At 70.2% G+C, this 55,399-nt stretch carries 55 protein-coding genes (2 of these 55 running past the window's edge); 35 read left to right on the plus strand and 20 right to left on the minus strand.

All coding sequences use genetic code 11. The features are described from left to right. Positions 1 to 482: the end of an MFS transporter gene (locus ASF44_RS18255; RefSeq protein WP_235579261.1), read on the plus strand. It extends 928 nt beyond the left edge of the window; 482 of the gene's 1,410 nt are visible here — the last part of the coding sequence; the start codon falls outside the window, past its left edge; it ends in the stop codon at positions 480 to 482. A gap of 139 nt (positions 483 to 621) precedes the next feature. Next, positions 622 to 2,184 (plus strand): long-chain fatty acid--CoA ligase, encoded by a 1,563-nt coding sequence (locus ASF44_RS18260; RefSeq protein ID WP_056900649.1) that lies wholly within the window; start codon positions 622 to 624, stop codon positions 2,182 to 2,184. 33 nt (positions 2,185 to 2,217) lie between these two features. Here the strand turns inward: ASF44_RS18260 and ASF44_RS18265 are convergent, their stop codons facing one another. The 3 genes from ASF44_RS18265 to ASF44_RS18275 are packed head-to-tail and all read right to left on the minus strand — an operon-like array spanning position 2,218 to position 5,648. Further along, positions 2,218 to 3,360, minus strand: coding sequence for an acyl-CoA dehydrogenase family protein (locus ASF44_RS18265; protein WP_056900819.1), 1,143 nt, complete (start codon positions 3,358 to 3,360; stop codon positions 2,218 to 2,220). A gap of 7 nt (positions 3,361 to 3,367) precedes the next feature. Continuing rightward, positions 3,368 to 4,426 (minus strand): alcohol dehydrogenase, encoded by a 1,059-nt coding sequence (locus tag ASF44_RS18270; protein WP_056900650.1) that lies wholly within the window; start codon positions 4,424 to 4,426, stop codon positions 3,368 to 3,370. Position 4,427: 1 nt separating this feature from the next. Then, a complete protein-coding gene (locus ASF44_RS18275) occupies positions 4,428 to 5,648 on the minus strand; it encodes an ABC transporter substrate-binding protein (RefSeq protein ID WP_056900651.1) in 1,221 nt (406 codons plus the stop codon). A gap of 237 nt (positions 5,649 to 5,885) precedes the next feature. On the opposite strand from ASF44_RS18275, the gene ASF44_RS18280 reads away from it, so the two are divergent. From ASF44_RS18280 to ASF44_RS18350, 15 genes are all read left to right on the plus strand, one after another. Next, on the plus strand, positions 5,886 to 7,091 hold the full coding sequence (locus ASF44_RS18280; protein WP_056900652.1) for an ABC transporter substrate-binding protein: 1,206 nt from the start codon (positions 5,886 to 5,888) through the stop codon (positions 7,089 to 7,091). Next, positions 7,091 to 7,714, plus strand: a complete 624-nt coding sequence (locus ASF44_RS18285) for a 2-hydroxychromene-2-carboxylate isomerase (RefSeq protein ID WP_056900653.1) — start codon at positions 7,091 to 7,093, stop codon at positions 7,712 to 7,714. The genes ASF44_RS18280 and ASF44_RS18285 overlap by 1 nt, the downstream gene beginning before the upstream one ends. Positions 7,715 to 7,729: 15 nt before the next feature. Further along, positions 7,730 to 8,956 carry a CaiB/BaiF CoA-transferase family protein gene (locus ASF44_RS18290; protein ID WP_162243836.1) on the plus strand — a complete coding sequence of 409 codons (1,227 nt, stop codon included), beginning with the start codon at positions 7,730 to 7,732 and terminating at the stop codon, positions 8,954 to 8,956. Positions 8,957 to 9,008: 52 nt separating this feature from the next. Next, positions 9,009 to 10,187, plus strand: a complete 1,179-nt coding sequence (locus ASF44_RS18295) for an acetyl-CoA C-acetyltransferase (protein WP_056900655.1) — start codon at positions 9,009 to 9,011, stop codon at positions 10,185 to 10,187. Between the two features lie 69 nt (positions 10,188 to 10,256). Then, positions 10,257 to 11,063, plus strand: a complete 807-nt coding sequence (locus ASF44_RS18300) for an ABC transporter ATP-binding protein (protein WP_056900656.1) — start codon at positions 10,257 to 10,259, stop codon at positions 11,061 to 11,063. Between the two features lie 106 nt (positions 11,064 to 11,169). Further along, positions 11,170 to 11,886, plus strand: a complete 717-nt coding sequence (locus ASF44_RS18305) for an ABC transporter ATP-binding protein (protein ID WP_056900657.1) — start codon at positions 11,170 to 11,172, stop codon at positions 11,884 to 11,886. Positions 11,887 to 11,891: 5 nt separating this feature from the next. After that, positions 11,892 to 12,764: a branched-chain amino acid ABC transporter permease gene (locus tag ASF44_RS18310; protein WP_056900658.1), complete on the plus strand. Its 873-nt coding sequence runs from the start codon at positions 11,892 to 11,894 to the stop codon at positions 12,762 to 12,764. Positions 12,765 to 12,769: 5 nt separating this feature from the next. Next, positions 12,770 to 13,795 (plus strand): branched-chain amino acid ABC transporter permease, encoded by a 1,026-nt coding sequence (locus ASF44_RS18315; RefSeq protein ID WP_056900659.1) that lies wholly within the window; start codon positions 12,770 to 12,772, stop codon positions 13,793 to 13,795. Continuing rightward, positions 13,785 to 14,780 carry a phosphotransferase family protein gene (locus ASF44_RS18320; protein ID WP_235579262.1) on the plus strand — a complete coding sequence of 332 codons (996 nt, stop codon included), beginning with the start codon at positions 13,785 to 13,787 and terminating at the stop codon, positions 14,778 to 14,780. The genes ASF44_RS18315 and ASF44_RS18320 overlap by 11 nt, the downstream gene beginning before the upstream one ends. Next, complete coding sequence (locus ASF44_RS18325) at positions 14,780 to 15,142, plus strand: DUF6285 domain-containing protein (protein ID WP_056900660.1); 363 nt, start codon at positions 14,780 to 14,782, stop codon at positions 15,140 to 15,142. Before ASF44_RS18320 ends, ASF44_RS18325 begins: the two co-directional genes overlap by 1 nt. Further along, positions 15,139 to 16,416 carry an acyl-CoA dehydrogenase family protein gene (locus ASF44_RS18330; RefSeq protein ID WP_056900661.1) on the plus strand — a complete coding sequence of 426 codons (1,278 nt, stop codon included), beginning with the start codon at positions 15,139 to 15,141 and terminating at the stop codon, positions 16,414 to 16,416. The genes ASF44_RS18325 and ASF44_RS18330 overlap by 4 nt, the downstream gene beginning before the upstream one ends. A 36-nt stretch (positions 16,417 to 16,452) precedes the next feature. Beyond that, positions 16,453 to 17,667 carry an ABC transporter substrate-binding protein gene (locus ASF44_RS18335; protein WP_056900662.1) on the plus strand — a complete coding sequence of 405 codons (1,215 nt, stop codon included), beginning with the start codon at positions 16,453 to 16,455 and terminating at the stop codon, positions 17,665 to 17,667. 7 nt (positions 17,668 to 17,674) lie between these two features. Next, complete coding sequence (locus ASF44_RS18340) at positions 17,675 to 18,475, plus strand: enoyl-CoA hydratase-related protein (RefSeq protein ID WP_056900663.1); 801 nt, start codon at positions 17,675 to 17,677, stop codon at positions 18,473 to 18,475. Between the two features lie 46 nt (positions 18,476 to 18,521). Next, a complete protein-coding gene (locus tag ASF44_RS18345; protein WP_056900821.1) occupies positions 18,522 to 19,739 on the plus strand; it encodes an HD-GYP domain-containing protein in 1,218 nt (405 codons plus the stop codon). Next, positions 19,736 to 20,206, plus strand: a complete 471-nt coding sequence (locus tag ASF44_RS18350) for a DUF2127 domain-containing protein (protein ID WP_235579263.1) — start codon at positions 19,736 to 19,738, stop codon at positions 20,204 to 20,206. The genes ASF44_RS18345 and ASF44_RS18350 overlap by 4 nt, the downstream gene beginning before the upstream one ends. A gap of 77 nt (positions 20,207 to 20,283) precedes the next feature. Here the strand turns inward: ASF44_RS18350 and ASF44_RS18355 are convergent, their stop codons facing one another. After that, the gene (locus ASF44_RS18355) at positions 20,284 to 21,918 is read right to left on the minus strand and encodes an amidase (protein ID WP_056900665.1); all 1,635 of its coding nucleotides are present in this window, start codon (positions 21,916 to 21,918) and stop codon (positions 20,284 to 20,286) included. A 149-nt stretch (positions 21,919 to 22,067) separates the two neighbouring features. On the opposite strand from ASF44_RS18355, the gene ASF44_RS32570 reads away from it, so the two are divergent. From ASF44_RS32570 to ASF44_RS18370, 3 genes are read left to right on the plus strand one after another with little or no spacing between them, the layout of a single operon-like run. Continuing rightward, entirely contained in the window at positions 22,068 to 22,667 is a 600-nt protein-coding gene (locus ASF44_RS32570; RefSeq protein WP_056900666.1) for a PaaI family thioesterase, read from the plus strand. A gap of 23 nt (positions 22,668 to 22,690) precedes the next feature. After that, a complete protein-coding gene (locus ASF44_RS32575) occupies positions 22,691 to 22,963 on the plus strand; it encodes a PaaI family thioesterase (protein WP_255358208.1) in 273 nt (90 codons plus the stop codon). After that, a complete protein-coding gene (locus tag ASF44_RS18370; protein ID WP_056900668.1) occupies positions 22,960 to 23,505 on the plus strand; it encodes a DUF4256 domain-containing protein in 546 nt (181 codons plus the stop codon). Before ASF44_RS32575 ends, ASF44_RS18370 begins: the two co-directional genes overlap by 4 nt. A 58-nt stretch (positions 23,506 to 23,563) precedes the next feature. Here the strand turns inward: ASF44_RS18370 and ASF44_RS18375 are convergent, their stop codons facing one another. The 10 genes from ASF44_RS18375 to ASF44_RS18420 form a co-directional block, all read right to left on the minus strand. Beyond that, positions 23,564 to 24,250 (minus strand): GntR family transcriptional regulator, encoded by a 687-nt coding sequence (locus ASF44_RS18375; protein ID WP_056900669.1) that lies wholly within the window; start codon positions 24,248 to 24,250, stop codon positions 23,564 to 23,566. Positions 24,251 to 24,254: 4 nt separating this feature from the next. After that, positions 24,255 to 25,580: a C4-dicarboxylate transporter DctA gene (locus ASF44_RS18380; RefSeq protein WP_056900670.1), complete on the minus strand. Its 1,326-nt coding sequence runs from the start codon at positions 25,578 to 25,580 to the stop codon at positions 24,255 to 24,257. A gap of 191 nt (positions 25,581 to 25,771) precedes the next feature. After that, positions 25,772 to 25,969, minus strand: coding sequence for a hypothetical protein (locus ASF44_RS18385; protein WP_056900671.1), 198 nt, complete (start codon positions 25,967 to 25,969; stop codon positions 25,772 to 25,774). 166 nt (positions 25,970 to 26,135) lie between these two features. Next, positions 26,136 to 26,786 (minus strand): TetR/AcrR family transcriptional regulator, encoded by a 651-nt coding sequence (locus ASF44_RS18390; RefSeq protein WP_056900672.1) that lies wholly within the window; start codon positions 26,784 to 26,786, stop codon positions 26,136 to 26,138. A 53-nt stretch (positions 26,787 to 26,839) separates the two neighbouring features. Beyond that, on the minus strand, positions 26,840 to 27,613 hold the full coding sequence (locus ASF44_RS18395) for a crotonase/enoyl-CoA hydratase family protein (protein WP_056900673.1): 774 nt from the start codon (positions 27,611 to 27,613) through the stop codon (positions 26,840 to 26,842). Between the two features lie 12 nt (positions 27,614 to 27,625). After that, positions 27,626 to 28,417 carry an SDR family NAD(P)-dependent oxidoreductase gene (locus ASF44_RS18400; RefSeq protein ID WP_056900674.1) on the minus strand — a complete coding sequence of 264 codons (792 nt, stop codon included), beginning with the start codon at positions 28,415 to 28,417 and terminating at the stop codon, positions 27,626 to 27,628. A 16-nt stretch (positions 28,418 to 28,433) separates the two neighbouring features. Beyond that, positions 28,434 to 29,999, minus strand: coding sequence for a class I adenylate-forming enzyme family protein (locus ASF44_RS18405; RefSeq protein WP_082524875.1), 1,566 nt, complete (start codon positions 29,997 to 29,999; stop codon positions 28,434 to 28,436). Between the two features lie 8 nt (positions 30,000 to 30,007). Next, positions 30,008 to 31,135, minus strand: a complete 1,128-nt coding sequence (locus ASF44_RS18410) for an acyl-CoA dehydrogenase family protein (protein ID WP_056900676.1) — start codon at positions 31,133 to 31,135, stop codon at positions 30,008 to 30,010. An 11-nt stretch (positions 31,136 to 31,146) separates the two neighbouring features. After that, a complete protein-coding gene (locus tag ASF44_RS18415) occupies positions 31,147 to 32,358 on the minus strand; it encodes a CaiB/BaiF CoA-transferase family protein (protein ID WP_056900677.1) in 1,212 nt (403 codons plus the stop codon). Positions 32,359 to 32,363: 5 nt separating this feature from the next. Beyond that, on the minus strand, positions 32,364 to 33,560 hold the full coding sequence (locus ASF44_RS18420) for a CaiB/BaiF CoA-transferase family protein (RefSeq protein ID WP_156374583.1): 1,197 nt from the start codon (positions 33,558 to 33,560) through the stop codon (positions 32,364 to 32,366). 169 nt (positions 33,561 to 33,729) lie between these two features. Here ASF44_RS18420 and ASF44_RS18425 point away from each other — a divergent pair, with 169 nt between their 5' ends. The 10 genes from ASF44_RS18425 (at position 33,730) to ASF44_RS18470 (ending at position 44,819) form a co-directional block, all read left to right on the plus strand. Next, a complete protein-coding gene (locus ASF44_RS18425) occupies positions 33,730 to 34,143 on the plus strand; it encodes a Zn-ribbon domain-containing OB-fold protein (protein WP_056900679.1) in 414 nt (137 codons plus the stop codon). A gap of 23 nt (positions 34,144 to 34,166) precedes the next feature. Beyond that, positions 34,167 to 35,321, plus strand: coding sequence for a thiolase family protein (locus ASF44_RS18430; RefSeq protein ID WP_056900680.1), 1,155 nt, complete (start codon positions 34,167 to 34,169; stop codon positions 35,319 to 35,321). Between the two features lie 55 nt (positions 35,322 to 35,376). Continuing rightward, positions 35,377 to 36,336: an ABC transporter permease gene (locus tag ASF44_RS18435; RefSeq protein WP_056900681.1), complete on the plus strand. Its 960-nt coding sequence runs from the start codon at positions 35,377 to 35,379 to the stop codon at positions 36,334 to 36,336. A gap of 980 nt (positions 36,337 to 37,316) precedes the next feature. Beyond that, complete coding sequence (locus ASF44_RS31200; RefSeq protein WP_056900682.1) at positions 37,317 to 38,132, plus strand: ABC transporter permease; 816 nt, start codon at positions 37,317 to 37,319, stop codon at positions 38,130 to 38,132. Further along, positions 38,132 to 39,127, plus strand: a complete 996-nt coding sequence (locus ASF44_RS18445) for an ABC transporter ATP-binding protein (protein ID WP_235579264.1) — start codon at positions 38,132 to 38,134, stop codon at positions 39,125 to 39,127. Before ASF44_RS31200 ends, ASF44_RS18445 begins: the two co-directional genes overlap by 1 nt. Next, entirely contained in the window at positions 39,128 to 40,168 is a 1,041-nt protein-coding gene (locus ASF44_RS18450) for an ABC transporter ATP-binding protein (RefSeq protein WP_056900684.1), read from the plus strand. 37 nt (positions 40,169 to 40,205) lie between these two features. Next, positions 40,206 to 41,744, plus strand: a complete 1,539-nt coding sequence (locus ASF44_RS18455; protein WP_056900685.1) for an ABC transporter substrate-binding protein — start codon at positions 40,206 to 40,208, stop codon at positions 41,742 to 41,744. A 16-nt stretch (positions 41,745 to 41,760) separates the two neighbouring features. Continuing rightward, complete coding sequence (locus ASF44_RS18460) at positions 41,761 to 42,735, plus strand: nitronate monooxygenase family protein (protein WP_056900686.1); 975 nt, start codon at positions 41,761 to 41,763, stop codon at positions 42,733 to 42,735. An 11-nt stretch (positions 42,736 to 42,746) separates the two neighbouring features. Beyond that, a complete protein-coding gene (locus ASF44_RS18465) occupies positions 42,747 to 43,766 on the plus strand; it encodes a nitronate monooxygenase family protein (RefSeq protein ID WP_056900687.1) in 1,020 nt (339 codons plus the stop codon). A gap of 33 nt (positions 43,767 to 43,799) precedes the next feature. Next, positions 43,800 to 44,819: a tripartite tricarboxylate transporter substrate binding protein gene (locus ASF44_RS18470; RefSeq protein ID WP_162243837.1), complete on the plus strand. Its 1,020-nt coding sequence runs from the start codon at positions 43,800 to 43,802 to the stop codon at positions 44,817 to 44,819. A gap of 231 nt (positions 44,820 to 45,050) precedes the next feature. On the opposite strand, the gene ASF44_RS18475 is transcribed toward ASF44_RS18470, so the two are convergent. Next, a complete protein-coding gene (locus tag ASF44_RS18475) occupies positions 45,051 to 45,953 on the minus strand; it encodes a LysR family transcriptional regulator (RefSeq protein WP_056900689.1) in 903 nt (300 codons plus the stop codon). Positions 45,954 to 46,096: 143 nt separating this feature from the next. Between ASF44_RS18475 and ASF44_RS18480 the strand changes: the two genes are divergently transcribed. Then, positions 46,097 to 46,426 (plus strand): nuclear transport factor 2 family protein, encoded by a 330-nt coding sequence (locus tag ASF44_RS18480; protein ID WP_056900690.1) that lies wholly within the window; start codon positions 46,097 to 46,099, stop codon positions 46,424 to 46,426. Continuing rightward, a complete protein-coding gene (locus tag ASF44_RS18485) occupies positions 46,423 to 47,202 on the plus strand; it encodes an SDR family oxidoreductase (RefSeq protein WP_056900691.1) in 780 nt (259 codons plus the stop codon). Before ASF44_RS18480 ends, ASF44_RS18485 begins: the two co-directional genes overlap by 4 nt. Before the next feature lie 121 nt (positions 47,203 to 47,323). Here ASF44_RS18485 and ASF44_RS18490 read toward each other — a convergent pair whose 3' ends face one another. Together ASF44_RS18490 and ASF44_RS31950 are read right to left on the minus strand one after the other, a co-directional pair. Then, positions 47,324 to 48,034 carry a response regulator transcription factor gene (locus tag ASF44_RS18490; RefSeq protein WP_056900692.1) on the minus strand — a complete coding sequence of 237 codons (711 nt, stop codon included), beginning with the start codon at positions 48,032 to 48,034 and terminating at the stop codon, positions 47,324 to 47,326. Then, a complete protein-coding gene (locus ASF44_RS31950; protein ID WP_156374585.1) occupies positions 48,031 to 48,219 on the minus strand; it encodes a hypothetical protein in 189 nt (62 codons plus the stop codon). The genes ASF44_RS18490 and ASF44_RS31950 overlap by 4 nt, the downstream gene beginning before the upstream one ends. Positions 48,220 to 48,377: 158 nt before the next feature. On the opposite strand from ASF44_RS31950, the gene ASF44_RS18495 reads away from it, so the two are divergent. The 3 genes from ASF44_RS18495 (at position 48,378) to ASF44_RS18505 (ending at position 52,056) form a co-directional block, all read left to right on the plus strand. After that, complete coding sequence (locus tag ASF44_RS18495; protein ID WP_056900693.1) at positions 48,378 to 50,039, plus strand: sensor histidine kinase; 1,662 nt, start codon at positions 48,378 to 48,380, stop codon at positions 50,037 to 50,039. Between the two features lie 149 nt (positions 50,040 to 50,188). Further along, the gene (locus tag ASF44_RS18500) at positions 50,189 to 50,683 is read left to right on the plus strand and encodes a hypothetical protein (protein WP_056900694.1); all 495 of its coding nucleotides are present in this window, start codon (positions 50,189 to 50,191) and stop codon (positions 50,681 to 50,683) included. A 188-nt stretch (positions 50,684 to 50,871) separates the two neighbouring features. Beyond that, entirely contained in the window at positions 50,872 to 52,056 is a 1,185-nt protein-coding gene (locus tag ASF44_RS18505; RefSeq protein WP_056900695.1) for a hypothetical protein, read from the plus strand. 244 nt (positions 52,057 to 52,300) lie between these two features. Here ASF44_RS18505 and ASF44_RS18510 read toward each other — a convergent pair whose 3' ends face one another. The 3 genes in view from ASF44_RS18510 to ASF44_RS18520 are tightly spaced (at most 43 nt apart) and all read right to left on the minus strand, a layout consistent with a single transcriptional unit that may run on beyond the window. Beyond that, positions 52,301 to 53,854, minus strand: a complete 1,554-nt coding sequence (locus ASF44_RS18510) for a long-chain fatty acid--CoA ligase (protein WP_056900696.1) — start codon at positions 53,852 to 53,854, stop codon at positions 52,301 to 52,303. A gap of 4 nt (positions 53,855 to 53,858) precedes the next feature. Continuing rightward, positions 53,859 to 54,827, minus strand: a complete 969-nt coding sequence (locus tag ASF44_RS18515) for a tripartite tricarboxylate transporter substrate binding protein (RefSeq protein ID WP_056900697.1) — start codon at positions 54,825 to 54,827, stop codon at positions 53,859 to 53,861. A gap of 43 nt (positions 54,828 to 54,870) precedes the next feature. Next, positions 54,871 to 55,399 carry the 3' portion of a nitroreductase gene (locus ASF44_RS18520; RefSeq protein ID WP_056900698.1) on the minus strand. It continues 149 nt past the right edge of the window, so the window shows 529 of its 678 coding nt (coding positions 150-678); its start codon lies beyond the right edge, outside the window; it ends in the stop codon at positions 54,871 to 54,873.

The raw sequence follows: 55,399 nt of genomic DNA on the forward strand, positions 1-55,399 counted from the left end.
GGATGGCAGGCCCCGAACCCGGCTGGCCCACCGTGCTGGGCGTGGCGCTGTTCGGGCTGGGCATCGGCAACGCGACCTCGTTGCCGCCACTGATCGCACAGGCCGAATTCGCGCCCGCCCAGGTGACGCGCGTGGTGGCGCGCTGCGTGGCACTGGCCCAGGCGCTCTATGCGTTCGCGCCGGCCGCGTTCGCCGCGCTGCTGGTGGCGGGCGGCCCTGGCGGGCCCACGCTGGGTGTGGGTACGCAGGGCTTCTTCGCCGCCATCGCCGTGGTGCAGGGCCTGGCCATCGCCTGCATGCTGGCCGGCCGGCGCGGGGCGAAATTCATCGTTTCGGACGATGGGCAGGCCGGGCCTCCCACCCAAGACTGCTGCTCCGGACGCGGCCGGGGCCGGCAAGCCCTGGGCGCGTTGCGGACCACACCGCGGAACCGGGGCCTCCAGGCCCTGCACGACACGCAGCACCAGGAGACAAGCAGATGAATTCGGATTGCAACAAGATCCCGCGACGCGCCGTTCTGGCCATGGGCATGGGTGCCGCACTGCCCGCATCCGCACGGAAGCCGTACGGCCCCGTCCGCATGACGCCACCCACCGAACGCCAGTCTCCAAGGAGCCGCTGATGCGCCTGCGCCAGACCCAATCCCTGCACCGCGCCGTGCAGCAGTACCCCGACCGCGTGGCCACCGTCTACAACGGCCGCCGCCAGACCTTCCGCCAGCTGCACGACCGCGTGGCCCGGCTCGCCGGCGCGCTGCAGGCCCTGGGCATGCGCGCGGGCGACCGCGTGGGCATGCTCGCGCTCAACTCCGACCGCACGCTGGAGTTCTACCTGGCCGTCTGGTGGGCCGGCGGCGTGGTCAACCCGGCCAACACGCGCTGGAGCGCGGCCGAGATCGCCTTCTCGCTGCAGGATTGCGAGACCGCCATCCTGTTCGTGGACGACAGCTTCGTGCCCATGGTCCCCGAACTGCAGGCCCAGGCACCCTGCCTCAAGACGCTGCTCTACGTGGGCGACAAGCCGGCCCCGGCCGGCTTGCTGGACACCGAGCAACTGCTCGCCGCAGCCCGGCCCGTGGCGGACGCGCTGCGCAGCGGCGACGACCTGGCCGGCGTGTTCTACACCGGCGGCACCACCGGCCGGCCCAAGGGCGTGATGCTGAGCCAGGAGGCGCTGGCCGCGAACTCCGTGCTCTCGCTGATCGCCTCGCCGCTCGATGGCGATGCAGTGCTGCTGCACAGTGCGCCGCTGTTCCACCTCGGCGGCCTGTCCGCGCTGATGCGCAGCCTGGTCGTGGGCACGACGAACGTGTTCCTGCCGGGCTTCACGCCGGGCGGTGTGCTCCAGGCCATCGCCGAGCACCGCATCACCAGCCTCATGCTGATCCCGGTGATGCTGCAGTTCCTGCTCGACGACCCGGCCGCGCGTGGTGCCGATCTGTCCAGCGTGCGCGTGGTGGGCTATGGCGCATCGCCCATCTCCGAAGCCTTGCTGGAGCGCGCCTTCGCGCTGCTGCCGCAGGCCGATCTCGTGCAGGGCTACGGCATGACCGAACTGGCCGCCGGCGTGACCTACCTGACGGCGGAGTACCACGCGCCGCAAGGCCGCAAGCTGGGCAAGCTCAACTCCGCCGGCCGCGCGCTCAACGGCATCGACCTGCGCATCGTGGACGTGGAAGGCCGCGAAGTGCCGCGTGGCCAAGTCGGCGAGATCGCGGTGCGCAGCCCCTGCGCGATGTCGGGCTACTGGAACCTGCCCGACACCACCGCCCAGGCGCTGCGCGACGGCTGGATGTTCACGGGCGACGCGGCGCGCATGGACGAGGACGGCTTCGTCTTCATCGTCGACCGCTTCAAGGACATGGTGGTCTCGGGCGGCGAGAACGTGTACTGCGGCGAGGTCGAGGCCGCGCTCGCGCGCCACCCTGCGGTGGCGGCCGCCGCCGTGATCGGCGTGCCGCACGCGCAATGGGGCGAGGCCGTGCACGCGGTGCTGGTGCTGCGGCCGGGCGTGGAGGCCACGGCCGAGGACATCCAGGCCCACTGCAAGGCGCTGATCGCGGGCTACAAGTGCCCGCGCAGCGTGGAGTTCGTGGCGGCGCTGCCGATCAGCGGGGCGGGCAAGGTGATGAAGTACAAGCTGCGCGAGCCGCACTGGAAGGGGCGCGAGCGGGCTGTGGGCTAAGGTCCCAGCCGGGCCGGCGGGCCCTGCCCTGGCTCACAGCTTGCGCGCAATCAGATCCCGCTGCACCTCGCTCGTCCCCCCGTAGATCCGGTTCACCCGCATGTCCACGAACGCCCGGGCCACCGGGTACTCCAGCATGTAGCCGTAGCCGCCGTGCAGCTGCACCATGGTGTCCAGCGCGCTGCCCAGCGTCTCGGTGGCGAACAGCTTGGCGACGGCGGCTTCCTCCAGCGTGATGCGCCGGCGCATGTGCTCGCCCAGGTAGTGGTCGATCAGCGTGCGCACGGCCAGTGACTGGGCCTTGATGTCCGCGAGCTTGAAGCGCGTGTTCTGGAAGTCCCAGACCGTGTGGCCGAAGGCCTGGCGGTCCTTCACGTAGGCGATGGTGTGGGCCAGGCAGGTCTCCAGCGCCGTTGCGGCGGCCAGGGCGATCAGAAAGCGCTCCTGCGGCAGCTCCTGCATCAGCGCGTACATGCCCTTGCCTTCCTCGCCCAGCAGGTTGCTGGCCGGCACGCGCACGTCGTCGAAGAACAGCTCGGCCGTGTCGGCGGCATGCTGGCCCACCTTGTCGAGCTTGCGGCCGCGGCGGAACCCGGGCCGGTCGGTCTCCATCAGGACCAGGCCCATGGCCTTGGAGCCCGAGCCCTGCGGGTCGGTCTTGGCCACGACCACCACCAGGTCCGACAGCAGGCCGTTGCTGATGAAGGTCTTGGCGCCGTTGATGACGTATTCGTCGCCCTCGCGCCGTGCCGTGGTGCGGATGTTCTTGAGGTCGCTGCCGGTGCCGGGCTCGGTCATCGCGATGGCGGTGATGACTTCGCCCGCGGCACAGCGCGGCAGCCATTTGTCCTTCTGCGCCTCGGTGCCCAGCCGGTGCAGGTAGGGCACGATGATGTCGGAATGCAGGCCGAAGTTGATGCCGTTCAGGCCGCGCGCGGCCATCTCCTCGGCCAGCACCGCCGAATGGCCGAAATCGCCGCCGCCGCCACCGTACTCGGTGGGCAGCGTGGGGCACAGCAGGCCTTCGCGGCCGGCCTTGGCCCAGACCGCGCGGTCGATCTGGCCGGCGGCGTTCCAGGCTGCCATGTGGGGCACGCATTCGCGGTCCAGGAAGCGCTGGACGGTGGTGCGGAACTGTTCGTGGTCTTCGCGGTAGACGGTGCGTTGGATGTCCATGGTCATCTCAGTTCGGTCTCAGCATCACGCGGCCGACGACCTTGCCGGCCTCCAGGTCTTGCAGCGCAGCCTCGGCCTGGTCCAAGGGCCGTGCGTCGATGGGCAGCGGCACCAGCTGGCCGGCCTTGGCCAGGTCGATCAGCGCGCGCAGCTGGCCCAGGTTGCCCACGTAGGAGCCCTGGTAGCTCATGGCGCGCATGGGCATGGAGGGCGTGGAGATCTCGATCTTGCCGCCGAACAGGCCCACCTGCACCAGCTGGCCGCCCTTGGTCAGCAGGGCCATGCCGGTGCCCACGGTCTGCTCGGTGCCCACGCAGTCCAGCGCCGCCCAGACGGCGCCGCCAGCCGCCTTCCTGGCCTGTTCGGCCACGTCGGGCGCGGCACTGTCGATCGCGTGCGCGGCGCCGGCCTTGAGGGCGGCTGCGCGCTTGGCGGCGTCGGGCTCGACCACGATGGCGCCCGGGTTGCCGAGTGCCTTGAGCAGGCCCACGGCCATCAGGCCCAGGCCGCCGGCGCCGAACACCACGACATGCTCGTCCTTCAGCACCGCCGGGTCGATCTTGCCGATGGCGCTGTACATGGTCAGGCCCGAGCAGGCGCAGGGCGCGGCCTGTTCGGGCGCCAGGTTGCCGATGTCGACCAGGTAGCGCGCATGCGGCACGACGATGTGGTCGGCGTAGCCGCCCGGCGCGAACACGCCCAGCGCCTTGCCGGCCATGCACAGGTTCTCCTGCCCGCGCGCGCAGACCTTGCATTGACCGCAGCCCAGCCAGGGGTAGACCACCACGCGCTGGCCGATCTGCACATCCTGCGCATCGGGGCCGGCGGCGACGATCTCGCCGGCCGTCTCGTGGCCCATGGTCAGCGGCAGCGCGGCGCCACGGTCGCCCATGTTCAGGCGCTTGCCGTTGCCCATGTCGTAGTAACCGTGGCGGATGTGGATGTCGCTGTGGCACACGCCCGCGGCCAGCACGCGCACCAGCACCTCGCTGCCCTTGGGCTGGGGCGTGGGCTGCTCGTGGCGTTGCAGCGGCGCGCCGAACTGCGTGAGGTCGTAGCTGATCATGTCAGGTTCCTTTTGCCAGACGGCATTCGCTTTGGCTGAGAGGGCGGAAGGCGGTGGCGCCCGGGGTCGTGCCCACCACCTTGTACAGGTCCCATTCGCCCTTGGATTCAGCCGGCGTCTTGACCTGGTAGAGGTGCATGTCGCGCACCACGCGGCCGTCCACGCGCAGCTGGCCACCCGCGGTCATGAAGTCGTTGATGGGCGTGGCGCGCATCTGCGCCATGACCTTGTCGCTGTCGCGCGTGCCGGCCGCCTTCACGGCGTTGAGGTAGTGCGTCACGGCGCCGTAGGTGCCGGCCTGGGTCATGGTGGGCATCACGCCGTTGCGCTTGAAGAAGCGCTGCGACCACGCGCGCGTCTTGTCGTCCTGGTCCCAGTAGAAGGCCTCGGTCAGCAGCAGGCCCTGGGCCTGGCGCAGGCCGATGGCCTTCACGTCCGTCAGGAAGGCCAGCAGCGCGGCGATCTTCTGGCCGCCCTGCACGATGCCGAACTGGCTGGCCGCCTTGATGCTGTTGATGGTGTCGCCGCCGCCATTGGCCAGGCCGATGATCTTGGCCTTCGAACTCTGCGCCTGCAGCAGGAAGGACGCGAAGTCCGACGCGCCCAGCGGGTGCCTGGCGCTGCCCAGCACCTTGCCGCCCATCTCGTTGATGACGTCGGTGGTGTCCTTCTCCATCGCCTGTCCGAAGGCGTAGTCGGCCGACAGGAAGAACCAGGTGTCGCCGCCGGCCTTCACCGCCGCCGCGCCGGTGCTGCGCGCCAGCGCGTAGGTGTCGTAGGTCCAGTGCACGGTGTAGGGCGTGCAGCTCTTGCCGGTCAGCTCCGAGGTGGCGGCGCTGGTCACGATGACGATCTTCTTCTTCTCCTCGCCCAGCTTGCTCACGGCCAGCGCCAGGCCGGAGGAGGGCAGGTCGGTGACCATGTCCACGCCCTGGGTGTCGAACCACTCGCGCGCCTTGGAGGCGGCCACGTCGGCCTTGTTCTGCGTGTCGGCGAACACCATCTCGATGGGCGCGCCCAGCACGCTGCCGCCGAAGTCCTCGATGGCCATGCGCGTGGCATCGACCAGGCCCTTGCCGCCGATGGCGGCGTAGATCGACGTCAGGTCGGTCAGCACGCCGATCTTGACCGGTGCGGGCTTGGCCTGCGCGGCGGCACCGCCGGCCCACATGGCCAACGCGCCGCACAGCGCCGTGGCCGCAATCCTTGCCTTGTCCTGCATCTTGTCTCCCCGTTCTTGGTAGAGCTGGCATCGTGCTCCTGCGCCGCCCGGGCGGCATCGTCCGATCCGACGAGCCGCGCCGCCTGCGCGACACCGGGTTTCCCCTCATGGGCGCTGGTCGTTCCAGCCAATGGCTTTGGTCGAATCGGCCATGGCCGCTGCCTGTCGCCGGCGCGATAGTGCGCAACGCCGCCGATGCCGGTCGGCGCACCCCCCCAAGAGACAGGAGACAAGACCATGGCCTTCACCCGCCGCACCGCCTTGCTGGCCGCTGCCAGCGCCCCCTGGCTGCCGCTGCCCGCCTTCGCCAAGAAGTACGACACGGGCGCCAGCGACACCGAGATCCGCATCGGCAACACCGTGCCCTACAGCGGCCCGGCCTCGGCCTTCGGCGTGTTCGGCAAGACCGCCAACGCCTACTTCCGCAAGATCAACGAGGAGCAGGGCGGCGTGGGCGGCCGCAAGATCAACTTCCTGAGCCTGGACGACGCCTACTCGCCGCCCAAGACGGTGGAGACGACGCGCAAGCTGGTCGAGTCCGAGGGCGTGCTGCTGATGTTCAACCAGCTCGGCACGGCGCCGAACGCGGCGATCCAGAAGTACATGAACGCCAAGAAGGTGCCGCACCTGTTCCTGTCGACCGGGGCCAGCCGCTTCATCGACCCCAAGAACGCACCCTGGAGCATGGCCTTCCTGGCCGGCTACGAGATCGAGGGCGCGGTCTATGCCACGCACATCGTCAAGACCAACCCGAACGCCAAGATCGCCGTGCTGTCGCAGGCCGACGACTACGGGCGCGACTTCGTGCGCGGCTTCAAGGCCGGGCTGGGCAACAAGGTCGGCAACATCGTGGCCGAGGCCACCTACGAGCCGACCGACCCGACGGTGGATTCGCAGATCGTGGGCTTCAAGGCCTCGGGCGCCGACGTGTTCATGAACATCAGCCTGCCCAAGCAGGCGCTGCAGGCGATCCGCAAGTCGCACGAGCTGAACTGGAAGCCGGCCTACTACCTGATCGGCTCGGCCTCGGGCGTCAACACCACCATGGTGCCGGCCGGGCGCGAGCGGTCCACGGGCATCTTCTCGGCCACCTACTGGAAGGACCCGAGCGACCCCGGCTGGAAGGACGACGCTGGCGTGAAGGACTACCACGCCTTCATGAAGCAGTACTACCCCGACGGCGACCCGACGGACCGCGTCTGCTACAACGGCTACAGCGCCTCGCAGCTCATGGTGCACGTGCTCAAGCAGTGCGGCGACGAGCTCACGCGCGAGAACGTGATGAAGCAGGCCACCAGCCTCAAGAACGTGGAGCTGCCGCTGTTGATCCCGGGCATCCGCGTGAACACCAGCGCCGACGACTACCGCGTGATCCGCGCCATGCAGCTCACGCGCTTCGACGGCGACAAGTTCGTCAACGTGGGCGACGTGATCGGCTTCTGATGGCCTCCACCGCCGAGCCCATCGACTTCTGGTTCGACTTCCTCTCGCCCTACGGCTACTTCGCGTCCACGCGCATCGACGCGCTGGCCGCGCAGCACGGCCGCAGCGTGCGCTGGCGCGCGTTCTACATGCGCGGGATCATGCAGGACAAGCTGGGCCAGACCCGGCCGTTCCTGGAGGTGCCGCTCAAGGGCGACTACTACAAGCGCGACGTGCCGCGCATGGCGCGCTGGTTCGGCCTGCCGTTCAAGTCCGGGGGCCTCTCGAACTTCATCAGCGCCAACGCCTGCCGCGCGTTCTGGCTCATCGATGACCTCGATCCCGTCCTGGCCAAGCGCTTCGCGCGCGAGATCTTCGAGTGGCACCATGTGCGCGCCACGCCGCCCAACACGCCCGAGCAGATCGCGCAGGCCGCCGCCAACGTGGGGCTGGACGCTGCGCAGCTGGACATCGCCGCCGCCGTGCAGCAGGCGCCCGCCAAGGAGCGGCTGCGCGTGGAGACCGATGCAGCCGTGGCTGCAGGCGTCTGGGGCACGCCGACCTTCGTGGTCGATGGTGAAATGTTCTGGGGCGCCGACCGTTTGAATCTGGTCGATGACTGGTTGCGCCGTGGTGGCTGGTAACACAAGGAGATGACGATGGCAGGACCCCTGGAGGGCATTCGCGTTCTGGACCTGTCGGCCGTGCTGTCGGGGCCCATTGCGGCCGGCATGCTGGCCGACCAGGGCGCCGACGTGGTCAAGATCGAATCGCCGGACGGCGACACCTCGCGCCGCATCGGCCCGCGCAAGGCCGACATCTCGGCCATGTTCCTGGCCGCCAACCGCGGCAAGCGCTCGCTGGTGCTCGACCTCAAGCAAGCGGCTGCGCAGCAGATCGTGCGCGAGCTCGCGCAGCGTGCCGACGTGCTGGTCGAGAACTTCCGCCCCGGCGCCATGGACCGGCTGGGCCTGGGCCACGAAGCCCTGCTGGCGCTGAACCCGCGCCTGGTCTACCTGTCGATCAGCGGCTTCGGCCAGACCGGCCCCAACGCGGGCGAGCGCGCCTACGACGCCGTGATCCAGGCCGTCTCGGGCATCAGCGCCTCGCACCGCAACCAGGTCAGCGGCGACCCGCAGGTGCTGGCCGCCGCGCTGTGCGACAAGCTCACCGCGCTGACGGCCGCGCAGGCTATCTGCGCGGCCCTGCTGGCGCGCACGCGCACGGGCAAGGGCCAGTGGGTGGAGCTGGCCATGCTGGACGCGGCCGTGTCCTTCCAGTGGCCGGACGCCATGTACAACCACATCTGGCTCGACGACGCGCCGCCGCCTTCGCCCGAGTTCGGCGTGAGCCAGAAGCCCTGGAAGACCTCCGACGGCTACGCCGTGGCCTCGGGCCCGCAGCCCGTGGAGTTCGCGGCCGTGTGCGCAGGCTTCGGCCGGCCCGAGCTGGCCCAGGATCCGCGCTTCGCCAGCGTCGACGGGCGCTTCCGCCACGCGGCCGCGTTGCGCGAGGAACTCGACCCCAGCGCCGCCGCCATCGACACCGCCACCATGCTGCAGCGCATGCGCGCGCACAACGCGCCCGTGGGCCGCGTGAACGAGCGCCACGAGGTGCTGGCCGACCCGCAGGTGCTGCACAACGGCACGCTGGTGGAGGTGGACCACGGCGAGCTCGGCCGCGCGCGGCTGCCGCGCTCGCCCGCGCGCTTCAACGGCACGCCTGCGGCGGCACCCGGCCCGGCACCGCACCTGGGCCAGCATGCGGCCGATGTGCTGGGCGAACTGGGCCATGATGCGGCGCAGCAGGACGCCTGGCGCGAGGCCGGCGTGCTCGGTGCGCCGGCAGCGTTTCCAAAATCGTCCGTTCCGACGACGCCCCGCTGAGGCGCCGCCGCGAACATCCCGCCAGAACCCGATCCCGAAGGAGACTTGTCCCATGGCAGAAGCATTCATCGTCGCCGCCACGCGCACGGCCGGCGGCCGCCGCAACGGCCGGCTGGCCGGCTGGCACCCCGCCGATCTGGCCGCCCAGGTGCTGGACGCACTGGTGGCCCGCACCGGTGCCGACCCGGCCCTGGTCGAAGACGTGATCCTGGGCTGCGTGGGCCAGGCCGGCGAGCAATCGACCAACATCGCGCGCAACGCCGTGCTGGCCTCCAGCCTGCCCGAGTCCGTGCCCGGCACCTCGATCGACCGCCAGTGCGGCTCCTCGCAGCAGGCGCTGCACTTCGCGGCCCAGGCCGTGATGTCGGGCAGCATGGACGTGGTGATCGCCGCTGGCGTGGAAAGCATGACGCGCGTGCCCATGGGCACCCCCGGCATCCTGGCGGCCAAGGCCGGCCTGGGCACTTACATGAGCCCTGCCATGCAGAAGCGCTATCCCGGCATCCAGTTCAGCCAGTTCACGGGCGCCGAACAGATCGCGAAGAACTACAACCTGTCCAAGGAACAGCTCGACGCGTTCGCGCTGCTGAGCCACCAGCGCGCCATCGCGGCGACGCAGGCCGGCCACTTCAAGGACGAGATCCTGCCCGTGGCCGTGCGCATGGCCGACGGCAGCGAGCCCGGCGAGCAGCACCTGGCCGACGAAGGCATCCGCTACGAGGCCACTTTGGCAAGCATCGCCGCCGTCAAGCTGATCGCCGAAGGCGGCCGCTGCACGGCGGCCAGCGCCAGCCAGATCTGCGATGGCGCCAGCGGCGTGATGGTCGTCAACGAGCGCGGCCTGAAGGCCCTGGGCGTGCAGCCGCTGGCCCGCATCCACCACATGAGCGTGCTGGGCCACGACCCGGTCATCATGCTGGAGGCGCCGATCCCGGCCACGCAGCGCGCGCTGAAGAAGGCCGGCATGTCGATCTCCGACATCGACCTGTTCGAGGTGAACGAGGCCTTCGCGCCGATCCCGCTGGCCTGGCTGCAGGCCACCGGTGCCGACCCCGAGCGCCTGAACGTCAACGGCGGCGCCATCGCGCTGGGCCACCCGCTGGGCGCCTCGGGCACCAAGCTCATGACCACGCTCGTGCACGCGCTGGGCCAGCGCGGCAAGCGCTACGGCCTGCAGACCATGTGCGAAGGCGGCGGCATGGCCAACGTGACCATCATCGAGCGGCTCTGAGCCACGCCTTCCCGGCGTGTGCCGCGGCAGCGCCCGCCGGGTTCCCAACCAAGAACAAAGGACCGATGCATGGCACATGACCGTGATCGTGGAGACAAGCCCCTGCTGCACATCGAGGGTGTGACGGTGCGCTTCGGCGGCATCGTGGCGCTGGACGGCGTGTCGTTCGACGTCGCGCGCGGCCAGATCTGCGGCCTGATCGGGCCCAACGGCGCCGGCAAGAGCACGCTGTTCAACTGCCTGTCGCGGCTGTACACCTTCAGCAGCGGGCGCATCGAATTCGAAGGCCAGCCGCTGGCCAGCCTGCCGCGCCACAAGATGGCCGGCCTGGGCATCGGCCGCACCTTCCAGAACCTGGCGCTGTTCCGCACGATGACGGTGCTGGAGAACGTGCTCGTGGGCTGCCACAGCAAGCACCATGCGGGCTTTTTGCGCAACGCGTTCCGGCTGCCCGGCGTGGCGCGCATCGAGGCCGAGGCACTTGCGCGTGCGCACGAGCTGATCGATTTCCTGCAGCTCGGCCCGGTGGCCGAACGCACCGTCGCCGATCTGCCGTTCGGCACGCAAAAGCGCGTGGAACTGGCGCGCGCGCTGGCGTCGGAGCCGCAGCTGCTGCTGCTCGACGAGCCGGCCTGCGGCCTGAACCACGAGGAACTGGAAAGCCTGGGCGAGCTGATCCTGGACATCCGCAACCGGCGCCACGTCACCGTGTTGCTCGTGGAGCACCACATGAGCCTGGTGATGGGCGTGTCGGACAAGGTGGTCGCGCTGAACTTCGGCAAGAAGATCGCCGAAGGCACGCCGGCCGAGGTACGCCGGCACCCCGAAGTGATCCGGGCCTACCTGGGTGAAGACGAGACGGAGACCGTGGCATGAGCACACTTGGCGAGGGGCCCCGCTTGCGGGGATCGACACCGTGCGAATGGCGCTGGGCGCCGACCTGCGCGACGTTTGAACGACACGACGGTTCGGAGGTGACCCCATGACGAAGCTTCTGGAAGTCCGCGGCCTGCATGCCGCCTACGGCCCCACGCGCGTGCTGCAGGGCATCGACATCGACGTCTCCGAAGGCGAAGTGGTCGCACTGCTGGGGGCCAACGGCGCCGGCAAGACCACCACGCTGCGCGCGCTGTGCCAGATGATGGTCAGCACGCAGGGCACGATCACCTTGGCAGGCCAGCGCATCGACGGCCGTGCCACGGAGCAGATCGCCAAGGCCGGCGTGGGCCATGTGCCCGACGGCCGCGGCACCTTCCTGGGCCTGACGACCGAGGAGAACCTGCGCCTGGGCGCCTACGCCCGCGCAAGCCGGGCCGGCATCGAGGACGACCTGGCCAAGGTCTACGGCTACTTCCCGCGGCTGAAGGAGCGGCATGCCCAGCAGGCCGGCACGCTGTCGGGCGGCGAGCAACAGATGCTGGCCATCGGCCGCGCGCTGATGGGCAAGCCGCGCCTCTTGCTGCTGGACGAGCCCTCGTTCGGCCTGGCGCCGCTGATCGTGAAGGACATCTTCTCCATCATGCGGCGCATCAACCAGGAGGAGCGCGTCTCCATCCTGCTGGTGGAGCAGAACGCCAAGCTGGCCCTGGAACTGGCCAGCACCGCCTACCTGATCGAGACCGGGCGCATCGTGCTGTCCGGGCCCTCGGCCGAGATCCGCAGCAACGACGCGGTGCGCCGCGCGTACTTGGGGGAATAGACAAGATGGACGCCTTCGTTCACCAACTGCTGGCGGGCCTGGCCACCGGCGGCATCTACGCCAGCGTGGCGCTGGCCCTGGTCATGATCTACCAGGCCACGCACCACATCAATTTCGCCCAGGGCGAGATGGCGATGTTCTCCACCTTCATCGCCTGGAGCCTGATGCAGGCAGGCTTCCCGTACTGGGCCGCCTTCGTGGCCACGGTGGTGCTGTCCTTCGTGCTCGCGGCGGTGGTCGAGTTCACCGTGATCCGCCCCATGCACGACAAGCCCGTGCTCTCCGTCGTGGTGGTGTTCATCGGCCTGCTGGTGATCTTCCACAGCCTGGCGGGCTGGCTGTTCGGCTACACGATCAAGCAGTTCCCCAGCCCCTTCCCGTCGGACGCCTGGTTCGCCAGCTCGCTGATGTCGGCGCACGAGGTCGGCGCCATCTTCGTCACGCTGTGCGTGGTGGCCCTGCTGTTCAGCTTCTTCCGCTTCACGCCGCTGGGCCTGGCCATGCGCGCCGCGGCGCAGAACGCGGCGTCGTCGCGGCTGGTGGGCATCAACGTGGGCCGCATGCTGATGCTGGGCTGGGGCCTGGCCGGCGCCATCGGCGCGGTGGCCGGCATGATGGTGGCGCCCGTGGTCTTCCTCGACCCGCACATGATGAGCGGCGTGCTGCTGTACGCCTTCGCCGGTGCGCTGATCGGCGGCATCGACAACCCGGTGGGCGCCGTGCTCGGCGGCTTCATCGTGGGCGTGCTGGAGAACCTGATCGGCACCTACGTGGTGGGCACCGAGCTCAAGCTGTCGGTCGCGCTGGTGCTGATCGTCGGCGTGCTCATCGTCAAGCCTTCCGGCCTCATGGGCCGCACCATCGTCACGCGGGTCTGAACGCCATGAACACGCAAGTCTCTTCCGTTTTGCCGATCCCGACTGCCTCCCCTGCCGGCGCCGCAGCCACCCGGCCAGCCGCGTCGCGCACGACCTTGGCCTGGGTCAGCCTGCTGGTGCTGCTGGCCATCGCGCTGACCTTCTTCCTGAAGGGCTACCAGCTGTTCCAGGCCACCATGGTGCTGTCGTACGCGATCGCGCTGCTGGGCCTGAACATCCTGACGGGCTACAACGGCCAGATCTCGCTGGGCCACGGCGCCTTCTATGCCATCGGCGCCTACACCACGGGCATCCTGATGGAGCACGCCAGCATGCCGTACTTCCTCACGGTGCCGTCGGCGGCCGTGGTCTGCCTCATCGTCGGCTACCTGTTCGGCCGGCCGGCGCTCAAGCTCGAAGGCCTGTACCTGGCGCTGGCGACCTTCGCACTGGGCGTGGCCATGCCCCAGCTGCTCAAGTACAAGCACCTGGAGCAGTGGACCGGCGGCGTGCAGGGCATCGTGCTCATGAAGCCGGGCGCGCCGTTCGGCCTGCCGCTCACGGAAGACCAATGGGTCTACCTGTTCTCGCTGCTGGTCACAGTGGTCATGTTCGTGATCGCCCACAACCTGCTGCAAAGCGGCAGCGGCCGCGCCATGCGCGCGATCCGCGACCACGCCATGGCGGCCGAGGCCATGGGCGTGGACAACAACCACTACAAGGCCATGACCTTCGGCGTCTCGGCCGCGTTCACGGGCGTGGGCGGCGCGCTGTCGGCCATCGCGGTGCAGTTCGTCGCGCCCGATTCGTTCACGCTGTTCCTGTCGATCTCGCTGCTGGTGGGCATCGTGGTCGGTGGCGTGGGCACGCTGTACGGCGCGATCTTCGGCGCCATCTTCATCATGTTCGTACCGACCTTCGCCGAGAAGGTGTCCAAGGCCGCGCCCTGGGCCGTCTACGGCGTGGTGCTGATCATCTTCATGTTCGCCATGCCGGGCGGCGTGGTGGGCCTGCTGCGCAAGATCCAGGCGCGCTTCGGCCGTGCCGGATGAGCGTGCGCAGCTGCTGGAGGCCCTGCAGGCACTGGCCGGTCGGCTGGTGCCGGGCGGCGGCCCGGTAGCGGACCTGCGCCGCCTGTCGGGCGGCGCGAGCCAGCAGACCTGGGCCTTCACGGTAGCCGGCACACCGCTGATCCTGCGTCGCGCGGCCACCGTGGAACACGGGCGCAACCATGGCTCCGCTGGCCTGGCCAACGAAGCGGTGCTGATCACCGCGGCGCATGGCGCCGGCGTGCCGGTGCCGGCCGTGCGCCACGTGCTGCAGCCCGACGACGGTGCCGGCGACGGCTTCGTGATGGACCGCCTGGAGGGCGAGACGCTGGGCCGGCGCATCGTGCGCGACCCGGCGCTGGCCGGTGCCCGCCGTGTGCTGGCGCAGCAGTGCGGCGCGGCCATGGCACGCATCCACGGCCTGGCGACCGAACGATTGCCCGTGCTGCGCACGGCCTGCGCGCGCGCCGAGCTGGACTTCCAGGCCGGCCTGCACGCAAGCCATGGCACGGTGCGGCCGGTGTTCGCGCTGGCCCTGCAATGGCTGGCGCGCCACGCGCCCGCCGATGTGGACCGGCCCGTGCTGGTGCATGGCGACTTCCGCAACGGCAACCTCATGGTCGATGCCGACGGGCTGCGTGGCGTGCTCGACTGGGAGCTGGCCCACCTGGGCGACCCGATGGAAGACCTGGGCTGGATCTGCGTGCGCTCCTGGCGCTTCGGCGGTGGCAAGGCGCTGCCGGTGGGCGGCTTCGGCACGCGCGAGGCGCTCTGCGCGGGCTACGTGGAGGCGGGCGGCCGGCTCGACGCGGGGCGGCTGCGCTGGTGGGAGATGCTGGGCACGCTCAAGTGGGGCGTCGTCTGCGAATCCATGGTGCAGTCCTGGATCGACGGCTCCGAACCCGAACTGGAGAAGGCCGCCATCGGCCGGCGCGTGTCCGAGGTGGAGTCGGACCTGCTGGCCCTGTTGGCCGAGGAGAGCCGCTGATGCAGGACCGACCGCACGCACCCGAGCTGCTGCAGGCCGTGGCGCAGTTCCTGCGTGAACGCGTGCTGCCCGCCACGGATGGCGCACTGGCCTACCAGGTGCGCGTGGCCGCCAATGCGCTGGCCATCGCGCAGCGCGAGGCGGAGCAGGGCGCGAGTGCCCAGGCCCGCGAGGCCGAGGGCTTGCGCGCGTTGCTGGGGGCAGAGACGCCAGCAGATCTGCAAGCCGCCAACCGCCTGCTGTGCGAACGCATCGCCGCGGGCGCGATGGACCTTTCCACGCCGGGCCTGCTCGCGCACCTGCAAGCCACGACGGCCGCCAGGCTCGCCATCGACCAACCCGGGTATTCCGCGGAACCATGAACTTCGACCTTCCAGCCGACCTCGTGGCCTACCTGGCCGAACTCGACGACTTCATCGTGCGCGAGATCGATCCGCTGCAGCAGCAGGACGACAACCAGCGCTTCTTCGACCACCGGCGCGAATGGGCGCGCACCGATTTCGAGAATGGCGGCCTGCCACGCCACGAATGGGAGGCCCTGCTGGGCGAGGCGCGCCGGCGCGCCGACCGGGCCGGCCACCTGCGCTTTGCGCTGCCCAGGGAGTTCGGCGGGCAGGACGGCAGCAACCTCTGGATGGCCGTGATCCGCGAGCACCTGGCGGCCAAGGGGCTGGGCCTGCACAACGACCTGCAGAACGAGCACTCCATCGTGGCCAACAACCCCTTCGTGCTGATCCTGCGCGACTTCGGCACACCAGCCCAGCAGCAGGAGTTCACGCAGGGCATGCTGGACGAGCGCTTGAAGATCGCCTTCGGGCTCACGGAGCCCAACCACGGCTCGGACGCCACGCACATGGAGACGCGCGCCGTGCGCGAGACGCGCGGCGGCCGTGCCGGCTTTCGCATCGATGGCGAGAAGATGTGGACCACCGGCATGCACATCGCCACGCACTGCCTGGTGTTCGCGCGCACCAGCGGTGATGACGGCGCGGCCAAGGGCATCAGCGCGCTGCTGGTGCCGTCCAAGACCGAGGGTGTGAAGGTGGAGGAATACCTCTGGACCTTCAACATGCCGACCGACCACCCGCGCGTGAGCTTCACCAACGTCTGGGTGCCGGAAGACGCGCTGCTGGGCCCGCTGGACGGCGGCCTGGCCATCGCCCAGCACTTCGTGCACGAGAACCGCATCCGCCAGGCGGCATCGAGCCTGGGCGCGGCCGACTACTGCGTGCGAGAGAGCGTGCGCTACGCGCGCGAGCGCAAGCCCTTCGGCGAGGAGCTGGCGCGCAACCAGGGCATCCAGTTCCCGCTGGTGGAGCTGGCGACCCAGGTGGAAATGCTGCGCCTCTTGATCCGCAAGACGGCCTGGCAGATGGACCAGATGCCCAAGCCGCAGGTGGAGAAGCGGCTGTCGGACAAGGTGTCGATGTGCAACTACTGGGCCAACCGACTGGTCTGCGAGGCGGCCGACCGCGCCATGCAGGTGCACGGCGGCATGGGCTATTCGCGCCACAAGCCCTTCGAGCACATCTACCGCCACCACCGCCGCTACCGCATCACCGAAGGCTCCGAAGAGATCCAGATGCGCAAGGTGGCCGGCCACCTGTTCGGCTACATGGGGCAGGGCAAGCACTGAATCCGTTTCACCCAAGAGCGAGAAGAGGAGACAAGCATGCAGATGAACAGACGACAGATCGCCCTGGCCGCCGCGGCCGTGCTGGCCGGCACCGCGCCGGGCCTGGCCCTGGCCCACAAGAAGTACGACCCCGGCGCCAGCGACACCGAGATCGTGCTGGGCATGCCGATGCCGCTGTCGGGCCCGGTCTCGGGCTACGCCATCGTCGGCAAGGTGGCCGAGGCCTACTTCAAGCAGCTCAACGAGCAGGGCGGCATCAACGGACGCAAGGTCAGGCTCTTGGTCTACGACGACCAGTACTCGCCGCCCAAGACGGTGGAGGTGGCGCGCCGGCTGGTGGAGCAGGACGAGATCCTGGCCATGTTCGGCAATCTGGGCACGGCGCCCAACCTGGCGATCCAGCGCTACATGAACGCCAAGAAGGTGCCCCAGCTGTTCGTGCAGAGCGGCGCCAGCCAGTTCAACGACGGCGAGAAGTTCCCGTGGACCTCGCCCTTCCTGGGCAGCTACCAGGGCGAGGGCCGCGTGTTCGCGGCCCACATCCTGGCCAATAAGCCCGGTGCCAAGGTCGGCATCCTGATGCAGAACGACGACCTGGGCCGCGAGATCTTCAAGGGCCTGCAGCAGGGCCTGGCCGGCAAGGGCGCGAAGATCGTGGCGCAGGCCAGCTTCGAGGTGACCGACCCGACGGTGGACTCGCAAGTGGTGCAGCTCAAGACCGCCGGCGCCGACGTGCTGGTGCTGGCCGCCACCGCGCGCACCGTGGCGCAGGCGCTGCGCAAGGCCTCCGAGCTGGGCTGGGAGCCCGACCGCTACGTGAACCTGGCCGGCTCCTCGGTGAAGATGGCGTTCGAGCCGGCCGGGCCCGAGCGCGCCAAGGGCGCGATCACGCTGTCGGCCTGGAAAGAGCCTGCCGCCAAGCGCTGGGCCGCCGACCCCGAGATGCAGGCCTACCTGGCCCTGCTCAAGAACCATGCGCCCGGGGTGGACCCGAACAACTCCTCGGGCGTGTCGGGCTATGTCGTCGCGCAGCTCATGGCGCACATCCTGCGCGAGTGCGGCGACGAGCTCACGCGCGACAACGTGCGGCGCATCGCCAGCAGCCTGAAGCAACCCAAGATCGCCATGCTGCTGCCCGGCGTGAGCATCAGCACCTCCACGCAAGACCTGCACGTGTTCGCGGCGCTGCAGCCGGTGCGCTACAACGGGGTCGACCTCGACCCCATCGGTTCCGTCCTGAGTTTGAAATGAGGCCAGCATGACCATCGAAAACCCCTTGCTCGAAGAGCGCCATGGCGATGTCCTCGTCATCAGCCTGAACATCCCCGAGCGGCTGAACCCGATCGCGCGGGAGCTGCAGCACGCCCTGCGCGCGCGGCTGGCAACGCTGCGCGAAGACCGCAGCGTGGCCGCGCTGGTGCTGACCGGCGTGGGCCGGGCCTTCTGCGTGGGCGCCGACCTGTCCAGCAACATGGCCGGCAACGGCACCTCGGTCGGCCAGAGCAGCTACGAGACCATGGAGTCGCTGTCCAACCGCATCATCGAGGACCTGCGCACGCTGCCCATGCCCGTGGTCAGTGCCGTGAACGGCCCGGCGGCCGGCGCCGGCGTGGGCATCGCGCTGGCGGCCGACGTGGTGGTGGCCGCGCGCTCGGCCTACTTCTACCTGCCCTTCATGCCCAAGCTGGGCATCGTGCCCGACCTGGGCACGACCTGGTTCCTGGAGCGATTCGTCGGCCGTGCGCGGGCGGTCGGCATGACCATGCTCAACGAGAAGCTGTCGGCCGAGCAGGCCGCGCAGTGGGGGCTGATCTGGGCGGCCGTGGACGATGCCGACCTGCGCACCCAGGCCCTGGACGTGGCCCAGCGCCTGGCCAGGCTGCCGGCGCATGCGGCGCGCGAGGTGCGTGCGGCCTACGACTCGGCCGGCCGGGTGTCGCTCGTGGAGCAGATGCGCTATGAGGCCGAACGCCAGCGCGAGTTGCTCGATGCGCCATCGTTCGCCGAAGGTGTGAAGGCGTTTCGCGAGAAAAGAGACCCAATCTTTCCGCGCAATTGATCACATAACGGACGGGTCATGCGAGTAGGCGAGAATGCGCGCCGTCATGCTCAAGCGCGTTCCCGTCGCCGACCTGACCCTGGGGATGTTCCTGCACCGCTTCGACGGCGCCTGGATGGACCATCCGTTCTGGCGTCAGAACTTCCTGCTCGAATCCGCCGAGGAGTTGGGCCGCATCCGCGCTTCCGGCGTGCAGGCCGCCTGGATCGATCTGGCGCGCAGCGTGCTGCCCGACGCCGCGCTGGCGCCGCCGCCGCCCACGCCAGCGGCGGCGCCGGAGCCTGCCGCAGCCACGCCGCAGCGGCCGGCGCCGACCCGCATGGAAGACGAGCTGCGCACCGCCGTCAAGCTCTGCGGCCAGGCGCGCGAGTGCATCACCACCGTCTTCGAAGAAGCGCGCATGGGCCGCCTGACCGATTCGTCGGCCGCGCGCGGGCTGGTCGAGGACGTCTGCGATTCGGTGCTGCGCAACCCGGGCGCGCTGATCAGCCTGGCGCGCTTGAAGACGGCCGACAGCTACACCTACATGCACTCCGTGGCGGTCTGCGCGCTCATGGTGTCGCTGGCCGCCCAACTGGGCCTGGACACGCAGCAGACGCGCGATGCGGGCCTGGCCGGACTGCTGCACGACATCGGCAAGGCCAGGGTGCCGCTGGCCGTGCTGAACAAGCCGGGAAAGCTCACGGACGATGAATTCGCGGTCGTGCGCAGCCACTCCGAGCATGGCCACGCCATGCTGTTGGAGTGCGGCGACGTGGGCGATGCCGTGCTCGACGCCTGCCTGCACCACCACGAGAAGATGGACGGCACCGGCTATCCGGAGCGCCTGCAGGGTGCCGGCATCAGCCGCATCGCCCGCATGACGGCGATCTGCGACGTCTACGACGCGGTCACCTCCGACCGCCCCTACAAGAAGGCCTGGGATCCGGCCGAAGCCGTGCGCCGCATGGCCGAGTGGAGCGGCGGGCACTTCGACAAGTCGCTGTTCCAGGCCTTCGTCAAGAGCGTTGGCATCTACCCCGTGGGCTCGCTCGTGAAGCTCAGTTCGGGCCGGCTGGCGGTGGTGGTGGAGCAGTCGCCCGCGCTGACGACGCCCAAGGTCAAGGTGTTCTTCTCGACCAAGGCGCAGTTGCGGCTGGTGCCCGAGATCCTGGACCTGTCGCGCACCGTCAACGAGAAGATCGTCTCGCGCGAGGACTCGCAGCAATGGCACTTCAACGACCTCAACGAACTGTGGGCGGGCTTTCCCGTGCAGCCATGGTGAACACCGCACGCCCCGCATTGCGCACGGTGGCGCTGTTCGAGGCCGCCAAGGGCCTGCTGGCGCTGGTGGGCGCCTCCGGGCTGCTGGCGTTCGCGCACCGCGACCTGCAGGCGCTGGCGCTGCAGATGCTGGCGCACCTGCACATGAACCCGGCCGCGCACTACCCGCACATCTTCGTGCAGGCCGCCGAGCACCTGCAGGACCAGCGGCTCGCGCTGCTGGCGCTGGGCGCCGCAGGCTACGCCTTGCTGCGCCTGGGCGAGGCCTACGGCCTGTGGCGCGGCCGCGCCTGGGCCGAATGGCTGGCCGCGGGCAGCGGCGCCATCTACCTGCCGTTCGAGGTGGCCGAGCTGCTGCGCCGGCCGGGCTGGCTCAGCGCCTCGCTGCTGCTGCTCAACGCCGGCATCGTGGTGCTGATGCTGCGCGCGCTGCGCCAGCGTGGCGCGCGGCCGCGCTGGCGCGACTGACCGGGGGCGGCGCGCCGCAGGCCTGGCTGCTGCCGGCGCCCGCATCGGGGCGGGGCGAGGCTTTTGCAGCGCCTGCCTCATGGTTCAGGCGAGGGCGTCCGCCGGTGCCAGTCGGTGGCGTTCTGGTAGTGGTGGCCGATGCGCAGCAGCGCACGCTCGCCGCAGGGACGGCCCACCAACTGCACGCCGTTGGGCAGTCCATTGCCGGTGCGGCCGGCGGGCAGTGCCAGCGCTGGCACGCCCAGGTAGTTGATCGCGCGTGTCCAGAACGAGAAGTGGCCGAAGCGCTGTTCGATCTCGTCGTCGCTGCCGGCCGTGGTCTCGGCGATCGTCGGCACCGCATGCGGCAGCACCGGCAGCAGCAGTGCCTGGGTGTCGCCCGGCAGGCATTGCGCGAGGAAACGCTGCAGCAGCACAGGCCGCAGCCGCAGCGCATCGACGTAGTGCGCGGCCGGGTAGAGCAGCCCGCGCTCCAGCCGGCGCCGCACCTGCTCGCCATAGTCCTGCGGGCGCTCGGCCAGCCAGCGCCGGTGAATCGAGGCGGCCTCGGCGCCCAGCACCAGGGTGCACAGCAGGCCGAGTTCGGCCAGGTCGGGCAGCGTCACCTCGGCGATGCGCACGCCCTGGGCGCGCAGCTGCTCGACCACGGCCGCGAGCATGGCCCGCACCTCGTCGGACGCCGGTGCGTCGGCCGGCAACCGGGGCACGGCCACCTGGATGCTGCCGTCCAGCGGCGCGCCGATGCCGGCTGCATAGTCGGCCCGCGCCACGTCCAGGCAGGCCGGATCGCGCGGGTCGGGGCCGCTGACGGCCGACAGCAACCGGGCGCACGCGTGGGCCGAGGGCGCGAGGAACCCCACGCAATCCAGGCTGGGTGCCAGCGGCATCACGCCGTGCACGGACACCAGGTGCTGCGTGGGCTTGAGCCCCGTCACGCCGCAGATCGCGGCCGGCAGCCGCACCGAGCCGCCCGTGTCCGACCCCAGCGCCGCGCCCACCAGCCCTGCCGCCACGGCAACGCCGCTGCCGCTGGACGAGCCGCCGGACACGTGGCTGCCCGACCACGGGTTGCGCCCGTGGCCCCAGTGGGCGTTGAAGCCGGTCGGGCTCATCGCGAACTCGGCCATGTGCAGCGCGCCGAGGTCGATGGCGCCTGCCGCGTCCAGCCGCTCCAGCACCGTGGCGGTCGCGTCCGCCACGTGGCCGCGCAGGATGCGGCTGCCGCATTCGCTGGGCTCGCCGGCGCGGTCGAACATGTCCTTGCGCGCATAGGCCAGGCCGAGCAGCGGCCGCTGGACGCGCCCGGCCGGCGGCAGCGCCTCCAGCGCCCGTGCCTGGGCCACCGCCGCTGCAGTGCGGGTGCGCACGAAGGCCGTGCCGGCGTGGCGCTCGGCGGCTTCGCCCTGCGCGCGCACACGGTCCGCCAGCCCTTGCGCGACCATGCCCGGCGTGTCCGGTGGGACCGGCGGGGCCGGGTTCCCCGGCGTTGGCGCCGATGCAGCCGATGCAGCGGGATACAGCGACTTGCCGAACGGGGCCAGTCCCATGTGCCAGGCCAGTTGCCGGTCGGCTGCGGCGCCCGTGGCCTGCGCCGCCCGCAGGGCGCCCTCGGCCGCGGCCACCGCGCTGCCGGGCACCGCCGCCACACCGCTCAAGCGGCCGGCCCAGGCCCAGCTGTCCTGCGCCCACTGCGCAGCGTCATCACTCTTCATGGCTGGATGGAATGGAAGAAATCTCATTTGTATAGACAATTGGGCGAGCGTGTCAATGACAGTGCGCGCAATCCTTGCCACGACAAGGTTTGTATTTGTGCAGACAAATGCAAGGATTCCCACAGCGGCCCGGCGGGCATACTCGTGCGATGCTTTCCCTGGACAACCTGCAGCGCCTGTTCGTCGCGCGCACACCGCAGATGGCCGACATCGGCCTCGAAGTCACCTCGGCCGACAAGGGCCGCGCCGCCATGCGGCTGCCGGACCGGCCCGACTGGCTCGGCGATCCCGGCCGCGCGCTGCTGCACCCCGGTCCGCTGATCGTGCTGGCCGATTCCTGCTGCGGACTGGCCGTGGGCACGGCCTTGAGCGAACGCCAGCCCATCGCCACGCTGGACCTGCGCATGGACTACCTGCGCCGCGCCGGCCCCGGCGAGGACCTGCATTGCGAGACGCACTGCTACCGCATGACGCCCAACGTGGCCTTCGTGCGCGGCGCCGTCTGGCAGGCCGACCCCGGGCAGCCCGTGGCCAGCGTGCAGGCGGCCTTCATGCTGGCCACGCCCGCGCGCCGCCAGGCCGCGCCGGCGAGCCAGGCGACGGCGGCCGACGCCGTGGCCTGGACACCGCCTGCCGCCGACGCGCCCGTGCTGCAGGGCGTGGTGATCCCCTATGCCGACTACCTCGGCATCCGCCTGGCCCAGGACGGCAGCACACCGGTCTACCGGCTGCCTACCAGCCCAAGCTGATCGGCAACCCGCAGCTGCCCGCGCTGCACGGCGGCGTGGTGGCCGGCTTCGCCGAGAGCGCCGCGACGCTGCACCTGATCGAGGCCATCGGCGGCGCCAAGTTTCCCAAGTGCATCGACTTCTCGATCGACTACCTGCGCAGCGGCCGGCCGGAGGACACCTACGCCTCCTGCGAGATCGTGCGCCTTGGCGCGCGCGTGGCGCTGGTGCAGGTGCGCTGCTGGCAGGGCAAGGGGCCGGATCAGCCCATCACCGTGGCGCGCGGCAACTTCCTGCTGACGGAGGCGAACCCATGAAGGCACAGGACCAGGCCCGCCTGCTGCAGCTGCTGCAGGCGCGTTTCGACAGCCACCTGCCGCGCCACGTGGGCATCGCCTGGGCCGATGTGCTGGCCAGGCTCGATGGCAACGCCGCCGCGCTGGCGGCGCTGCAGGCCATGGAGTCGACCGGCGGCGAGCCCGACGTCGTGGGCATGGATGCGGCGAGTGGCCGCTACCTGTTCTGCGACTGCGCGGCAGAGAGTCCGGCCGGGCGCCGCAGCCTGTGCTATGACGGCGCCGCGCTCGACGCCCGCAAGGAAAACAAGCCGCAGGGCAGCGCCGTCCAGACGGCGCAGGCCATGGGCATCGCCCTGCTGACCGAGCCGCAATACCGCGCGCTGCAGCAGCTCGGCGCGTTCGATGCCAAGACCTCCAGCTGGATCGCGACGCCGCCCGAGGTCCGCGCGCTGGGTGGCGCGCTGTTCTGCGACCGGCGCTATGGCCAGGTGTTCACGTACCACAACGGCGTGCAGTCGTACTACGCGGCGCGCGGGTTCCGCGGCATGCTGCAGGTGTAGCGCAGCCGTCGCGGCCGCCAGGCCGCGCGCTGTGCCGCAGGCCGCACCGCGCAGGCGCCTAAGGCAGCGCCAGCGGCGACAAGGTCGCGCGCAGCCGGTCTGCCTGCGACAGCTCGGCCTGCTCGGTCTGCAAGGCCTCTTCCACGTTGCCGATGTGCTCCAGCATGCGCTGGCGCGCCTCGCCCATGTCGCCGCGCTCCATCGCGGCAACGATGGCGGCGTGTTCGGCGCAGGACTGGCTGGCTTCGTGGCTGGACTGGTAGAGCGTGGCGGCCAGCGTGGTGCGCGCCGTCAGGTCACGCAGTACGTCGCACAGCAGGCGGTGGCCCATCTCCTGCGCCAGGCAGACGTGGAAATCGGCCAGCAGGAAGGCGCGCGTGGCGGCATCGGCGCCGTCGATGGCCTGCTGCTCCTGCGCGATGTGCTGGCGCAGCGCGCGGATGGTCTGGGCCAGCGGCCGGCCCTCGGTGCCCAGGATGCCCGCTTCGACGATGCGCCGCGCCGCGAACGCATCGCGTGCTTCCTCCGCCGAGGGCTGCACCACGTACCAGCCGCGCTTGGGCTGCACCTCGACGAAGCCGCGCGCCTGCAGCTGCATCAGCGCCTCGCGCACCATGGTGCGGCTCACGCCGAACAGGTCGGCCAGTTGCTGCTCGCCGAGCCGCTCGCCCGGGGCGAGCTTCTGCGCGAGGATGGACTGGACCACGCGCTCGGCAATGGTCGTGGGGCTGACGTCGGTGGGCATCGCGCTAGTGTGCCGCAGCGCCCCCGGCGGGCAGGGCCGATGCTGGGTCCGTGCCCACCACCTCGTCCTCCACCGGCTCGCCGTTCAGCACCGCATGCGCCCGGGCGCGGTCGATGTCGCCCTCCCAGGCCGCCACGGCCACCGTGGCCACGCAGTTGCCGACCAGGTTGCCCAGCGCGCGTGCGATGCCCATGAACCAGTCCACCGACAGCACCAGCACCAGGCCGATGGCCGGGATCGCGGGGATGGCGTGCAGCGTGGCAGCCAGCACCACGATGGCCGAGCCCGGCACGCCGTGCGCGCCTTTGGAGGTGACCAGCGCCACGGCCAGGATGGCCAGCAGGTCGGTCATGCTCACGGGTGTGTTGGTGGCCTGGGCGATGAACACCGCCGCCAGCGTGATGTAGATCGAGAACGCGTCCAGGTTGAACGAGTAGCCCGTGGGGATCACCAGGCCCACGGTCGAATCGCGGATGCCCATGCGGCGCAGCTTGGCCATGATCTGCGGCAGCACGCTGTCCGACGAGGTGGTGGCGAACACCACGGCCAGTTCCTCGCGCAGGTAGCGCAGCAGCTTCCACAGGCTGAAGCCCGAGATGCGCATCACCGTGCCCAGCACCACGAACACGAACAGCAGCACCGCGACGTAGAACAGCGCGACCAGCATGCCCAGCTGCTTGAGCGAGCCCACGCCGTACTTGCCGACCGTGAACGCGATGGCGCCCAGCACGCCCAGCGGCGCCAGCTTGATCAGGATGCCCATGATCTTGAACAGCACCAGCGACATCGTGTCCACCAGCTGCGCCACCGGCCGGCCCACGTCGCCCAGCAGCGCCAGCGCGCAGCCGAACAGCACCGCGAACAGCAGCACCTGCAGCACGTCGCCCGTGGCGAACGCATTGACCACGGTGGTGGGGATCAGCTTCATGAGGAAGTCCACCGTGCCGCCGCTGGTCAGCTTGTCGGCGTTGCTGGCATAGGCGGCCATGGCGGCCGGGTCCAGCGCCTTGGGGTCGACGTTCATGCCCACGCCGGGCTCGAACCAGTAACCGAGCACCAGGCCCAGGACGAGCGCCAGCGTGGTCAGCACCTCGAAGTAGATCAGCGCCTTCACGCCGACGCGGCCCACGCGCTTGAGATCGCCCGCGCCCGCGATGCCGTGCACCACCACACAGAACACCAGCACCGGGATGATCATCTTGATCAGCTTGATGAATGCATCGCCGAGCGGCTTGAGCTTGACGGCGAAGTCGGGCACCAGAAGGCCGAGCGTGGTGCCGACCACCAGCGCGATCACGACCTGGCCGAAGAGGGAACGGAAAAAGCGCATGGGAAGAGCTCCTGTCTGCATGCAAGATGCGAAATTTCTTGCATGCAAGAAATATAGACAAGAGTCGTCCGCGCCAGTATGGGGTTATCCATGAGGGTTGCCGGGGGCCCGCCAGGTCCCGGCTGCCGTGCCGGAACAAGGTCGGAAGCGCACGCAGCGCAGCGGCCCCGTACGTGCCGCGGCGCAGGCGCCTACTTCAGCGGCTTCTCTTCGGAAGGCACGGGTGCGGCCTCGTCGGGCGCCTTCGGTGTGTCGGACGCATGGTGCTCCATGGGGGTCTTCTTGCCCGGCTGCGGCGTCGCGTCTGCGCCCGGGGCGATCTCTTCGTTGCGGTGCTTCTTGGCCTGTTGGACCTTCTTGTCGTGGGCAACGTTGCGTGGATCGGTCATCGTCTTGGTCTTTCGGTTGGTGAAAGCCCATGGTTGCGCTGGCCGGCGCGCGGCGCGGGTAGGACAAGCGGACGTTGGACCACGGCGCACGCGAGGAATTGCTGCGGTCCGGGCGGCCCGCAACACTGGCGCCAGCAGCCCGCACCCATGGGGGCCGGCGATGTCCTCAGGGCGGCTTGACGCCCTTGCGCAACAGGGCCACGAGCGTGTCGGCGACGATGTCCAGGTTCACCCCGTCCGGATCGAGCAGGTACTGCGACACCGCGCCGCGCAGCGTCGAGACGATCACCATCGCCAGGCCCTGGGGGTCGATGGCCTGGTCGATCTCGCCCTTGGCCATGCCGGTGCGGATCTCCTCTTCGAAGAACAGCAGCGTGCGCGCGTTGGCCGGCCGCACCTCCTTCAGCAGGCCCGGCATGGTCGAGAAGGACTCCGCCCAGATCACGTTCATGGCGCGCGAACGCTCGGGGTCCACGCGCACCAGCGCCAGGTACGAGCGGATGGTGGCGTCGATGTTCAGCAGCCCGGGCGTGATGCGGCCCGGGATGTGCTCGCGCGCCCACGCAGTGGCCCGGGTGCGGAAGCGGCCCACGATGAAGCCGTAGACCTCCAGCAGCAGCTTTTCCTTGGTCTTGAAGTAGTAGTTGGGCAGCGAGTGGCTGTAGCCCGATTCGCGCCCCACGTCGACCAGCGAGAGCCTGGAGGCGCCATCGCGCGCGATCAGCCGGATGGCGGTCTGGACCATGCGGCTGATCGCCACCTCGCGGAGTTCGGCATTGGTCTTGGGCGTGTCGCCCGGGTCTTCAGGACGTTCCATGGATGCAGGCTGTGGACTGGGGACGCATTGTCGTCATGCCTGCACCGGGCCCGCTAGCGTCCTTTCCAGACCGGCTTGCGCTTCTCGACGAAGGCCTGCAGCCCCTCCTTGCGGTCTTCCGACTCGATGGCGCGGTTGGCGATCGGCATCTGCCGCTCCCAGGCTTCCCCCTCGGTCCAGTTGGTGCCCTGGAACACGATCTCCTTGGTGGCGGCCAGCGCGGTCGGGCCGTTGGCCATCATCTTCTCGGCGATCTCCAGCGCCGTGGCCAGCGCCTGCCCCGGCGGCACCACCCGGTTGACGAGGCCCCAGCGCTCGAAGAACTCCGGCCCGCGCAGTTCGGCCGTCAGCGCCAGCTCCATGGCCAGGTGGTAGGGGATGCGGCGCGGCAGGCGGAACAGGCCGCCGCCGATGGCGATCACGTTGTGCCGCGCCTCGGGCAGGCCCATGCGCGCGTTGCTGGCCGCCACGATGATGTCGCACGACAGGCACAGCTCCAGGCCGCCGCCCACGGCCACGCCTTCCACCGCGGCGATCAAGGGCTTGCGCGGTGGCCGCTTGAACACGCCGAAGCCGCCGCGCGGCGGCCGCTCGCGCAGCTCGCCACGGGCCGCGGCCTTGAGGTCGGCGCCGGCCGAGAAGTCGCCGCCGGCCCCGGTCACGATGCCGACGAACAGGTCGTCGGTCGCGTCCAGCTCGTCCATCGCCGCGTTCATGGCCAGGCCCAGCGCGCCGTTGGCGGCGTTCTTGACCTCGGGCCGGTTCAGCGTCACCACCAGCACGTGGCCGCGCCGTACGGTCAGCACCACGGGTTGTTGTTCAGACATGCGGTGTTCCTTTCACAGCGCGAAGGTGAAGCCGCCGTTGACGGGGTAGACCTGCCCGGTGATGTAGTCGCTGGCGCCCGAACTCAGGAACAGCACCATGGCCGCCACGTCGCTGGGCTTGCCCAGGCGGCGGATGATGTATTTCTCGAGGATGCGCTTGGCGCGCTCGGGGTCGGCGGCCATGCGCTCTTCGATCATCGGCGTGCCCATGGCCGCGATCACCACGCAGTTGGCGTTGATGTGGTGCCGGCCCATGCCGCGCGCCACCGAGCGCATGAAGCCCGCCGCACCGGCCTTGGCGCCGGCGTAGACCTCCAGGCCCGCATCGCCGAAGCGGCTGGCGTCCGAGATGATGGTCACGATCTTGCCGCCCTTGCGCTCGATCATGCCGGGCAGCGCGCCCGCGGTGCAGTTCATCACGCCGTCGAAGTTCACGCCGATCCACGACTTCCAGACCTCTGGGCTGGTCTCGTAGAAGGGCTTGCGCACGGCCTCGTCGGGGTTGGCACCGGCATTGCCGGCGTTGTTCACCAGCACGTCGACGCGGCCGTAGTGCGCGAAGGCCTTGGCGTACATCGCCATCACGCTGGCGTGGCTGCTCACGTCGGCCTGCAGCGCGATGGCCTTGCCGCCCTCGGCGTTGATCTCGTCGGCCACCGCCTGCGCGCGCTCCAGCACGTAGTCGTTGACGACGATGCCTTCGGCGCCGTGCGCGGCCATGAAGCGCGCGATCTCGCGCCCCACGTTCTGGCCCGCGCCGGTGACCAGCGCCACCTTGCCCTGCATGCTCAGGATGTCTTGCATTTCCAGTGCTCCTCGTTCAAACCTTGCGGTCGGTGTGTTGCCAAAAGGGGGCGCGCAGCTCGCGCTTGAGCAGCTTGCCCACGGTGTTGCGCGGCAGCTCGCCGACGATGCGGATCGCGCGCGGCCGCTTGTAGGAAGCCAGCCGGTCGACGCAGTGCGCCAGCAGCTCGTCCTCGGTCACGGGGTGGCCCGGCTTGGGCTCGCAGAAGGCCATCACGCGCTCGCCCATCTCCTCGTCGGGAATGCCGATCACTGCGGCATCCGACAGGGCCGGGTGGGTCAGCAGCGCAGCCTCGACTTCGGCCGGGTAGATGTTCACGCCGCCCGAGATCACCATGTCCTTGGCCCGGTCGCTGATCCACAGGTAGCCGTCGGCATCCAGGTGGCCCATGTCGCCGGTGCGGAAGTAGCCGCGCGCGTCCAGCGTCTCGGTGTCCAGCGGCGGCGCGTTCAGGTAGTTGCGGATGTTGGCCGGCGTCCAGGCCCAGATCTCGCCGGTCTCGCCCGTGGGCAACACCTCGCCGCCGGGGCCGCGGATCTCCAGCCGCACGTGGCGGTAGGGCAGGCCGCTGGAGCCGGGCTTGGCCTGCTGCATGGCCGGCGGCATGTGCGTGACCATGCCGGTCTCGGTGCTGCCGTAGCCCTCGTGCAGGCAGTCGCCCAGGTGGGCGATGATCCAGCGCTTGAGGTCGGCCGACACCGGCGCCGCGCCCACCGTCAGCTGCTCGATGGAGCCCAGGTCGTGCCGCGCGATGGCCTCTGGCGGCAGCGCGGCGATGCGCTTGTACATGGTGGGCACGCCGGTCCAGTGCGTGAGCCGGTGCCGCGCGATCAGGGCCAGCGCTTCCTCGGCATCGAAGCGGCGCTGCAGCACCGTCAGCGCGCCGGCGCGCTGGGCCGACCACAGCTGGCCCGGGCCCGAGCCGTGGTGCATGGGCATGGACAGCAGGTAGGCGGCGCGGCCCGCGGTCTGGCGCCGCGAGCGCACATCGAGCAGGTATTCGGTGGTGACGGGATCGTCGGCGCTGGGCTTGCGGTCCAGCACCACACCCTTGGGCAACCCGGTGGTGCCCGAGGTGTAGATGATCAGCGGCGGATCGCCGGTGGAGAACAGCGGCGGCGCGGTGGGTGCGCTGGCCATCAGTTCGGCCAGCGTCACGAAGCCGGGGGCCGGCGCGTCCAGCGACACCGCCAGCTTGAGCGTGTGGCCTTCGAAGGCCGGCAGCAGCGCCCCGGGGTCGGCGTCGTCGCAGACGATGGCGTTGGCGCGGCTGTTGTTCAGCACATGGCGGATCTCGGCGTTCGTCAGCCGCCAGTTCAGGCCCAGCAGCCAGCAGCCCAGCTTGGCCAGCGCCGAGGCGACCACGGGCCATTCGAGCCGCGTCTGCGTGCGCAGCACGACGATGTCGCCAGGCCCCAGGCCGCGCGCGTGCAGTGCGGCGGCCAGGCGGTCGGCCTGGGTGTTCCACTCGGCCCAGCGCAGCTGCCGGTCGCCATCGACCAGCGCGACGGCATCGGGTTGGGCGGCGGCCCAGTGTTCCAGGGTGCCGGGCAGCGCGGCAGCGTGCAGTGTGGTGTGCATGGGGTTCCTCATGCCAGCAGGTGGCGCGCGATCACGCGGTACTTGTGCACGTCGGTCGGGCCCTCGTAGATGCGGGCCATGCGCTGGTGGTCGTACCAGTGCGCGAGCGGCGATTCGTAGGTGCAGCCGGCCGCGCCGTGGATCTGGATCGCGCGGTCGACCACGCGGTCCACCATCTCGGTGCAGAGCATCTTGAGCATGCCGGCCTGCACCCGCGTGTCCTGCCCGGCGTCGTCCTGCGCGGCGCAGTGGAACAGCATGAGCCGGTTCTGCTGGATCTCGATCCACGAGTCCACGATCTTCGATTGCACGGCCTGCTTCTCGGACAGCGGGCCGCCGAAGGCCACGCGCTGCTTGGCGTGCTCGACCATCATCTCGTAGGCGCGCTGGGCCACGCCGAGCGCGCGCGCCGCCACGTCGAAGCGCGCGGCCGACAGCGCCTGCTGCGCGCCCTTGAAGCCCTGGCCCTCGCCGCCGATCAGCGCCAGCGCGTCGACCTCGCAATCGGAGAAGGTCAGCTGGTGCGTCTTGAAGCCGCCCAGCATGGGCACCTCGCGCGCGTGCAGCCCGGGGTTGTCCTTGGCGACAGCGAACATCGAGATGCCGCCGGCGCCCTTGTTCTTGTCGGTGCGGGCCACGACGAAGACGACGTCGGCCTCCTGGAAGCTGCTGATCCAGATCTTGGCGCCGTTGATCACCCAGCCGCGGTCGGTCTCGCGGGCATGCGTGAGGATGGCGCCGGCCGGGTCGCCGCCGCCGCCGGGCTCGGTCTGCGCAAAGCAGTAGTTGAGCCGGCCCTCCAGGATGGGGTCGAGGTAGCGCGCGCGCTGCTCGCCCTGCAGCGCATACAGCGGGCCGAGCGCGCTGCCGCCGAAGCGCAGCGGCGTGAGGCAGCGGAAGTTCTCCTCGGTGATGGCCATCCTGTCGACCAGCGAGAGGCCGGCGCCGCCGAACTCGGGCGGCGCCGTCAGGCCCCACAGGCCGACCGCGCGCGCGGCCTGCGTGCCGCTCGCGTAGTCGCGGCGCGCCAGCGTCTCGCCGCGCAGCACGCGGGCTTCCAGCGGCATCTGGTGCTCCTGCACCAGGCGGCGCACCAGGTCGGTCAGGGCGCGGGTCTCTTCGTTCAGGGCGTACAAGGGGTTTCCTTTCAGGTCAGCACGCCGTCGCGGCGGAAGGCGTCGATTTCTGGGTCGCTGTAGCCCGCCACCTCGCGCAGCACCTGATCGGTGGCGTCGCCGATCCGCGGGGCGGGGCGGGCCGGCAGCGGCGCGGCGGGCGTGATGGCGCACTGCGCGTTGCGCATGCGCACGCTGCCGATCTGCGGGTCGCTGATCTGGCCGTAATAGCCATCGGCCAGCAGGTCGGGGTCGGTCGCCAGCTCGGTGTGGTTGCAGACCACGTGGGCCGGGATGCCCTGGGCCTGTAAGGCCTGCTCCAGCGTCCCGGCCTGCTGGTCGGCGGTCCAGGCCGAGAGCAGCGCGTGCAGGTCGCCGCGGTGGCGCAGGCGGCCGAGCAGGGTGTCGAAGTCGGCGGCGTCCAGGCGCGGCGCGGCCAGCCGGCGCAGCGCCTGCCAGTGCGCGTCGGCCGAGGCATCGAGTGCGATCCAGCGGTCGTCGCCGGCGCAGCGGAACACGCCGCTGGGCGCGCGCAGCGGGTCCACCGCGTCGCCCTGGCGCTGCGGCACCGTGCCGTTGGCGGCGTGGGCGAACCAGGCCGGCAGCAGGAACTGCAGTCCGGCCTCGGCCTGGGCCACGTCGACATAGCAGCCCTGGCCGGTCAGGTCGCGCCGGCGCAGCGCTGCCAGCAGGGCCGCCACGATGAAGCGCGGCGTGACGGCATCGGTCCAGGCGTTGAACGGGCCGGTCGGCGCGCGGTCGGGCCAGCCCGCCAGCAGGCTGGCCCCGGAATAGGCGGCACCCAGCGTGCCCACGCCGCTGGCGCTGCGGTGCGGGCCGGTCTGGCCGAACAGGCAGCTGGCGGCCATCACCAGGCGTGGGTTCTCCAGGCGCAGGCGTTCCCAGCCCAGGCCCATGCGGTCCAGCGTGCCGGCTGTGAAGCTCTCGATCACCACGTCCACCTGGCGCACCAGGCGCCGCACGATGCCGCGGCCGGCTTCGGTGGAGAGGTCGAGCGCCACGCTGCGCTTGCCGGCGTTGATGAAGTGGTAGGACAGCGTGCGTTCCGGGTGCGGCGTGCCGTCGCGGTAAGGCCCCAGCGTGCGCAGCGGGTCGATGCGCCTGGCGCTCTCGACCTTGATCACGTCGGCGCCGAAGTCGGCCAGGTAGCGCCCGCTCATGGGGCCGACCATGACCCAGCTCAGGTCGAGCACGCGCAGGTGGGCGAGGGGTGGTGCGGTCATGGGGGCTACACGATGGCGTGGGTGAACAGGGCCTGGATCTCGTCGGCCGACAGGCCGAGCTCCGTCAGCAATGCGTGCGTGTGTTCGGACAGGCGTGGCGCCGGGTACCGCAGCGTTGTGGCGAAACTGTCGCTGCGCACCACGTGGGCGGGTGCGTCCACCACCACGCCGTCGATGAGCGGCTGGCGCAGCCACAGGCCGCGCTCGCGGTACTGGTCGAACGCGGCGATGTCGGCCATGTCCATCAGCGGCGCGGCGAAGAAGCCGTGCGTGCGCGCGGCCGTGCCCACCTCGTCCTTGGTGCGGCTGGCGATGGCGCTGCGCAGGCCGTCGACCAGTTGCTGCAGCTGGCCGGCGCAGTGCGCGGTGTCCTCGGTCGGAAAGCGCGTCCAGTCGACCTCGGCGATGGCGGCGTCCAGCGTGCCGGCGGCGACGGCCCAGGCCGCCATGCGCGCCGTGATGCCGCCGAAGCCGCCGAACGCCACCGAGACCTGCACGTAGCCGTCGCGGCAGGGCAGGAAGCTGGGCACCTCGACGCCGGCCACCGAGCGCTTGGCCTGGCCGCGCCGCGGCGGCTGCTCGGGCGTGTCGGCGTAGTAGGGCAGCGAGAACGCGCTCATCATCGCGGCGGCGCGCATCGACACTTCCACGTGCTGGCCGCTGCCGTCGCGCGTGCGGGCCGCCAGCGCGGCCAGCATGCCGATGGCGGCCTCGCAGCCGGCCTCCAGCATGGCCTGCGGCACCGGCAGGAACAAGGGCGCGCGGTCGGCATCGCCGGTCTGCAGCGGCACGCCGGCGGCGGCCACCAGCGTGCGGTCGGTCCAGGCGTAACCGCTCTTGGGGCCGCTGGCCGAGAACGGCCGCACCACGCAATGCACGAGCCCGGTGTCGGCCAGGTCGGCACAGCGGGCGGGCGCGGCCTCGACCACGGCGTCGGCCGTGGCGGCCAGGCGGCGCAGCAGATCCTGGCCGTCGGGGCTGTCCAGGTCCAGCGTCAGGCTGCGCTTGTTGCGGTTCAGCGCATGCCAGCTGAGGCTGCGGTCCAAGCCCACCTGCTCGTGCAGGAAGGGCGCCATGCGCCGGCCGGCCGCACCACCGGGCGGCTCGACCACCACCACATCGGCGCCGAGGTCGGCCAGCACCAGCCCGGCCAGCATGGTGGACGGAGCGGACAGCTCGAGGACGCGTAGACCGTTCAGCACAAGACAACTCCTGAAGTGGCGTGACCTTAAACAAATTAGATAGTGATCAAGTATCTAGTTTTCCCCATCAGGGGAAACGCGGAGTTGGTGTCTTTGATACTTGCATCGCATCTAATAAGTAAACACACTCGCCCTGTCGACACGAACCAATACCCGAACGGAAGCCGCCATGCCCGTGCAAGCCCTGAAGCCTTCGCTCTACGCCGTGCCGCCGGATGCGCGCACGCCCCCCCGATTGCTGGGCGGGCGCTGCCGCTGCGGCCATGTGTTCTTCCCGATGCAGACCTACGGCTGCGAGAAATGCGGCGCCACCGGCGACGCGCTGCAGCCGGCCGCGCTGCCGGCCACCGGCACGCTGGTGGCCTCGTCGCGCGTGCTGATGCATGCCCGCAAGGACCGCGAGCCGCCGTATGTGGTGGTGTCGGTGCGGCTGGACGACGGCCCGGTGGTGCGCACGCTGCTGGACGAGGACACGGCCGAGGTCATCGCCATCGGCGCGCCCATGCGCGGCCGGCTCATGGAGGTGGGCCGCAGCGAGGCGGGCGCCGCCCTGGTCGACCTGCGCTTCACCCGCGTTAGCTGATTCCCAACGTTCCGGAGACTCCGATGCCCCAATCCCTGGCGCGCATGCGCCCTGTCTATGTGGTCGGCGTGGGCTGGCACCGCTACCAGCCGCTCAGCGACACGCCCTACCCTGCGCTGGGCCTGGCCGCGGTGCGCGGCGCGCTGGCGGATGCCGGTGTCGAATGGCCGGCCGTGGAATCGGCCTACATGGCCACCGCGCTGCTGCCCATGGCGCCGGGCCGGCCCATGCTGCGCCACCTGGGCGCCACCGGCCTGCCCATCGTGCACATCGAGAACGCGTCGGCCTCGGGCTCGGCCGCGTTCCGCCAGGCCTGCATGGAAGTGGCTAGCGGCTGCAGCGACCTGGTGCTGGCCGTGGGCGTGGACAAGCCCACCGGCGGGCCGGTGGCGCGCGGCGAGCAGGCCTGCGGCATCGACCACCTGGCCGACGACGCCATCGTGCCGTTCACCCACTTCGCGCTGCTGGCCGACCAGTACGCGCAGCGCTGGGGCGTCTCGCACGACGACATCGCGCGCGTGGCCGTCAAGAACCACGGCAACGGCGCCAAGAACCCGTTCGCCCAGCGCCAGCAGGCGCGCACGCTGGAGGAGGTGCTGGGCGGCCGCGCGGTCTCGGGCCGGCTCACCACGCTGCAGTGCACGCCGGTGGGCGAGGGCGCAGCGGCGGTGATCGTGGCTTCGGAAGACGCGATCCGCCGCCTGGGCATCGGGGCCGACAAGCCGATCCGCGTGACCGGTTCGGCCGCGCGCAGCCAGCGCGTGTACGACGAGCCCACCCGCTTCGATGCCAACCTGACGGCCGAGACCACGCAGCTGGCAATCGCCGAATCCGGCCTGCGCGCCGACCAGTTCGACATCGTGGAGCTGCACGACGCCTTCACGGTCGAGGAGGTCGAGTACGTCGAGGCCATGGGCATGTGCAAGCCGGGCCAGGCCGTGCCGCTGCTGAAGGAAGGCGCCTGGGACATCGGCGGGCGCTGCGCCGTCAACCCCTCGGGCGGCCTGATCGCCATGGGCCACCCCATCGGCCCGACCGGCCTGGGCCAGATCGGCGAGATCACGCTGCAGCTGCGCGGCGCTGCCGGCGCACGACAGCACGCTGGCGCGAAGACCGGGCTGGCGCACATGGTGGGCGTGGGCGCGGTCTGCTACGTGCACACGTTGCAGCGGGATTGAGCCAGTCCGACGCGGCGAACTAAGCCGCGCGCACACAACGAGAAGGAGACAGGACATGACGGCATGGCGTCGCGTCGCTTGGGGCGCAGCGAGGACAGCGGTCACGCTGCTGGCGGTATCGCTCGTGAGCTTCCTGCTGGTGGCGCTGTTGCCGGGCGACCTGGCCCTGCTGATCCTGGCCGATTCGGCCACGCCCGAGCGCCTGGCCTCGCTGCGCGCCGAACTGGGCCTGGACCAGCCGCTGTGGCTGCGCTACCTCACCTGGATGGGCAACGTGTTGCACGGCGACCTGGGCCACGGCATCCATTCGGGCGAGGCCACGCTGGACGTGATCCTCTCGCGCCTGCCCGTCACCATCGAGCTGATCCTGCTGACCCAGGTGGTGGCGCTGGGCCTGGCGATCCCGCTCGGCATCTGGAGCGCGTACCGGCGCGGCTCGGCGGTCGACCACACCACGCTTGCCGCCTGCCTGGCGCTGCTGTCCACGCCCGCCTTCGTGCTGGCACTGGCCATGGTCTACGTGTTCGCGCTGCAGCTGCAATGGCTGCCGGCCACGGGCTTCGTGTCTTTGTCCGAAGGCGTGTGGGACAACCTGCAGAGCATGGCCATGCCGGTGCTCTCGCTGGCGCTGATCGAGGTGCCGGTCTACCTGCGGCTGCTGCGCAGCGAGATGGTGGCCACGCTGCAGCAGAACTTCATCGCGCTGGCGCGCGGCATGGGGCTGCCGACCTGGCGCATCCTGTTCGAGAACGCGCTGCGGCCCTCGTCGCTGAACCTCATCACCGTGGTCGGCATCAACATGGGCCGGCTCATGGGCGGCGCCATCATCATCGAGAGCATGTTCGCGCTGCCGGGTGTGGGGCAGCTGCTGGTGGAGTCGATCTACCAGCAGGAGTACCTGGTCACGCAGGGCATCGTGCTGTTCGTGGCGGTGGCCTTCATCGGCATCAACTTGCTGACGGACGTGGTCTATGCGCTGGTCGATCCGCGCCTCTTGCGCGACGCGGAGGCATGAGATGAGCAGCACCGCATCTCTGGGCCGAGCGCAGCGATGGCCCGACCGCGAGGCCGAGCGCAGCGATGGCCCGTCTGGGACTTCCCCCTGTGCCCCTGCCGAGGAGCGCAGTGCCATGGGCTGCGCGGGGAACCTCGCGCTTTGTGAACTGACTCATTGCGCTTGTTCGAATGCAGTGAACGAAGTGAACAGCATGAGTTGCGCAATGCAGCCCATGGCGCGAGCACCGCAGGTTGCCCGGAGCGCCAGCGCAGGGACAGGGGCACCGGGGTCGCCTTCTTTTGCTTACTTTTCTTGGCGAAGCAAGAAAAGTAAGTCCGGGTGTGGGCTGGATAGCNAAGTGAACAGCATGAGTTGCGCAATGCAGCCCATGGCGCGAGCACCGCAGGTTGCCCGGAGCGCCAGCGCAGGGACAGGGGCACCGGGGTCGCCTTCTTTTGCTTACTTTTCTTGGCGAGACAAGAAAAGTCAGTCGGGGTGTGGGGATGAAGTCCCCACCTCCTCACGTCGATCAGACGTGGTGTTTCCTGCTGGCACCAGAGGCCGGGATGTGCGCCCGGCAGCGCAGTCACTTTCTCTTGCTCCGCCAAGAGAAAGTAACCAAAGAGAAGGCGGCCCCGGTGCCCCCGTCCCTCCGCTGGCGCTCCGGGCAACCTGCGGTGCTCGCGGCCTGGGCGCATTGCACAACTCGCACCGTTCACTGCGTTCACTCAGCTCGAACAAGTGCANCGACCCTCCGCTGGCGCTCCGGGCAACCTGCGGTGCTCGCGGCCTGGGCGCATTGCACAACTCGCACCGTTCACTGCGTTCACTCAGCTCGAACAAGTGCAATGAGTCAGATGTTGAAGCGCGAGGTTCCCCGCGCCGCCCAGGCCACTGCGCTCCTCGGCGTGGGCACAGGGGTGGGAGCGGGGGCACACACGGGCCATCGCTGCGCTCGGCCGGGCCGATTCGTGCGTGCAACGCCGGAGGACACTGAGATGCGCAAAACCCGTTCCGTCTACCGCGTAGCGCTGGTCTGGCTCGCGCTCGTGCTGCTGGCCGCGTTGACAGCCGACTGGCTGCCGATCCACGATGCGCTGCACCAGAGCCTGGCCGACATGCTCAAGCCACCGAGCGCGGCGCAGTGGTTCGGCGCCGACTCGCTGGGCCGCGACGTGTTCTCGCGCACGCTGCACGGCTTTCGCATCACGCTGCTGGTGAGCCTGGGCTCGGTCGGCCTGGCATTGGTCGTGGGCACCGTGGTGGGCGTGTGCGCAGGCTACTTCCGCGGCTGGATCGAGCGCGTGATCCTCGTCGTCATCGACGTGCTGCTGGCCTTTCCGCCGCTGGTGCTGGTGATCGCCATGGTGGCCTACCCGGGCCTGCCGCTGGCCAAGGTGGTGATCGCGCTGGGCATCGTGTTCGTGCCGGCCACCACGCGCATCGCGCGCGCCAACACGCTGCGCTTCTCGGGGCTGGAGTTCGTCACCGCGGCGCGCGCGGCCGGCATGAGCGACGCCCGCATCATCGGGCGCGAGCTGCTGCCCAACCTGGTGCCGCCGATGCTGGCCTACGGCCTGCTGCTGGTGGCCATCGCCGCACTGGCCGAGGCGGCGCTGAGCTTCCTGGGCCTGGGCATCCCGCCGCCGGCGCCCTCGCTGGGCAGCATGATGGCTGGCGAGCAGTCGCGCGTGATGGAGGCGCCGCACGCGGTGTTCTTCCCGGCGCTGATGCTGTTCCTGACCATCTTCGCGCTCAACATCGTGGGCGAGGAAGTGCAGCGCCGCCACGACGGCCGCGCGGGGGCCGCATGATGGATGCCACCCCACCGCTGCTCCAGGTCGAGGACCTGCAGACCCACTTCGACCTGCCGCAGGGCGTGCTGCGCGCGGTCGACGGCGTGTCGTTCACGCTCTCCGCCGGCCGCACCTTGGGCGTGGTGGGCGAGTCGGGTTCTGGCAAGTCGGTGCTGGCGCGCAGCATCATCGGCCTGCTGCCGGCCGACCGCACGCTCACGCCCGGCGGCCGCGTGGTGTTCGACGGGCGCGACCTGCGCCAGCTCGGCGAGGCCGAAATGCGCCAGGTGCGCGGGCGCCAGATCGCGATGATCTTCCAGGACCCGCTGACCTCGCTGAACCCGGTGCTGACCATCGGCCGGCAGATCGAGCAGGTGCTGCGCCAGCACACCGACCTGTCGTCCAAGGCCGCGGCCGAGCGCGCCGTGGAGCTGCTCGACGAGGTCGGCATCCCCGACCCACGCCAGCGCGCCCGCGAGTACGCGCACCGCATGTCGGGCGGCATGCGCCAGCGCGTGGTGATCGCCATCGCGCTGGCCTGCAAGCCGCGCCTGCTGATCGCCGACGAGCCCACCACAGCGCTGGACGTGACGGTGCAGGCGCAGATCCTCGAGCTGCTGCGCCGCCTGCAGGACGCGCACCAGATGGCCATGGTGCTGATCACCCACAACCTGGGCGTGGTGGCCGAGATGTGCGACGACGTGGCCGTGATGTACGCCGGCCGCGTGGTCGAGCGCGGCCCGGTGGCGGCCGTGCTGCAGCGCCCGCGCATGCGCTACACGCAGGCGCTGCTGGAGTCGGTGCCCAGCATGACGGCGGCACCGCACGCCCGGCTGCCGGTGATCGAAGGCGCGCCGCCCGATCTCGTGCATCCACCGGCCGGCTGCAGCTTTGCGCCGCGCTGCCGGCATGCGGTGGAGAACTGCAGCGCGCAGCGCCCGCCCTTGACGGGTGCGGGCGAAGGCCGCGCGTTCGCGTGCTGGGTGCCCGCACCCCAATTCCAGGAGGCATGAATGGCAGGCAGTGGCACGGCCCACCTCACGACCGAAGGCGCGCTGCTGAGCGCGCGCCACCTCGTCAAGACCTACCGCGCCAAGGGCAGCCGGCGCGTGCAGGCGCTGTCCGATGTGTCGTTCGACCTGCTGCGCGGCGAGACGCTGGGCGTGGTCGGCGAGTCGGGTTCCGGAAAATCCACGTTGGCGCGCGCGGTGCTGGCGCTGCCGCAGCCGGACAGCGGCGAGGTGCGCTTCGACGGCGAACCGGTCTACACCGCCGCCGGCGCGCGGCTGCGCGCGCTGCGCTGGCGCATGCAGATGGTGTTCCAGGACCCGATGTCCTCGCTGAACCCGGCCCACCGCATCCTCGACGTGGTGCAGATGCCGCTGGAGGTGGCCGGCCGCGGCGACGCCGCCTCGCGCCGCGCCACGGCGATGGAAACGCTGGCGAGCGTGGGGCTGGACGGTGCGGTGGTCGGCAACCGGCGTTCCTACGAGCTGTCGGGCGGGCAGTGCCAGCGCGTGAGCATCGCGCGGGCGCTGGTGCTGCGGCCCGAGCTGCTGGTCTGCGACGAGCCGGTCTCGGCGCTCGATGTGTCGGTGCAGGCCCAGGTGCTGAACCTGCTGGAGGACGCCAAGGAGAAGTTCCGCCTGACCATGCTGTTCATCTCGCACGACCTGGGCGTGGTGCGCGGCATCAGCGACCGCGTGATGGTGATGTACCTGGGCAAGGTCTGCGAGATCGCGCCCACGGCCTCGCTGTACAGCGCGCCGCGCCACCCTTACACGGCCACGCTGCTGGCCTCGGTGCCCACGCTGGAGCCGAGCCGGCGCGCGCTGCGGCCGGCGCTGGTGCGCGGCGAGACGCCGTCGCCGCTGGCCGTGCCCTCGGGCTGCCGCTTCCGCACGCGCTGCCCGCGTGCCAGCGACCGCTGCAGCCAGGAGGAGCCGCAGATCGCTGCGGCCAGCGGCGCGCCCGAGGGGCATTTCGTGGCCTGCCACCACCCGCTGGCCGCCGGTGCGGCGCAGGTCGCCGTGCCGCTGGCGTGCGCCGCCTGAGCTGCGGATTTCGTCGATTCAACAAGGAGACACGGACATGTTGCGTTTTCCCCTTTCCGCCCTGCGCGGGCTGCTGGCCGCCTCGGCGCTGGTGGCCGCCACGGCCAGTGGCGCTGCCGAGCCCAAGCGCGGCGGCACGCTCTCCATCGGGCTGGCGCAGGACCCGGCCATCGTCGACCCGATCCGCACCGGCACCTTCACCGAGCGCCAGCTGTCGACGCCCGTCTACGAGCCGCTGTTCGACATCGACCCCAAGGGCAATGCCGTGCCCTTCCTGGCCGAGAGCTTCACGGCCAGCGACGACCTCAAGACCTGGCGCGTCAAGCTGCGCCCCGGCGTGAAGTTCCACGACGGCACGCCGCTGGACGCGGCCGCCGTCGCCGCCAACTTCGAGCGCACCGCCAACCCGGCCAACCGCTGCCGCTGCCTGGTGCAGATGACGGACTTCAAGGAGTGGAAGGTGATCGACCCGCTGACGGTGGAGATCGTGCTGGCCGGCCCCAACGCCGGCCTGCCGACCATCCTGGCGGACGCGCCCGGCATCATGGTCTCGCCCGCCGCGTTCAAGGCCGATCCGCAGGGCGTGGGCACCAAGCCGGTCGGCACCGGGCCGTTCAAGTTCGTCGAATGGGTGCGCAACAGCCGCTTCGTGGTCGAGCGCAACCCCGACTACTGGCAGAAGGGCAAGCCCTACCTGGACAAGCTGGTGTTCCGCGGCATGCAGAACTCCGAGACGCGCGAGGCGGCCTTCAAGTCGGGCCAGACCGACATCATCCTGCAGCCCTCGATGCACTTCATCTCGACCATGAAGACCGACAAGCGCCACGTGGTGCTGTCGCCGGCCGGCTTCGGTGCCGAAGGCGTGTACCTCAATGCCAAGAAGGCGCCGCTGGACGACATCCGCGTGCGCTGGGCCGTGGCGCACGCGATCGACCGCGACCTGCTGAACCGCACGCTGGGCTTCGGCGTGCCCACGCCGGCCTACAGCCCGTTCGGCCGCGGCATGGCCACGATCAAGCAGCCGGTCGACGTCTATCCGAAGTACGACCCGGCCAAGGCCAAGTCGCTGCTGGCCGAATACGGCAAGCCGGTGGCCTTCACGCTGAGCTACAACAACACGCCCGAGACGCGGCACCAGGTGCAGTCGCTGCAGGAGATGTGGGCGCAGGTGGGCATCAAGGCCGAGCTGGTGCCGCTGGACCAGAACCGGCTGGTGCAGAACATGTCGTCCAAGCAGTTCGAGGCCAGCATCTACCGCTACACCGGGCGGGCCGATCCGGACTCCAACACCTACGGCTTCTTCCACTCGCGCAGCGCCGAGATCAACCCCTCGTCCAACTATGGCGGCTACGCCAGCAAGCGCGTGGACGAGTTGCTGGAGCAGGGCCGCGCCACGGCCGACCCGGCCAAGCGCGCGGCCGTCTATTCCGAATTGGCCCAGGTGCTGGTCAAGGAAGTGATGCCCTACGCCTACCTCAACACCATCACCGACACCATCGTGACCAAGCCCTACGTGAAGGACCTGACCGTCGTGCCCGATGGCCTGGTGCGCTTCGCGGGCATGTGGCGCCAATGACCTCCAAGGAGCTGCCGTGAGCCTGCCTTCCTCCATTGCCGCGCGCCTGCGCTTGCCGCTGATCGCCGCGCCCATGCTGCGCGTGTCCGGCCCCGACCTCGTCTCGGCGGCCTGCCGCAGCGGCGTGATCGGCTCGTTCCCCACCGTCAACGCGCGCAGTGCCGACGAGCTCGACGCCTGGCTCACGCGCATCGCCGCCGAATGCGCAGCCGGCGACCGGCCGGCCGCGCCGGTGTGCCCCAACATCATCATGCGGCGCCAGGCCGACATGCTGGCCGAGGACGTGCGGGTGCTGGTCAAGCACAAGGTGGAGATGGTGATCGCCAGCGTCGGCTCGCCCGAGGCCGTGGTCCAGCCGCTGCACGACGTGGGCTGCCTGGTGTTCGCCGACGTGGCCTCGGTTCGCCATGCCGAGAAGGCGCTGGCGGTCGGCGCCGACGGCCTGGTGCTGCTCAGCGCCGGTGCCGGCGGGCAGACCGGCTGGGTCAACGGCATGTCGTTCGCGCGCGCGGTGCGGGCCATGTTCGGCGGCCCCATCGTGCTGTCGGGCGGCATCTCCGACGGCGAGGCGCTGTGGGCCGCGCGCGTGCTGGGCTGCGACCTGGGCATGATGGGCACGCGCTTCATCGCCACGCCCGAGAGCATGGCCGTGGACCGCTACAAGCAGATGCTGGTGGACAGCCGGCTCGACGACGTGATGCTGACGCGCGCGTTCACGGGGCTGGACACCAACATGCTGCGCCCCTCGGTGGTGGCGGCCGGGCTGGACCCGCAGCTGCTGGCCGGCCCGGTCACGCCCGAACGTGCGCGCGAGCTGTTCAGCGAACACGGCAAGGAAGCCAGCGGCCCCAAGCGCTGGGTCGACATCTGGAGCGCGGGCCACACCGTGTCGGCCATCGGTGCCGTGCAGCCCGTGGCCACGCTGGTCGACGGGCTGGAGCGCGAGTACCTGCAGGCACGGCGCGCCACGGCCGAGCTGCTGGCGGCATGAGGGGCGACGCCATGCAAGCGACCCTGTTTCGCAACCGCATCACCGCGCTGTTCGGCATCCGCCACCCCATCCTGCTCGGCGGCATGCACCAGCTGGGCCGCTCGGGCGTGGTGGCGGCCGTGGTCAACGCGGGCGCCATGGGCTTCATCACGCCGCGCAGCTTCGACGACCTGGCCGTCTACCGCGCCGACCTGCGCCGCTGCCGCGAACTGACGGGCGGCAAGCCCTTCGGCGTGAACCTCACGATCTCGCGCCGGGCCGGCTTCAACCGCGATGCGCCGGCCTGGATCGCCATCGCGCTCGAAGAGGGCGTGCGCCATTTCGAGAGCGCCGGCACCTCGCCCGAGGAAATCGTCGGCCCCATCCATGCCGGTGGCGGCGTGCTGATGCACAAGTGCCCCAGCGTGCGCCACGCGCTGACGGCCGAACGCCTGGGCGTGGACGCGGTGGCGCTGGTCGGCATGGAGGAGGGCGGCCATCCGGGCGCCAACCAACTGCCGACCTTCGTCAACGGCGCCGTGGCCGTGCAGCGCCTGCGTGTGCCCGTGGTAGTGGGTGGCGGCATCGGCAGCGGCCGGCAGATCGCCGCCGCGATGGCGCTGGGCGCCGAAGGCGTGGTCATGGGCAGCCGCTTCATGGTGGCCAGCGAGGTCGAGATGCATGTGGCGGTGAAGCAGCGCATCGTGGAACTGGACGAGCATGGCTCCATCGCCATCCTCGGAACGCTCAACGACACCTGGCGCGTGATGGCCAATGGCACGGCGCGCGAGGTGCAGAAGCTGGAGGCAGCCGGCGCGCGCCGGCACGAAGACTTCGGCGACCTGATCCTGTCCACGCGCACGCGCGAACGCGTCTACCGCGACGGGCGGGTGGACGAGGGCATCGTCTCGCTCGGCCCGGCCGGCGGCTTCGCCGACGCGATCGAGCCGGCGGGCACCATCGTCGCGCGGCTCGTGGACGAAGCACGCGCCGCCATGGACACCTTGGGCCAGCGCTGGGTGGCCGGCGATGGCGACAGGCTGGCGGCTTGAACCCGCGGTGTGCATCACATGAAGGAGACCGACATGAACCCCTCGACAAATCCTTTGGCCCCACGGCGCGGTCCGCATGCACGGCCTGCACGGCGCGCCGTGCTGCGCTTCGGCGCCGCGGCTGCCACGGCGGCGCTGTGGCCGCCGGCCCGCGCCGTGGCGGGCTACCCGTCGCGGCCCGTCACCATCGTGGTGCCGTCGGCGCCCGGCGGCGCGCTGGACCTGATCGCGCGCCGCCTGGGCCAGCGCCTGGGCGAGCGCTGGAACACCCCGGTCGTGGTCGAGAACAAGGCCGGCGGCGTGGGCACCATCGGCACCAACGCGGTGGTGCGTTCCAAGCCGGACGGGCACACGCTGCTGCTGATCAACGCGCCGCTGGTGCAGGTGCCCTGGCTCATGAAGCTGCCCTACGACCCTTTGACCGACCTGAGCGCGGTGGCGAAGATCGCCGATTCGTACAGCATGCTGGCGGTGCACAGGAACAGCCCGGCCAAGACGCTGGAGGAGTTCGTCGCCATGGTCAAGGCGGCGCCGGGCAAGCACAGCTTCGGCTCCTGGGGGCCGGGCACCAGCACGCACCTGTGGGGCCTGCTGCTGTCGCGCCAGGCCGGGCTGGACATGGTGCACGTGCCCTACAACGGCGCGGCGCCGATGGTCAACGCGTTGCTGGGCGAGCAGATCAGCTGCGCCTTCGTCGACGCGGGCAGTTCGCGCGCGAACGCTGCATCGCTGCGCTTCCTGGGGTCCATCGGCACGCGGCGCATGGCGGACCGGCCCGAGCTGCCCCTGCTGCGCGAGAAGGGCTACAGCGGCTTCGACCAGATCGGCTGGGCCGGCCTGTTCGTGCCGGCCGGCGTCCCGCGCGAGCTGCTGGTGCACCTGTCCGAATCCATCGCCCAGGCCATGCAGAGCCCGGAACTGGCCGCCAACGTCACGGCGCTGGCCATGGTGCCGGCGGCGATGCAGACCGACGAGTTCACCGCGCTGGTGCGCAGCGACCATGCGTTCTGGGGCAAGGTGATCCGCGATCTGGGGGTGAGCGCGAACAGTTGAGCGGCGTGGTGGCCGGCCGAGACCGGCACCGGGGCGCCACGACGAAGCCGGCACGTTGGGATCCGGCTCGATGCCCCCATGCCGCCCGGCGACGTCCGCCCATCGCGGCGCGGCATCGGCCAGTTGCCGCTCCGGCTGCAACCTTCGCGCGGCGCTTCGCGTTTCTGGGTTTGGATCGTCGTAGTTCTGGAAAGCCCGGGGCTGGAAGGGGCGATGCGCGGGCCAACGTCTCTATCCATTGCCTTCCGCAAACTCCCGCGCGACCTGGATGAATGCCCGGAACGCCGCCGGCGGGTTTTTCCTGCCGGGGTAGTACAGCGCCAGCGGAGGCAAGGCCGGCGTCCAATCTTCAAGGACGCGCACCAATCGACCTGCAGCGAGGTCGTCTCGAACGTCCGCCTCCATGATGTAGCCGAGCCCGACGCCACTTTGCGCAGCAATGCGGACCAGGCTCTGCTCATCGAGCGTGATGGCGCCCTGCACATCGATCTGGACGGCTTCTCCGTCCTTCTCGAACCGCCAACGGAACAATGCGTTGTTGGGGAGACGGGCGCGGATGCAGCGAAACCGGTACAGGTCGCTCGGCACGATGGGCTTGCCGTGCATGCGCAGGAAATCCGGCGATGCGACGACGGCGTTGCTGCGATACAGGCCCAGGGACAAAGGCACCATGTCGCTGGGCACCAGGTCGGCCGGCCGCAGACCCATGTCGAAGCCGGCCGCCACGATGTCGACGAGCCGCCCCTCCGTGACCAGGTCCACATGCACCTGGGGGTAGCGCCGCAGGAAGGTGAGGATGAGGGGTGCCATCACCTCTCGGGCCGCCGACGCGAAGGCATTGATGCGCAAGGTGCCGGCCGGGGTCTCCTGGAGCGACTGCGCCGCGTGCATGGCGTCGTGGATGTCGGTCATGGCCGGCCCCACCCGCTCGACAAACGACTTCCCTGCATCGGTGAGCGAGACGCTCCGCGTGGTGCGGTTGAACAAGCGAATGCCCAGGCGCTGCTCCAGCTTGGCGATGGCATTGCTCAGTGCCGTCGTGGACATGCCGAGCTCCAATGCCGCCGCGGTGAAGGAGCCTTTGCGGGCGACGCTCAGAACAGCATCGAGATCAGCCAGAACAGAGCGCGTCATTGTCCCGATATTCGAAATAGCTCATCCTACTTTGTCCCGATTGTCCCGGCAATCGTTCGGTCCTAAATTCCTTCTGTCGGCTCTGCAAAGGGCCAACGCCACAGCACCAAAGGCTATTTCTGTTCCAACCACTGGAGAGCTCCATGACTGTCAAATTGCCCGAGAGCATCGCGGCTTACTTCACGGCTGACCGCGACGGCGGCCCCGATGCGGTGGCTGCCGCGTTCACCGAAAACGGCGTCGTGACGGATGAAGGAAAGATCCACCAGGGCCGCGATGTCATCCGCCAATGGAAGGCTGGGACCACGCAGAAGTACACCTACACGATGGAGCCATTCTTCGTTGCCACCGAAGACGGCAAGACCCAGGTGACGTGTCACGTCGCCGGCGACTTTCCTGGAAGCCCGGTCGACCTGCGTTTCTTCTTCGTTCTCGAGAACGACAAGATTGCCCAGCTGGAGGTGACGGTATGAAGCCGTTTGTCACCCTGCAGGGCCGGCGGGCGCTGATCACCGGCGGCACCCTGGGTGCCGGTGCCGCCACCGTGGCACTGTTCCAGGAGCTGGGCGCTCGCGTGCTGACCACGGCGCGCACCAGGCCGGCGGACTTCCCCAGCGATGCATTCGTTGAAGCCGACCTGACCACCGAGCAGGGGGTTCAAGCCGTCGTCGAAGCGGTGCATCAAAAGCTCGGCGGCCTCGATATCCTGGTGAACGTTCTGGGCGGCTCTTCCGCCCCTTCGGGCGGCTTCGCTGCGCTCGGTGACGCGGAATGGGACAAGGAATTTGCCCTGAACTTCTATCCGGCCGTCCGGCTCGACCGAGCGCTGATCCCCGGCATGGTCGCCCAGGGCAGCGGCGTCGTCATCCACGTCACCTCGATCCAGAACCGCCTGCCCCTTCCGGAGGCCACGACGGCCTACGCTTCGGCCAAGGCGGCTCTCAACACCTACAGCAAGAGCATTTCCAAGGAGGTTTCTCCGAAGGGTGTGCGGGTGGTACGGGTGTCACCCGGCTGGATCGCCAGTCCAGGCTCCAACGGTCTGGCGCTGCGCATCGCGCAGGAGGCCGGCATCGGCTACGACGAGGCTGTGCAGGTCATCATGAAGTCGCTCGGTGGCATCCCGCTGGGGCGACCCGCCGACCCGAAAGAGGTGGCCGACCTGATCGCCTTCCTGGCCTCGGACCGGGCAACGTCCATCACCGGGTCGGAGCATGTGATCGACGGCGGCACTGTACCCACTGCCTGACACATGATCGACGGTGGAGCGGCCGTCACCGCCAGGCACCGGCCGATGGCGGCCACTCCAAAGCCACGCGCACGGTCGGGAGAACACATCAGTGGACGCCCATTGGCGGCGGCCTTTCCGATCAGACCTTGCGTGCGACCGCGCGCACCGCCAGTTCGGTTCGGCTGCGGGCGTGCAGCTTTTCCATGATGCGGCTCACATAGTTCTTCACCGTGCCTTCCGCCAGGAAGACGGTGGCTCCGATCTTCTTGTTGCTCAGGCCTTCGGCGATGAGCTGCAGGATGCGCTCTTCCTTGTCGGTCAGGGGTTCTTCCAGCGGGTCAGCGGGCCGGGCGGTGGCGGGCGTCGGGCTGGAGGGGCCGGCGGCAGGCAGCGCGGAGGCCAGCCGCCTGAACTCCTCCATGACCTTGCGCGCGACCGGCGGCGACAGCCGGGATTCGCCGCGCTGCACGGCGCGGATGGTCTCCAGCACCTCGTCTTCTGCGGCGTCCTTGAGCAAGTAGGCGCGGGCACCCGCGCGGATCGCCTCGAACACCAGGTCGTCATGGTCGAAGGTGGTGAGCACCACGATGCCCACCGCTGGCAGCCGGGCCGTGATCTCGCGCGTGGCCACGACGCCGCTCACGCGCGGCATCTGCAGGTCCATGACGACCACGTCGGGCTGCAACGCCAGGGCCTGGTCGATCGCGTCCTGCCCATCCACGGCTTGACCAACGACCTCGATGTCGGGTTCCACGCCCAGCGTCATGGCCAGGGCACGCCGGATCAATGGTTGGTCGTCCGCGATCAGCAGGCGAAGACGGCGGATCTGCGGTGCGGGACATTCGGTCATTCAGGATCTTTCGGGTCGGATGCGGGGCGTCGCGCACGCGTGCCCAGGCGCTCGTGCAATTCTCCGACCCATGTCGAAGGCAGCCGCGCCGTGAAGAAGCGCAGCATCGCGGCCACCGCCAGCGCCGCCTGTTCGGGTGGAAGGCCGGCGGCAGCTCCGACAGCACGGATCAATTCGTCGAGCATGGCAAGATGTTTCCCGTCCCCAATGTAGGCCACAGGGCCCCGTGCGCACAGTGACGACCGGCACCATGACGTCATCTTCTCGATCTCCCGCAGGCGGTGCTGGCTGGTTCGGCAAGTTGCATCCACGGCGTCATCTTGCCGCGGCGATCGGCTGGTCCATGCTGGCGGTGGTTGCGCTGGCGTCGCTGTTGGCCGGCCAACTGGCGGCGACGGATGCCGAGCGGTCCGCGCGCGACAGCACAGAGCGGCTGATGGCGCAGTTCGCCAGCCAGCTGCAGCACGGGCTGAACACGGGGCTGCGCACCCGGCTGGCTGTGGTGCAGGTCACGGCCGAGCAGATCGCAGTGTCCGGCGACCGCGCGCCGCGGGCGCTGCAACGCCACCTGGCAGCCGTGAGCGCGCAGTTCTCCGAATTCGCCTGGCTGGGCGTTCTCGGCACTGGCGGCGGCCTCGTTGCCGAGACAGGGAGTCCGCCGGGCGGCGCCGAAGCTGCGCAGCACGCGTGGCCCGTCGCGGCACGCACCGCGCCCTGGCTCGGCGATGCCCGGGACGTCGCACCCGGCGTGCGCGTCGTCGATGCGATGGCGCCACTTCCCGGCGGCGAGGTGCTGGCCACGCAGTTGCGCTGGGAGTGGATCGAACAGCTGTGCGGCAGCCTGCTGACCGCATTGGGCCAGCAACGCCAGATCGAACTGCTCCTGATCGGCCGCGACGGCACCGTGTTGACGGGCCCCGCCGCGTGGCGAGGGCGCTCTGCCGCAACAGCCGACCTCACGGAAGGCGGCCGCTTCGTCGTGGGGCGCCATGACCCCGCGCCCGTGGAAAGTGGCCCTGGCTGGTCGGTGGCGGTGCGACAGCCCGCCGCCATCGCGCTGGCCGGCGTGGAACGCTTGCGCCGCACGGTGTTGCTGACTGTGCTGGCGGCCGGCCTGTTGGCAGCGGTCAGCGCGCCGCTGCTCACGCGTTGGCTCACGCGCCGACTCGGTACGCTCGCCGAGCAGGCTCAGGACATGCGCCAGGGCCTGCGCACCGACATCGAGGCCCCGCCCGGCGAAGACGAGGTGAGCCGCATCGGTGCGACGCTTGCTGCGCTGGTGGCTCAGCTCCAGGGCGAGAAGGCGGCGCTGGCCAGGCTCAACGCGGAGCTCGACCGGCGCGTGGCCGAGCGCACGGCGCGCATCGAGGCCATGTCCGAAGAGGCCCGGCACGCCGCGGTCACGCGCGAGCGGCTGCGCCTCGCGCGCGACCTGCACGACACGCTGGCGCATTCCCTGATGGCGCTGCTGCAGCAGATCCGCCTGGTGCGCAAGCTGCGCGACCGCATGGCGCCGCAGGAGCTGGCCGATGAACTGGGCCGTGCCGAGGAAGTGGCGGCGGCGGGCCTGACGGAAGCACGTGCGGCGATCACCCAGATGCGCCATGGGACCGTGCGCGAGAACGGCCTGTCCTCCGCCCTGCGCGAGCTGCTGGCGCGTTTCGGCGAGCGCACCGGTGTCGCCACGCGGTTGTCGGCCGAAGGACCGGCCGCCGACTTGGCTGACGAGCGGGCCGAGACGCTGTACCGCATCGTCGAGGAGGCGCTGCGCAATGTCGAGCGCCACGCACAGGCGCGCACCGTCGCGGTGACGCTCGACGGCACGCAAGGCACGACCGTTCTGTGTGTGCGCGACGATGGCGTGGGCTTCGACCCGCAGGCCCCGCACCCCGGCCACTACGGCATGGTCGGCATCCAGGAGCAGGCCGCCCTGGTCGGTGCCGCACTCGCGGTGGACAGCAGCCCCGGCGCCGGCACCTCGCTGCGCCTGGAGTTCACGCCCTGAACATGCGCCGGGCGTGACCAAGGTCGTGCCCAGTTCGTGACGGCCGGCACTGACGGGCGCGGCGGCGCACTTCTAGATTCAACGCCGTGGGCAGACGCTGCGATGGTCGCAGCGCCAACGCCCCGCAATGCGATACCAAGGAGTGAACCATGGATCTGAAGACCACGTCCCGCCGCGCCACGTTGGGCGCGGTGACCGCCGCCTTCCTGCTGGCGGCCGCCACACTGCCGGCCCACGCGCAGGACGACCTGATCCTGCTCGAGAAGGAGCGGGTCACCATGTACCAGAACGGCGGCATTGGCCAGGACGAACAGGCCGCCATGCGCAAGACCGCCAAGGACTGGCCTCTGCGCATCGTCTTCTCCGAGCGCAAGGACAACGAATTCGCCGCCAACGTCAAGCTGTTCGTGACCGACCAGCGTGGCGCGCCCATGCTGCTGCTGGACCACGCCGGTCCGATGACCTACGCCATGCTGCCGGCCGGCAAGTACCGCGTCACGGCCACCAAGGGCGGCGTGACCGAGTCGCGCGAGGTGATGCTGGACGGCAAGCAGGGCCGCGACGTCTACTTCCATTGGGCCGGCAAGCCGAAGGTCGACCCCTGGGACGGCAAGCCCATCGGCGGCGCTGCGGCACCGGGCTGATCCATCCATCTGCGCAGCCAGGACAAGCCCCGCGTGACCCGCGGGGCTTTTTCTTGCCTGCAGCCGATGACCTTCGTCACACCACAAACGATGACGACGCGCACTGTGCGCGTGGAGACGGCCTTCCTACAGTGCTCCCACACCGGCGGCATCCGCTGCCGGGACCCATCCCGCCTGCAGGAGCACACATGGACAACAAGATCAGCAATGTCGCCGTCTACGACACCCACACCGACGCGGAACAGGCCGTGCGCACGCTCGCGCACGCCGGCTTCGCCATGAAGACCATCGGTCCCTTTCATCAGCTCTGGGCCTGTGTCATGAACTTCCGTCTTTTCCCCATTGCCGGCGCCGTGCTGGTGCTGTTCTCGCAGCTGCCTCTCGCCGCGCAGGCCCAGGCTCCGGAGCCCGCGGGCAAGCCCCCGGCCGAATGGATCCAGTACGACGACCTCAGCGTCTCGCCGGTGGTCGACGACGTGAGCCGGGCATTGGCCGCCGCCCGCCGCGCACTTGCTGCGCGGGACAACACCAAGGCTGCGGACGCACTGCACGACGCAGCCCGCGCGCTGCAGGCCCAGGCCGACCGTGCGGCGACGCAGGACCGAACCCAGGCAGCCGCGGACACCAAGGCCGCACGCGATGTGCAGATCCGCATGGCGGAGCTCGCTGGACAGATCGATGACACGGCCGCGCAGGTGCGCGCCGGCCGGCTTGCCAGCACCGCAGAGCTGGACCGCACGCTGGGCAAGGTGCAACGCGCGGACCTGGACCGCCGCTGGGTACTGACCGACGTCGAGACCTGGTATCCGCTCACGCAAGAGCCGCAGCGCCATTTCACGGCCGCACTGGCCGACTATGCGAGCAAGAAGTACCAGACCGCCGCCAGCGAGATGCGCCAGGCGTCCGCCTACCTGCGGCTGGAAGCGGCGCGCGCGCACGGCGATGCGAGGGCGGCGCTGGACGGCGCCGAGGCGCAGCTCGGCCGCACGGCCACGGCGTTGGACCGTGGCACCATCCGGACCGAAGGCGACCTGACCGCCGCCTTCGCCCGGGCCGACCACGCACTCGCCGTGGCGCACCGTGCACGTGCGGCCGAGTCGTGGACCCGGAAGGCCTACGGCCAGGCCGGCTACGAACTCAAGGCGGCCGCGCAGGGCCTGGAGAACGCAGCGACCTGGACCGGTGACGAGGCACGCATGGCCACCGCGGCGGCCACAGCCGACGCGCGTGCCGTGGGCGACAAGCTGGCCACCGGCGCGCACTGGACGCGTGCCGAGTTCGACAAGGGCCTTGCCGCGCTGCACGCAGGCCTGGCTCGGCTGGGCCAAGGCGGCACGACCAGAGCCATACCGGCCACGGGCCAACCGCAATGAGGCCAGTTCTCCACGCGCTACACCGGCAAGGTGTTGGCCAACCTGCGCACCGATGACGGCCAGCGCATGCGTTGCAGGCTGCATCTGGCCCAGCCGGCGCAAGGCATGGCGGGTGGCGGCGTCGGCGAATGCCAGCTGCAAGGCGGCGGCACGGTTCGCGCGCACTTTGAACTTCGGGTGGGACTCGCCGACAGCGCCGCAGATGTGGGCCACACGGCGCTGGAAGGCCCGACAAGGCGTCCCCTCACGCCACCTTGCGATCCCGCCCCGCCCAGTGCTGCTCGCGCAGCTTGTACTTGAGCATCTTGCCGGCCGGCGACAGTGGAATGGCGTCGGCGAATTCCACGCTGCGCGGGCACTTGTAGCCGGCGATCTGCGTCCTGCAGTGCGCGACGAGTTCGTCGGCCGTGAGCACCTGGCCGGCGCGCAGCACGACGACCGCGTGCACGCGCTCGCCCCATTGGTCGTCGGGCACGCCGACCACGGCGCACATCGAGACCTGGGGCAGCTGCGTGATGGCGTTCTCGACCTCGGCCGAATAGACGTTCTCGCCCCCCGTCACGACCATGTCCTTCAACCGGTCGACCACGTAGACGAAGCCTTCGTCGTCCATGCGGCCGCCGTCGCCCGTGTGCATCCAGCCACCGCGCAGGACCTCGGCCGTCTGTTCGGGCTTGTTCCAGTAGCCCTGCATGACCATGGGGCCGCGCGCGGCGATCTCGCCCACGGTGCCGTTCGGCACGGGGCAGCCTTCGGCGTCGACGATGCGCACCTCGGCGATCGGCACGGGGCGGCCGGCCGAGCGGCGGCGGTGCGCAGGCTGGTCGGGCGCATGGCACCAGGCGGGCAGCGCGGTGATGACGGGCGACAGCTCGGTCATGCCGTAGAGCTGGCAGAACCGCGCACGCGGCAGCTTCTTGAGCGCCTGCAGCAGCAGCGCGTCGTCGATGGGCGCGGCGCCGTACAGCACCAGCTGCAGGCTGGCGGTGTCGAACTCGGCGAAGCGCGGATGCTCGATGAGCCGCTTGAGCATGGTCGGCACCATGAAGGTCTCGCTGCAGCGCTCGCTCTGCAGCGCCTGCAGCACGGCCAGCTCGTCGAAGGCGGGGATGATGACCTGCCTGGCCAGCCGCATCATGAGCTGCAGCGTGAGGCCCGCTCCGCCGACATGGAACATCGGCGCCATGTTCAGGCCCACGGCTTCGTCGGGCCGGGCCGCGGCCATGTTGGCCGACAGCTGGCCCGCGTAGAGGTTGGTGTGCGACAGCATCACGCCCTTGGGCAGGCCGGTGGTGCCGCCCGTGTACATCACGGCGGCCAGGTCGCTGCCGCCGCGCCGCGCGTCGGCCATGGGCGTGGCCGCGGCCATCAGCGCCTGGGCGTCGGCGAAGCCCTCGGGCGCCGGGCCGTCGCCGAAATGCACCAGTGTCTGGAGGCTGGCCGACAGCTGGCGCTGCGCCGCCGCCACGGTGCCGAAGTGGCTGTCGGCGAGCAGGATGCGGGTGTCGCAGTCGTCCAGCGAATAGGCGACCTCGCGCGGGCTCCAGCGGATGTTGACGGGGTTGATGACGCCGCCGGCCCACCACGTGGCGTAGAGGTATTCGACATAGCGGTCGGAGTTCAGGCCCAGCATGCCGACGCGGTCGCCAGGCGCCAGGCCCAGCGTGCGCAGCACGGCGGCCAGGCGCGCGACGCGGTCGGCGAACGCGGCGAAGGTGCTGCGGCGCTCTCCGCAGACCAGGGCTTCGGCCTGGGGGCGTTCCTGCAGGGCCTTGTGCAGGGGTTGGGTCAGTTCCATGGGTTCACTCCAGCCGGATGTTCTTGTCCTTGATCACCCGGCCCCACACGGCCTGGTCGGCGCGCATGGTCTGCGTCAGCTGCTCGGGCGTGCTGCCGACCGGGATCACGCCCAGCGCCTCGATGCGCTGCTTCTGCGCCGGCTCGCGCACGACCTCGGCCACGGCCTCGGAGATGCGCTGCACGATGGGCGCCGGCGTGCCGGCCGGCACGAACATGCCGAACCAGCCGACCAGGTCCATCGCGGTGTAGCCCTGCTCGCGGAAGGTCGGCACGTCGGTGGCCAGCGGCGCGCGCGCCGTGCCGACCACGGCGATGGACCTGGCCTTGCCGGCCGCCACATGCGGCGACACGCCGCGCGCGGAGACGAACACCGCGTCCACGCTGCCGCCCAGCAGATCGGTGATGGCGGGCGCCTCGCCCTTGTAGGGCACGTGCAGCAGCTGGATGCCGGCGGCGTCCTGCAGCAGCTCCATGTACATGTGGGCACTGGAGCCGGCACCGAACGAGCCGTACGACAGCTTGCCCGGCGCGGCCCGCGCCTTCTCGACGAAGCCGGCCAGCGAGTCCACGCCCAGCTTGGTGCTGACCGTGAACACGATGGGCAGGCGGCCGGCCTCGGAGACCGGCGCGAAGTCCTTGAACGGGTCGTAGCCCACGTTGGCGTATAGCAGCGGGTTCTGCACGATGGAGGTCAGCGTGAACAGCACGGTGTAGCCATCGGCCGGCGCCCGCTGCACGGCCGTGAGCCCCAGGCCGCCGTTGGCGCCGGGCCGGTTGTCGACCACCACGCTCTGGCCCAGGCGCTTGCCCACGCCCTCGGCGACGATGCGCGCGAAGCCGTCCGTGGCGCCGCCGGCCGCATACGGCACGACCAGGCGGATCGGCCGGTCGGGCCAGGCGCCCTGGGCCAGGGCGCCGGCGCAGGCCAGGCTTGCGGAAAGTGCCAGCAGCGCGCGGCGGATCGGGTTCATGGGGTCTCCTCCTCGTTGTCGTTGTCGCTGGACCGAAGGCTGCTCAGATGCCGTGGAAGCTCGCCAGCTCGGCCAGCGGCGCGCGCGCGGTCTGCAGCGCGTCGACCGCATGGCCGCGGTCGGCATAGCCGATGGCCATGCCGCAGAACAGCATGCGGCCCTCGGGCAGTTCCAGGAAGCGGCCGATGGTCTGCGGGTACAGCGCCCAGCATTCCTGCGCGCAGCTGTCCAGGCCCTCCTCGCGCAGCAGCAGCATCACGCTTTGCAGCAGCATGCCCAGGTCGGACCACTGCGGCGGGCCCATCAGGCGGTCGACCGTGCAGAACAGCGCGAGCGGCGCGTCGAAGAACTGGAAGTTGCGTGCGAACCAGCGCAGCCGCGCGGGCTTGTCGTCGCGCGGAATGCCCAGGCTGGCGTACATGGCCTCGCCCACGGCGAAGCGCCGGTCACGGTAGGGCGAGGGCAACTGGTCGGGATAGACCTTGTACTCCGCGCCCTCGCCGTCGGGCGCTGGCGCCTGCAGCATGCGGTCGCGCATGGTGGCCTTGAGCGCATCGAGCCGCTCGCCGCCC

The sequence above is a fragment of the Pseudorhodoferax sp. Leaf274 genome (assembly GCF_001422445.1).
Lineage (GTDB): Bacteria > Pseudomonadota > Gammaproteobacteria > Burkholderiales > Burkholderiaceae_C > Pseudorhodoferax.

Bases quoted from the DNA above. Each gene is read 5' to 3' on its own strand.
- ASF44_RS18315 (WP_056900659.1), top strand. From the start codon at position 12,770: ATGAACACGCAAGTCTCTTCCGTTTTGCCGATCCCGACTGCCTCCCCT.
- ASF44_RS18280 (WP_056900652.1), top strand. From the start codon at position 5,886: ATGGCCTTCACCCGCCGCACCGCCTTGCTGGCCGCTGCCAGCGCCCCC.
- ASF44_RS18370 (WP_056900668.1), top strand. From the start codon at position 22,960: ATGAAGGCACAGGACCAGGCCCGCCTGCTGCAGCTGCTGCAGGCGCGT.
- ASF44_RS18500 (WP_056900694.1), top strand. From the start codon at position 50,189: ATGGATCTGAAGACCACGTCCCGCCGCGCCACGTTGGGCGCGGTGACC.
- ASF44_RS18290 (WP_162243836.1), top strand. From the start codon at position 7,730: ATGGCAGGACCCCTGGAGGGCATTCGCGTTCTGGACCTGTCGGCCGTG.
- ASF44_RS18310 (WP_056900658.1), top strand. From the start codon at position 11,892: ATGGACGCCTTCGTTCACCAACTGCTGGCGGGCCTGGCCACCGGCGGC.
- ASF44_RS18465 (WP_056900687.1), top strand. From the start codon at position 42,747: ATGCAAGCGACCCTGTTTCGCAACCGCATCACCGCGCTGTTCGGCATC.
- ASF44_RS18275 (WP_056900651.1), bottom strand. From the start codon at position 5,648: ATGCAGGACAAGGCAAGGATTGCGGCCACGGCGCTGTGCGGCGCGTTG.
- ASF44_RS18450 (WP_056900684.1), top strand. From the start codon at position 39,128: ATGGCAGGCAGTGGCACGGCCCACCTCACGACCGAAGGCGCGCTGCTG.
- ASF44_RS18435 (WP_056900681.1), top strand. From the start codon at position 35,377: ATGACGGCATGGCGTCGCGTCGCTTGGGGCGCAGCGAGGACAGCGGTC.
- ASF44_RS18485 (WP_056900691.1), top strand. From the start codon at position 46,423: ATGAAGCCGTTTGTCACCCTGCAGGGCCGGCGGGCGCTGATCACCGGC.
- ASF44_RS18330 (WP_056900661.1), top strand. From the start codon at position 15,139: ATGAACTTCGACCTTCCAGCCGACCTCGTGGCCTACCTGGCCGAACTC.
- ASF44_RS32570 (WP_056900666.1), top strand. From the start codon at position 22,068: ATGCTTTCCCTGGACAACCTGCAGCGCCTGTTCGTCGCGCGCACACCG.
- ASF44_RS18515 (WP_056900697.1), bottom strand. From the start codon at position 54,827: ATGAACCCGATCCGCCGCGCGCTGCTGGCACTTTCCGCAAGCCTGGCC.
- ASF44_RS18395 (WP_056900673.1), bottom strand. From the start codon at position 27,613: ATGTCTGAACAACAACCCGTGGTGCTGACCGTACGGCGCGGCCACGTG.
- ASF44_RS18495 (WP_056900693.1), top strand. From the start codon at position 48,378: ATGCTGGCGGTGGTTGCGCTGGCGTCGCTGTTGGCCGGCCAACTGGCG.
- ASF44_RS18285 (WP_056900653.1), top strand. From the start codon at position 7,091: ATGGCCTCCACCGCCGAGCCCATCGACTTCTGGTTCGACTTCCTCTCG.
- ASF44_RS18355 (WP_056900665.1), bottom strand. From the start codon at position 21,918: ATGAAGAGTGATGACGCTGCGCAGTGGGCGCAGGACAGCTGGGCCTGG.
- ASF44_RS18265 (WP_056900819.1), bottom strand. From the start codon at position 3,360: ATGGACATCCAACGCACCGTCTACCGCGAAGACCACGAACAGTTCCGC.
- ASF44_RS18400 (WP_056900674.1), bottom strand. From the start codon at position 28,417: ATGCAAGACATCCTGAGCATGCAGGGCAAGGTGGCGCTGGTCACCGGC.
- ASF44_RS31950 (WP_156374585.1), bottom strand. From the start codon at position 48,219: ATGCTCGACGAATTGATCCGTGCTGTCGGAGCTGCCGCCGGCCTTCCA.
- ASF44_RS18470 (WP_162243837.1), top strand. From the start codon at position 43,800: ATGAACCCCTCGACAAATCCTTTGGCCCCACGGCGCGGTCCGCATGCA.
- ASF44_RS31200 (WP_056900682.1), top strand. From the start codon at position 37,317: ATGCGCAAAACCCGTTCCGTCTACCGCGTAGCGCTGGTCTGGCTCGCG.
- ASF44_RS18325 (WP_056900660.1), top strand. From the start codon at position 14,780: ATGCAGGACCGACCGCACGCACCCGAGCTGCTGCAGGCCGTGGCGCAG.
- ASF44_RS18385 (WP_056900671.1), bottom strand. From the start codon at position 25,969: ATGACCGATCCACGCAACGTTGCCCACGACAAGAAGGTCCAACAGGCC.
- ASF44_RS18300 (WP_056900656.1), top strand. From the start codon at position 10,257: ATGGCACATGACCGTGATCGTGGAGACAAGCCCCTGCTGCACATCGAG.
- ASF44_RS18340 (WP_056900663.1), top strand. From the start codon at position 17,675: ATGACCATCGAAAACCCCTTGCTCGAAGAGCGCCATGGCGATGTCCTC.
- ASF44_RS18455 (WP_056900685.1), top strand. From the start codon at position 40,206: ATGTTGCGTTTTCCCCTTTCCGCCCTGCGCGGGCTGCTGGCCGCCTCG.
- ASF44_RS18335 (WP_056900662.1), top strand. From the start codon at position 16,453: ATGCAGATGAACAGACGACAGATCGCCCTGGCCGCCGCGGCCGTGCTG.
- ASF44_RS18415 (WP_056900677.1), bottom strand. From the start codon at position 32,358: ATGACCGCACCACCCCTCGCCCACCTGCGCGTGCTCGACCTGAGCTGG.
- ASF44_RS18480 (WP_056900690.1), top strand. From the start codon at position 46,097: ATGACTGTCAAATTGCCCGAGAGCATCGCGGCTTACTTCACGGCTGAC.
- ASF44_RS18405 (WP_082524875.1), bottom strand. From the start codon at position 29,999: ATGCACACCACACTGCACGCTGCCGCGCTGCCCGGCACCCTGGAACAC.
- ASF44_RS18295 (WP_056900655.1), top strand. From the start codon at position 9,009: ATGGCAGAAGCATTCATCGTCGCCGCCACGCGCACGGCCGGCGGCCGC.
- ASF44_RS18345 (WP_056900821.1), top strand. From the start codon at position 18,522: ATGCTCAAGCGCGTTCCCGTCGCCGACCTGACCCTGGGGATGTTCCTG.
- ASF44_RS18375 (WP_056900669.1), bottom strand. From the start codon at position 24,250: ATGCCCACCGACGTCAGCCCCACGACCATTGCCGAGCGCGTGGTCCAG.
- ASF44_RS18380 (WP_056900670.1), bottom strand. From the start codon at position 25,580: ATGCGCTTTTTCCGTTCCCTCTTCGGCCAGGTCGTGATCGCGCTGGTG.
- ASF44_RS18490 (WP_056900692.1), bottom strand. From the start codon at position 48,034: ATGACCGAATGTCCCGCACCGCAGATCCGCCGTCTTCGCCTGCTGATC.
- ASF44_RS18425 (WP_056900679.1), top strand. From the start codon at position 33,730: ATGCCCGTGCAAGCCCTGAAGCCTTCGCTCTACGCCGTGCCGCCGGAT.
- ASF44_RS18430 (WP_056900680.1), top strand. From the start codon at position 34,167: ATGCCCCAATCCCTGGCGCGCATGCGCCCTGTCTATGTGGTCGGCGTG.
- ASF44_RS18445 (WP_235579264.1), top strand. From the start codon at position 38,132: ATGGATGCCACCCCACCGCTGCTCCAGGTCGAGGACCTGCAGACCCAC.
- ASF44_RS18390 (WP_056900672.1), bottom strand. From the start codon at position 26,786: ATGGAACGTCCTGAAGACCCGGGCGACACGCCCAAGACCAATGCCGAA.
- ASF44_RS18270 (WP_056900650.1), bottom strand. From the start codon at position 4,426: ATGATCAGCTACGACCTCACGCAGTTCGGCGCGCCGCTGCAACGCCAC.
- ASF44_RS18260 (WP_056900649.1), top strand. From the start codon at position 622: ATGCGCCTGCGCCAGACCCAATCCCTGCACCGCGCCGTGCAGCAGTAC.
- ASF44_RS18505 (WP_056900695.1), top strand. From the start codon at position 50,872: ATGGACAACAAGATCAGCAATGTCGCCGTCTACGACACCCACACCGAC.
- ASF44_RS18475 (WP_056900689.1), bottom strand. From the start codon at position 45,953: ATGACGCGCTCTGTTCTGGCTGATCTCGATGCTGTTCTGAGCGTCGCC.
- ASF44_RS18305 (WP_056900657.1), top strand. From the start codon at position 11,170: ATGACGAAGCTTCTGGAAGTCCGCGGCCTGCATGCCGCCTACGGCCCC.
- ASF44_RS18510 (WP_056900696.1), bottom strand. From the start codon at position 53,854: ATGGAACTGACCCAACCCCTGCACAAGGCCCTGCAGGAACGCCCCCAG.